The following is a 57671-nucleotide window of genomic DNA, read 5'->3' on the forward strand; positions in this document are numbered from 1 at the left end:
CGTCGGCCTTCGATGTATTCCATCGCGATCCAGGGTTGGCCTTCCTCGTCCACGCCTGCATCCAGCAGGGGCGCGATGTTCGGGTGGGCCAGCTCCGCGAGCAGGTCGCGCTCCCTGCGAATCCGCTCCCTGGCCTCGCCCGCGAGCAGCCCCGGCGGCATCAGTTTCAGCGCAACGGGCCGCTTGAGCTCGCCGTCGGCCTTGCGGGCAAGGAACACCGCACCCATGCCGCCGGTCGCCAGAAGGCGTTCCAGCCGATAGGGCCCGACCCGCCGGCCGGGCGCCCAGGCGGCGTCCAGTTCGGCCGCCAGTCCACGACCCAGCGATCGCTCGAGACCGTCGAAGAATCGGCTCGCCTCCGCTTGCCGGTCCAGCAGCGCGCGCAGTCGCGCCGCGCGTTCGGGCTGCGTCGCGGCCATCCGGTCCAGCGTCGCATGACGTTCGGCGTCCGCCAGTTCTTGCAGTCGCTCGAGCGCATCGAGCAGTTCGCGCAGCGCCGAATCGTCCGGACCGTTGCTCATCCGTCCGGGGCCAATCGCTCGTGCAGCAGCGTGCAGGCCAGCGACCAGCGCCGCTTGATCGTCGCCGGGGACCGCTCCAGCAACGCCGACAGCTCCTCGACGGTCAGCCCGCCGAAGATCCGTAGGTGGACCAGCTCGCCCAGGTCGGAGTCGGCACGGCTCAAGGCATCCAGGGCCTCGTCCAGGGCCAGCAACTCTTCGCTGCGCTCGGACGAGACCAGCTCCAGCGCCGCATCCCCGACCCGCCGCAGGTGACCGCCGTGCCTCACCGCCTGCGCGCGGCGCGCGTTGTCGATCAGTACGCTGCGCATTGCACGCGCCGCGGTCCGGTAGAAGTGCAGCGGATGTTCGGGCTCGCTGCCCGATGCGTGGGTCAGGCGCTCGTAGGCCTCGTGCACGACGCTGGTCGTGCCGGGCCCTTCGGGGTTGTGGAACCGCCTGCGCTGGGAATGGGCCAGGGTGCGCAGCTCGTCGTACAGGCGGGGAAACCAGTCGGAGGTCCAGTCGATCGCGTCTTCCGGGGCCCCCTCCGGCGCCCCGTCGTTCGGATCTGAGCCGCTGCGCGCGGATTCCTCGTAATTGCTCATGAAAGGGGAGCCGTGTCGATCGTCGACGCGACGCGGCTCGGAGCCAGTGTGCCAAAGCCTCCGGTGCTTGTCACCGGGTCCGGCGTCCGAGGCCTGCGTGCCGCCGCCCCGTCAGGAATCTCGCGATCGACCCGGAGACCGAACATGACCGCCATCGCCCGACCGACAAGACCGCTGCTGCCCGTCCTCCTGGCCCTGCTGCATCTTCCCGCGCTGCACGCCGGCACCCTGGGCGAATCGTGGTTCGAGTACGCGCGCATCGCGATGAGCGGCCAGGAGGTCAATGCCAACTTCGGGACGTCGATCGCGATGACCGGAGAATGGGCGGTCGTCGGCGCGCCCTTCGACGACAACGGGCCACAGGACGTCGGCCGCATCGAATTCTGGCAACGCGTTCCGGGCCAGGGCACCTGGGTCCGGCGCGACATCGTCTACCCCCTCGGGGCCACCAGCACCGACCTCTTCGGCGAGGATGTGGATATCGACGGCGACTTCGCCGTGGCCACGGCCAGGGGCCTGGATTGGTTCGACGCCGAGTTCGCCGGCGCAGCGATCGTGCTCCAGCGCAGCGGATCGTCGTGGAGCGTGGACGGTCAGCTCGTCGATCCGGACGGCTTCGCAGAGTTCATGGGGTACGCCGACGACGTCGCCATCGGAGGCGACACGGTCGCCGTCGCGTACAACAGCGCAACCGGGGGTGGACTGCAGCGCGGCAAGGTCGACCTGTTCGTCAACGGCCCCGGCTGGGCGCATGTCCAGACCATTTACGGCACCGTCGACGGCCGGCGAATCCCCGACGACCTCGACATCGAAGGCGACACGCTGGTCTTCAGCGACGACTCGGCCAACGGCTTTCTCGGAGAGGTCTACGTCTATCAGAGAAGCGGCGGCACGTTCTCGCTGGCCCAGACCCTGGCCCCGCAGAGCCCGACCCCGGGTTCGTTCGGTTACGAGCTGGCGCTGAAGGGCGACCGCCTGGCCGTCATCGCGGTCGACTGGATCGAGATCTTCGAGCGGGTCGCCGGCACCTGGCAGCACCTGCAGAGCATCAACGTGCCGGGCATCCGCCTCGGCACGGCCAATTCGAACGGGGAAACGCTGGCGTTCAGCGGCGACCGGATCCATGCGATTCGCGACGGCACCGGCGACGTGCTGTCGTTCCTCTGGGACGGCAGCCAGTACCAGCCCGAGGCCGATATCGTCACGCCCAGCGAAGCCACGAACCTGGCCTCGGCGCTCGGCACCAGGCTGCTGGTCGGCCATCCGTTCGAAAGCAGCGGGCGCGGCCGGGTCGACGTCTACCAGTACGCGCTCAATACCGCCACGTCGATCGACGTCAGCCCCTCGCCGTCGGTCAGTGGCAGCTCGACGACCATCTCCGTGACCGTTGCCTCCGATAGTTTCACGCCGATGGGGCGCGTGTTCATCGAGCGCGACGACGGCGGCTTCCTGTGCACCATCGCACCGCTGCTCGGCGGTTCCGGTTCCTGTACCAGCCCGGTCGGACTGCCCGGCGACTACGAACTCGTCGCCCGCTACGATGCGGACCTCGGCTTCGTCGACAGCGTGTCCGCGCCCTTCCCGCACACGGTGCTGCCGGCCCCGACCACCACGACCATCACCTCGGACTCGCCCGATCCATCGCCGGGCGGCACGCCGATCGTCGTGACCTACTCCGTCGCCGCCGAAGAACAGCGCGGAAGCCACCCCGCCGGCGATCCCCCGCCGGTGCCCACGGGCAACGTGACCGTCGGCGACGGCGTCGACAGCTGCGTCGGTACCGTCGCGGACGGCCAGTGCACGATCGTGCTGAACACGCCCGGCAACCGCAACCTGGTCGCCAGCTACGAAGGCGACAGCCTGTTCGCCGCCAGCAGCTCCCCGCCGGAGCCCCATGCGGTGGTCATCGCTGCCGACCTGGCGATCGACAAGCGCCAGTGCAGCGGCCTGACTCGGCCCGAGGCCACACACCGGTTCCTGCTGCGGATCTCCAACAACGGCCCCAGTACCGCCGAGTCCACCGAGGTGGTCGACGAACTTCCGTTCGACATGGCCTTCGTGCAAGCCTCACCGGGCTGTAGCGAAACGGCCGGCGTCGTGACCTGCACGCTCGGCGACCTGGTAGCGGGAGAATCGGTCGAGCGGGTGATCGAAGTTCTGGTCTCGGCCGATCCGGAGCCGACCATGATCAACTCGGCCAGCGTCAGCAGCCTGATCGACGACCCGAGCCTCGGCAACAACAGCGACGTGACCGTGACCGTTCGCCTGGATGCGCTGCTGAGCGCGGACGGCTTCGAGTTCTGCGGCGAGTCGCCCTGACCGTTCGGAACAAGGCGCCTTTACTTCGGTGCGCGAGGCCTGCACCATCGATGCGTCGTCACGAACGGGGTTCAATGCATGCTGCGATCAGGAACCGATCTACCAGGAGGGCGGACTCTCGGAGCACGGTTGCTCGCCTCCGTGTTGCTGTTGCTGCTGGCTTCGGGCGCGCAGGGGCAGACCAGCGCCGCGGAGGGCTGCAGCACGGTTCGCGTGTATCCCTTCCCGCTCAATGCCGAGCGGCCGCTGACGGCACAGGTCCACCGGCTTTGCAACCAGTCGACCACGTTTCTCGAAACGGTGACCGCGCAGGTCACCGGCGAAACGATCCGGATCGGGACGACCTGCCGGTTCAGCCCGTTGCCGACGATCAGCTGCCAGATCGGCCAGGTGGAGATCGGGGCCCTGGACGCCGGGACCTACACGGTCGAGGTCGTCGACGAAGAAAGCAGCAACCTGCTGTTCAGCGATTCGCTGACCGTCGGTCGGGTGACGTCGGTGCCGACGCTGCCCGCGTCCGGGATGGCCGTGGCCGCGCTGGCGCTGCTCGCCTTCGGGCTGCTGGCCTTGCGCCGCGGTCAGGCCGGCCGCAGCCGCTTCTCGAACAGACGCTCGTAGCTCGGCACGCAGCAGGCCGCGACGTCGGCCGCTTCGCCGTCGAGACGCGGCGGTTCGGCCGGCGGCGGGCCGAAGCCCGTCGATCTCCACACCGCGTCGTACCAGTGCGGCGCCCACAGGCCGTCGGTCTCGCGCGGACCCTCGGGCCAGCGCAGCATGCGATTCGTGAACTCGATACCCAGCCGGTCGCACAACGCGCGAAGGTGGCCTTCCGGGTCGCGCAGGAACTCGCCGGAGTCGATGATCGGGGGGTCCTGGCCCAGCTCCTGGGTGACGAAGCGGTACAGCGCCCACTGCTGCGGGACGCCGATCGCCTCGTCGGACACCGTGTCGCGCTTGTTCAGGTACGACGCGACCACGGCCCGCGGATCGCGGATCAGGAAGGCGTGGGTGAAGCCGCCTAGCCATTCCGCGTCGAGCATCGGCGGCAGCAGGTGGTGGGTCATGTGCTTCTGGTACCAGACGGCCCGGCTGGCGGGCACCGGGCCCGCCAGCGTTCGCCAGACGACCCGCCAGTCGGTCTCCATCGCCTCGATGATCTCGTCGGCCATCGGGTGCGACTCGCCGCTGGCCTCCAGCCAGGCGCCGTAGAGCGGTTCGTCGGTCACGGCCGTGTCGGGCCGGTTCTCGAACGCGCGCATCATCGCCGTGGAGATGTTGCGCGGCCCGGACCACATGGCGATGCGGAGTGGGTTCTTCGCGGTCATCGGATCGCGTCCTCGCGGCGAGCCTCGACGATCAGATTTCCGTCGTCCCGGACTTGATCCGGGATCCAGCGACTCCGGCCTGCGTTGCTGAAAGTCACTGGGCCCCGGATCGGTGTCCGGGGCGACGGAATCGAGAGCTCGATCATCGCCCCGCGTCCACGACCCTTGGCGGACGCCGACTCCTCCGCCCTGTCGACCCGGGCTCGATCCGGGATCCAGCGACTCCGGCCTGCGATGCTGAAAGTCACTGGGCCCCGGCTCGGGCGCCGGGGCGACGGAATCGGAAGCTCGATCATCGTCCCGCGTCCACGACCCTTGGCGGACGCCGACTCCTCCGCCCTGTCGACCCGGGCTCGATCCGGGATCCAGTGACTCCGGCCTGCGATGCTGAAAGTCATTGGGCCGCGGCTCGGTGTCCGGGGCGACGGAATCGGAAGCTCGATCATCGTCCCGCGTCCACGACCCGTGGCGGACGACGACACCTCCACCCTGTCGTCCCGGGCTCGATCCGGGATCCAGCGACCTGGAATGTCGACCGTGAACGTCGCTGGGCCCCGGCTCGGGGGCCGGGACGACGGATCATGGAAATCGGTCATGCCGCTGCCTCCTTGTCCAACAACTCGGCATACAACTGCTGCAACCGCTCGGTCACCGGCCCCCGTTTCCCGCTGCCGATGGTGCGCCCATCGACGACGCCGACCGGCTTGAGCCCCGACAGCGTGCCGGTGACGAACGCCTCGTCGGCCGCGTAGACGTCGGTCAACGTGAAGGTGGTCGCGGCATGCGGAATGTCGTGAGCCGCGCACAGCTCGAGCACGTGACCACGGGTGATGCCGCCGAGGCAATAGCGACCGTCGGAGGTCATGACGGTGCCGTTCCTGACGATGAAGAAATGGGTGGAGTTGCAGGTCGCGACGAAACCGTCCGGGTCGAGCATCAGCGCCTCGTCGGCACCGGCCACCGCGCCCTGGATGCAGGCCAGGATGCAGTTCAGCTTGCTGTGGCTGTTGAGGCCCGGGTCCTGCACGTCCGGCGCGCCGCGTCGCACGTGCACGGTAAACAGGTCCAGCGGCGTCGTCCGTGCGGCCTCGGTCACGGGATGGTGGCCGGGGATGATCACCAGCGTCGGCCCGCCGGCCACCAGGCGCGGGTCCTGGTACGGCTCACGGCGCACGCCACGGGTCAGCATGATCCGCAGATGGGCATCGTCGACCAGGCCGTTTCCGGCGATCACCCGCTGCACCGCATCGACCAGCGCGCTTCGATCCGGAATCCCGGCCATGAACAGGGCCTTCGCGCCTTCCATCAGGCGGTCGATGTGCGCAGCCAGGAAGGCCGGCCGGCCGCCGACCACACGCACACCCTCCCAGACGCCGTCGCCGAGCACGAAGCCCGAGTCGAACACCGAGACCTTCGCCTCGTTCTCCGCCACGAGTTCGCCGTTGATCCAGATCCGGTAGCCGTCGTTCCGCGTCATCGCGCGCCCTCCCAGTCCCGTTCACGACGCGTCGAGTGTAGCCGGGATGACGGGCGGCGAGCGGCTGGGGCAGAATGGCGATCGGCCCCGTCCACGGAAATCCCGATGCCTCGCACGCTGCTGTCTGCCGCGCTCGTCCTCCTGTTCGTTTCGACTGCGATCGCCTCGCCCGGCGACCCCGGCCGCGCGGTGCTCGATCCGCGCGAGCGTCCCGCGGTCGAGAACGCCATCGTTGCCGATCGCCTGGCCAACCTCCTGCCGGAGCTGATGGCCGAAACCGCCATCGACCTCTGGCTGGTGCTGAACCGGGAATACGCCGAGGACCCGGTCTACTTCACGCTGGTGCCCCAGCCGAGCTTCGCCGCGCGGCGCACCACCATGCTGCTGTTCCACCGCCAGGACGACGGCAGCGTGCAGCCGATGACGGTCAACCGCTACCCGCTGGGGGAGCCGTATGAATCGAAGTGGTCCGGGGGCGACCTCGAGGCGCAGTGGCAGGCGCTCGGCGAGCTCATCGGCGAACTCGATCCCGAGCGGATCGGCATCAACGTCTCGAGCACCTGGCCGGAGGCCGACGGCCTGACCCACGGTCTTCACCGCAAGCTTGTCGCCGCGCTGCCCGATGGGTTCGAGGACCGGCTGGTCTCGGCCGAGGACCTGGTCGTGCGCTGGTTCGAGACCCGCACGAAGCAGGAACAGGATCTGTACGCGCACGTCGTCGGCCTGGCTCGCGGCGTGATCGCCGAGGCCTTTTCCAACCGCGTCATCACTCCGGGCGTGACCACGACCGACGACGTCGCCTGGTACATCCGTCAGCGCTACGAATCGATGGGCCTGCCGATCTGGTTCATGCCCTACGTCAACATCCAGCGGCGAGGCCAGGAGTGCACGGCAGAGTCAGCCTTCTGCGGCGTCGAGGGCACGATCCAGCGCGGCGACGTGCTGCACACGGACGTCGGCATCTGCTACCTGAAGCTGTGCACCGACACGCAGGAAATGGGCTACGTACTCCGCCTGGGCGAAGACGAGGTCCCGGACGACCTGAAGAAGGCGCTGGCCGAGGGCAACCGCTGGCAGGACCTGCTGACCGCCGAGTTCGAGGTCGGCCGCACCGGCAACGAGGTCCTGGCTGCGGCGCAGGCCGTGATGGACGACCAGCGCTGGGCCTACAACGTCTATACCCATCCGATCGGCTTCGTCGGCCACGGCCCGGGCGCGACGATCGGCATGTGGGACCTGCCCGGTGCGGTGCCGAACACCGGCGACTGGCCGCTCTACGCGAACACCGGTTTCTCGATCGAAGGCAACATCGCGCTGCCCCTCGAGCGATGGGACGGCCAGCACGTGCAGATCAAGCTCGAGCAGACTTCGATCTTCGACGGCGAGCGGGTGATCTACGCGGCCGGGCGCCAGACCGAGTGGCACGTGGTCCGCTAGGACGCATCCTGGGCCCGGGCCGCACCGCGTGACGGACGACGACCGCTGGTTCGAGGTCGACGGCCGCCGCTGGCGCCGCACCGACCCCGCCATCCCGGATTCGCTCGAACAGGAACTGGTCGCCGAGTTGATGGCGGCCCGGCGCGCGGTCAAGTCGGCGAAGGACCGCAGCGATGAATCCTCGTTGCGCGACGCCCGGGCGCGCGTCCAGGACGCCAAGGTCGCGCTCGGCGAACGGGGCGCTCCATGGTGGGAACCGCGCGAGGAGGAGGCGCTGCGCGAACGCCTGTCGGCAGCCATTCGAACCCTGCTTCGGAAGCGCGGCGACGACAAGACCATCTGTCCGTCGGATGCCGCGCGAATTGCCGGCGGGGAGGAATGGCGCGACTGGATGCGACTGGCGCACGACGTGGCGTGGCGGCTTGCCGACGAGGGGTGGCTCGACGTGCTCCAGGACGGCGAACGCGTCTCCGCGCCGCCGCCGGGCCCGATTCGCTTGAAACGTCGCGACTGAACGGCTGCCCGCCGATTCGCCCTAGATCTCGATGTGCGTGCCGATGATCTCCTCCGGCGTGCAGATCGAGCCGCGGGCATTGGTCTGGTCGAAATACTCGTACCAGCCGATCGACTCGATGTCCTGTTCGAACATTCGCGCAAGCTTCTCGTCGGGCATGCGAAACACGGACACGAAGACATGATCCGACTTCATCGGCGTGTCTTCGTCGACCGTCGCCATCGCCAGCGTTTCGATACCCATCTCCTCATGCTTCTCGATCAGCGGCATCATTCGCTCGAAGAATGCCCGGCGGTCGTCCTTCGACAGATCGAGCCAGGCCTGCTTCGGCGTCCAGTGCTCGACATAGATGTACATGCTCAAAACTCAAGGTTGAAAGAAAATCGGTTCGTCAGGTCTCGCCATGATGGCCGGACGCTGCAGATCGTCGATTCTCGATCAGCACTTGATGTCGATGATCGCCTCGGCGAAACCGCCCCGGCCGTCGCTGATCCGGTAGCGGACCTGCAGCGGTGCGCCGCTCCAGTTGGTCGGCTCGAACCGCACCCGGTTGTCCTCGGTCACGGTGAAGGTGCCGACGTCCGCACCCGGCAGGTCCAGCAGCTCGACGATGCTCAGCGGATCCCCGTCCGGGTCGCTGTCGTTGGCCAGCACGTCGATGACCACGACGCTGTTGCGGTCGGTGAGGACGAAATCATCGCTGGCGACCGGCGGCGTGTTCGGCGTCGCGGGCGTGACCGTGACCGAGACTTCACCCGTGACTTCGGCGCCGCCGGCGTCGCGCACCGTGTAGGTGAACGAATCGGTGCCCGTAAAGCCGGCATCGGACGCGTAGCGAACGCTGTCGCCGACGATGCTGGTGGTGCCGCCGCTGGCCGATGACACGGAGACCAGTTCGAGTTCATCGCCGTTCGGGTCCGAATCGTTGGCCAGCACGTCGATCAGCACCGGCACGCCGGACACGGTCTCGGCGCTGTCGGACTGCGCAACCGGCGCATCGTTGGCGACGCTGACGGTGACCGTGGCGGTCGCCGTATCGGTGCCGTCGCTCACCGTGTAGGTGAAGCTGTCTTCGCCCTGGAAGCCTTCCGCCGGCGTGTAGGTCAGGAACTCGCCGCTGTTGACCACCGAGCCGGAGGCGGGCTGGGTGACGCTGGTGATGCTCAGCGCATCGCCGTCGGGATCGTCGTCGTTGGCCAGCACGTCGATGAACACGCCTTCGCCGTTGCGGGCGGCCACGGCAACGTCGTTCTCGGCGACCGGTGCCCGGTTCAGGAACTCGCGATCGCCGAGGCTCACTGTGGTGCTGGTGCGCTCGAAGCGGTACACATCGACGGTGCGCTTGTGCTGCGCCGGGTTGCGCAGCGCGCGGAGAACCCAGGCCGGCACCTCCTGCACTTCTTGCTCACGGACCACGACGGCTTCGGCGATCTCCACCGGCTCCGGATCGACGACGACCGTTTCTTCGGTCTCGACGACCCGAACGAAGCGGACGTCCACGCGGCGATTCATCTCTCGGTTGTCTTCGGATGTGTTCGGCACGAGCGGCTCGGTCTCGCCGCGCCCGTCGATCACGATCGCTTCGGGGTCGACGCCGAGCGCGACCAGTTCACGCTTGACCGCTTCCGCGCGCCGCATCGACAGGCCCATGTTGTAGGCCGCGGGCCCGAGGTCGCAGGTATGGCCGACGACGCTGACGCGGCCGAGAATCGGGCCGCTGGTGATCAGGTCGGCGACGCTCTGCAGGCGTGCGCGCGAATCCTCGCGCACGTCGTCGCTGTCGAGCGGGAAGAATGCATCGGCTTCCATGTCGACGTTGCTGCGGACCACGCGGGTGGTGGTCTCGGGCGGTGCATTCCGCACAGGCGCTTCGACCGTCGCCGCAGCGGCCACGGCGCCCGCGCCGGCAGGCGTTCTCGGCCGGTAGCTTCGTCCGAACGCATAGCGCCAGATCAGTGTGGCCCGGGTGTCCGAGTCGTCGATCTCGAAATCGCCGGACTTCTCGTAGTGCTCGACCGACAGGGCGAGGCTGTGGCCGGTGCCAGTGAAGAACTTCTCGGCCGTGCCGGACAGCGTGACCTGGTCCGAATCGAAGTCGCCCCATTCGTAGTCCAGGCCGCCCTGCAGGCGGAGATTCGGCGCATCGAAGAAGCGGCCCACGCGCGCACCGACGCCGTAGTCGTAGGCCTGCTCGAAGGTCTCGGTCAGCACGTTGGTGGTCTGCAGCTGGCGGAACGGCCGGCCGTCCGGATCGGTGCCGGTCACGAACTCCTCGAACAGCTGGCTGAAGTCGTCGACCCGGCGCTCGTCCGTCAACCCGAACGAGAACTGGGTCGACCAGAAGACGTTCTCCTTCTCGTGGCCCACGCCCAGGCTGAGCTTGCGGTCGTCCCAGCGGTTCTGGTCGGCGGCCACGTACAGCTTCCAGACGCCGGGCAGGTCGTCCTGCATCGCCGGGTCGCCGTCGCCGGGCAGCCAGTGGTAGTTGAGTTTCAGGCCACCGGCCTTGTCCTGGAACCACCCTTCGGCCAGCCACGCGTCGCGCTCGCCCATGGCCAGCACGCCGAGCAGCTCGGCCACCACGTCGCCTTCATCGGACATCCCGAGACCGAGCCGCCAGTCGTCGCCGGTGTAGTCGACGCGAGCGCTGCCGTCGCTGCCGGACACGTTGACCGACTGCTGGGCATGGGCCACACCGCTCGGGGCGGCAAACGAAACCACGATCGCACCGACCAGCGCGAAGAGAAGCGGATGACGACGCATGAGGAACCCCTTTCATTGAACCCGACTGACGGACCGCTATTGTCGCTCGCCAACCGGTCCACGACAACAGGCTCCCGAAGCGGCCCGGAATGATGATCGCGTCGACGCTGTGCGGCTAAGCTGGCGACCGATACCGGCGATGCTCCGACTCCATGCCCCTGGCGAGCAACCTGACCCTTCCCTGCGGCCTGACCGCCCCCAACCGGATCGCCAAGGCCGCGATGACCGAAGGCCTGGCCGAGGTGGTCGACGGCACCGCCGGCGTCGCCGGGGAGCGCATCGCGCGCTGCTACCGGACCTGGGCCGAGGGCGGCGCCGGTCTACTGATCACCGGCAACATCATGGTCGATCGCCGCTACCGCGAGCGGCCGGCAAACGTCGTCGTCGACGGCCCGCAGGACGTACGGCAGCGCGCCGGCCTGGAACGCTTTTCCGACGCAGCGAAGGCCGGCGGCGGCCTGGCCATCGCGCAGATTTCTCACGCCGGCCGCCAGTCGCCGAAGTCGATCGCGCCCGAACCGGTCGGCCCGTCCGCGGTCCGGGTCAAACTGCCCGGCGGCCTGTTCGCTACCCCGCGGGCGCTCGACGACGGCGAGATCCTCGACGTCATCGATCGCTTCGCGACCACCGCGTCCGAACTCTGCCGCGCCGGCTTCGACGGCGTGCAGGTCCATTCGGCCCACGGCTACCTGCTGTCGGAATTCCTGAACCCGCGCGTCAACCGCCGCGACGACCGCTGGGGCGGCTCGCTGGAGAACCGCGCACGATTGCTGATCGAGACCGTGCGCGCGGTCCGCGACGCGATCGGCCCGGACAAGGCGCTGTCGATCAAGCTCAACTCCTCCGATTTCCAGAAGGGCGGGTTCTCCTTCGAGGACTGCCAGCAGGTGGTCGGCCTCCTGCACGGCGAAGGCGTGGACCTGCTGGAGATTTCCGGCGGCAACTACGAACAGCCGAGAATGATGGGCATGGACGGCCTCGAGCCGGTGTTCGACGAGGGCGTGCGGGCGTCGACCCGGGCCCGCGAGGCCTACTTCATGGCCTACGCGGAGAAGATCCTGGAAACGGCGCGTATGCCGATCATGGTGACCGGCGGCTTCCGCACGCGTGCCGCGATGGACGAGGCCCTGGACACCGGCGTGGCGATGATCGGCATGGCCCGGCCGCTCTGCGCCGACCCGGACGCGCCACGCCGATTGCTGGCCGGCGAGATCGAGGCACTGCCGGCACGCGAGGCCTCGCTGCGATTGGGACCGGGCTGGCTCGGCCCCCAGTCACCGATCGACACCATCAAGGCCGCGAACGGTTTCGGCGCGATGGCCTTTTACTACCGCAACATCCTGCGTCTCGGCGATGGCGAAGCCACGAAACCCCGAATGAACCTGTTCGCCGCCCTCGTCAAGCACCAGCTGCAGGAAACGAAGGACGCGAAACGCTTCGTTTGAGGAAAAAGCGCTCTTCCGTCCGCCTTGCCAATCGCCGCGCGCGCGCTCAGGATGGAGACTGGACCGAGCGGAAGCGCAACGATGGCCTATATCGATGGATACGTGATTCCGGTACCGACCGCGAAAAAGGCGGAGTACCTGGAGCTGGCCGAACTTTCGGCCGAAGTCTTCCGGGAGCATGGCGCACTGAGCGTCGTCGAGAACTGGGGCGACGACATTCCGGACGGCAAGCACACCTCGTTCCCGATGGCCGTCCAGTGCAAGGACGACGAAACCGTCGTGTTCTCCTGGGTGGTCTGGCCTTCGAAGGCGGCGCGCGACAAGGGCCTGAAGAGCTCGATGGACGACCCGCGCTTCGCCGACATGGGTCCTGAAGCCATGCCCTTCGACGGCAAGCGAATGATCTTCGGCGGCTTCGAAACCCTCATCGAACGCTGAGCTACGAGCGATGCCGGGCGCCCGCCCGGCCCGGGACGTTCGGCCTCAGCGCTGCCCGACCGCCTTCTCGTACAAGCCGGGGAAGCGGCCCCCGGCGTCGCACTCCCGCTTCAGGGCGTCGTAGGCCTCGCGATCGTGGATGTCCCAGAACGTGGCTTCGTCGTAGGTGCTGCGCGAGTACAGGCTCTTCCTGCCACCGTGCTTCGCGACCAGGGTCTCGACACGTGCGTTGTAGAAGCCGTCGGGTTCGCGAGAGCGGACCATGTCCCAGAAGCCGAAGTTGACGTAGGCCGTGTCGGTGCGAAGAGGGAACAGCGAGAAGTCGTCGTTCGGAGCACCGTCGTTCGGCACGTCGCCCTTCGGCACGACGAACGGGCAGATCCAGACGGGACGAATGCCGATTTCGGCCTCGAAGTCGGCAAGGAACGCCGCGGCGTTGCCGATCGGGATGTCGACGTCCTGGATCACCGACTCGGTGCGTGGACGAAGGCGGGAAACGAGCGACAGCGGAAAGCGGTGGCTGGCCCGCATGATCCTCTGGTAGGTCACGCTGTTCAGCCGCTTGCGGCCGAGCAACAGCCGGACCGGCGCAAGGTGGGCACCCACGTTCCGGCTGCACCAGAACCAGTCCGTATCCCATCGCCACAGGTAGTCGTGGACGGTCAGCAGGTCTTTGCGCCGCGACCGCAGGCTCTTCCAGTACGGCTTCATCCACGTGTAGTCGCTGGGCGACGCCCCGGCCGGCGGCGCCTCGACGAAGCGCGCGCGGCTCAGCACGAAGTCCCCGGGGCCGAAATACACCCCCTCGAGATAGTCGCAGGTGGGCGTTGCGCACTCCCGTCCGATCGCTTCGAACAGACGATCGGGGTCGTCGAACTTTTCGTAGTCCAGCTGCACGAAGGGCCGGACCGGGATCAGGTCGAGCCGGACCCGCGTCGCGTAGCCCAGGCTGCCGTAGGAATTCGGGAAGCCGCGGAACAGCTCGTCTCGCTGGTCGGGCCCGCAGGTCAGCACCCGGCCGTCGGCGACCAGCACGTCGATCTCGCGCACCGTATGGTGGACCAGGCCGAAACGGAACGCGCTGGACTCGATGCCAACGCCCGTGACCGCACCGCCGACCGTGATGCTCTTCAGCTCCGGCACGATCGCCGGCGCGAGTCCGTGCGGCAGCGTGGCGTCGACCAGGTCGGCGTAGGTCGTCATGCCCTCGACCTCGGCGGTCCGCTCGTCGGGATCGACCGCCAGGACGTGGTTCAGGGACCCCACGTCGAGCGCCGTGAACTCGCCATCCTCGCGCGTCCGGAACAGGTTGCTGGTGCGCTTCTTCAGGCGCACCGGGTCGGACGACCCTGCGAGCGCGTCGGCCAGCGCGGCGACGCGCGCCCGATGGCGGCTGAGGTCCCGGTCGCTCAACGGACCGGCACGTAGCGGGCGATGTCGCCGTGGCTGAGCACCAGCTGCCAGAGCTGCAGGCCGCGCGCGCGAAAGGCCCCGGCGCAGCTGTACAGGTAGTAGCGCCACATCCGGTCGAAGCGTTCGTCCAGCCCTTCGCTCACCTTCAGTTCGGGCCACGCGTCGACGTAGTTCGCCGCCCAGCCCATCAGCGTCCGGTCGTAGTCCGGGCCGAAGTTGTGCCAGTCCTCGAGGACCAGCAGACCTTCCTTGGCGCGGGTCAGCTGGGCCTCGGACGGGATCACGCCGCCAGGGAAGATGTACTTGCTGATCCAGCGGTCGGCGGACCGGCGGCTGACGTTGCCGCCGATCGTGTGGACCAGCGCCAGCCCCTCGGGCTTCATGCAGTGCCGGACCAGGTCGAAGAAGCCCCGGTAGTTCTTCGGCCCGACGTGCTCCATCAGGCCGACGCTCACCACGCGATCGAAGGTCTCGCCGGCGCGGGCCGCATCGCGGTAGTCCCGTCGGCGGATTTCGACCGGCAGGCCCTCGCAGCGCGCCCGGCCGAACTCGACCTGGCGCCGGCTGATGTTGTAGCTGACCACCTCGCAACCGCGATCGGCGGCCAGGTAGCGAGCCAGCTCGCCGAAGCCGCCGCCGAGTTCGAGCACGCGCATGCCGGCCTCGAGGTGGAGCTTGTCGGCGACCAGTCGAAGCTTGGCCCGCTGGGCATCGTCGAGGGAAAGTGCTGCGCTGTCGCGGTCCGGCGCACTGCCGTAGTAGGCGCAGGTGTACTGCATCGTCGGGCCGAGCATCGCCTCGTACAGCCGGTTCGACAGGTCGTAGTGCTGCTCGGCGACGCGCCGCGAGCGGCGGCGGCTCTGCAGGTTGCCGATCCGGCCGAGCACCACGTGCACCAGCAGCGACGGCGTGCGCAGCGATCGATCGGCGCCGACGGAGATCAGGCGAGCGAAGAAGCCGTCGAGGCGCTCGGCGTCCCACCAGCCGTCCATGTAGGCCTCGCCGGCGCCGAGCGTGCCTTCGGCCAGCACCCGCTTGAACAGACGGTCGTCGTGGACCCGGAGGTCCCAGGGCCGGTCGCCGCCGATCTCGATGTCGGCGGCGCGAAGCAGGCGTTCGACGGTCTGGCGTGCGGACATGACGACGTGGAGGCTCCCGATCGCGACCGGCCGCGCGACATGCCGGCGTCGCCGGCGGCTCGGTGAGGAGCACAGTAAACGGCCGGTCTCGCCGAGGTCAAGACCGGGTCCGCACTCGAACAAACGAAGAGTTCCGGCCCCTGCCCGAGCGCGCCGCGGCAGGCGGCTCGAGGATCGGTCCCGTCCGGAACGCGCCCGCTGCCGACCCCGCGTGCGTCCTCGCTGATACGAAATGCCGGACGGGCCCGCTTACACAGGCGAGTCGAACAGAAAACCGTCGAGCGGGTGCGCCGGCCGGGAACGATCGGCCGGATCGGCCACGAAGATTCCGTGGCGCACACACCACGACGTCACGACAGCCGAGGAATCCGATGACCGAATCCAGAACCCGTGTGGCCGCGATGGCGCTGCTCATCGTCCTGACCACCGCCCTGACCACGGCCCTGACCACCGTGGCCACCCTTGCAGAAGCCGGCGCAGTCCGTGGCGACCCCTCCGACCTGCTGTTCACCGACTCCTTCGAGTCGCCGATTTCGGACATGCGGCTCGCGAAGTCCGCGTCGGTCGATGAGATCGAGGTCGAGCAGGCCTTCCAGTACGTACTGAGCGTCGACAACCTCGGGCCGGACGACGCGACCGACCTGGACCTGGCGGACACGCTCCCGGCCGGGGTCGACGTCACCGCGCTTGCCGCCGACGCCCCGCTCCTGTGTTCGTCCGGCCCCGGGACCGTGACCTGCACCGCCGACGTGCTTCCGCTCGGGTCCTACACGGTGACCATCGACGTGGTCGCGCCCGACACCGCCGGCGCGATCGTGAACTCGGCCACCCTGAGCGTGAGCAGCGCGGACCCCAGCCCGGTCGGCACGGTCAGCGACGGCGGCGTCCAGGTGCTGTCGCCCCCGCCGCCGGGCGAGGGTCCCCAGGTGCTGCCACCGCCCGTGCACCCGGGGCAGATCAGCCCCGTACGCGACACCGCCGCGAGCTGGACCACCGGGAGCAATCCGCCGCAGACCGGCGTGACGCCGGGGGCGCTGGACGAGCGCCGGGCGAGCCTGCGCACCGGTCGGGTCGTCGATCGTGCCGGCGCGCCGATCGAGGGCGTCGTGGTCCGGGCGCTGAATGCACCGGATCTCGGCCAGACGCAGACCGACGCGAACGGCTACTACACGTTCGCGTTCAACGCCGGCGGCGCCACGGTCCTCGACTTCCAGTCACCGGACCGCCTGCCCGTCCAGCGCCGGTTCACCAGCGCGTGGAACGAATGGGGCCGGCTCGAGGACATCGTGATGACCGGCATCGACGTGGCGTCCCAGACCACGTCGCCGGTGCCGGGAGCCGGGCACTGGCACGACGCATCGACCGAAACCGACAGCGACGGCAGCCGGACCGGTCGGCTCTACCTGCGGCCGGGCACGGAACTCGCCGCACGCCTTCCCGACGATTCGCTCGTCCCGCTCGGCGGAACCCTGAATCTCTCGGTGACCGAATACACGGTCGGCCCGAGCGGTCCCGCTGCCATGCCGGGCCTGCTCCCGGACTCCTCCGGCTACACCTACGCCGCCGAAGTCCGCGTCGCCGAAGCCGAGGCCCTCGGCGCCGCGCGCGTGGAGCTCAGCGTCCCGGCCGTCCTGTATCTCGACGACTTCATCGGTTTCGGCCCCGGGGCACCCGTGCCGGTCGGCGTCTACGACCGACAGATCGGCGCCTGGCGGGCGAGCGAGAACGGCTTTGTCCTGACCGTGCTCGGCATCAATGGAGGCGAGGCCGAGATCGACCTGACCGGCGACGGCCTGCCGGCCTCGCCCGCCGAACTCGACGCGGTCGGGATCGATGCGGGCGAGCGTACGCAGCTCGCCGACCTGGTCGTCGCCGACTACGCCGGCGGGCCGGTCGACCTCTGGCGCGCCGAACTGCCGCATTTTTCGCCATGGGATCTGAACTGGCCGCTCGGCCCGCCGGACGACGCCGTCCCGCCGCCGTCCCTGTCGCCCGATCGGCCGGCCGACAACACGACGCCCGATCCCGACCCACCGACGGACCCCGGCTTCGGCCGCATCGTGATCGAGACCCGGGCCCTGATCGAGCAGGTGCCGATTGCCGGTACGCCCTTCCAGCTGGTCCATTCCAGCCGGCGCCAGCCCGGCCGGGTCGCGGTGGTCGACGTACCGGTCATCGGCGAGGGCGTGCCCGCCGGCCTGCTGTCCGCGCGCGTCGAACTGAACGTGGCCGGCCGCCGCCTGGTCGCCGAGTTCGACGGTGCGGACCTGACCGCCGGCTTGCGCGCGGAGCTGGTCTGGGACGGCAAGGACGTGTTCGGCCGTTCGCTGAACGGCGCCCAGCCGGCCACCGTGTCCGTGACCTACCGCTACCCCGGCCGCTTCGGCTTCGGCCCCGCGGGTCGAAGCTTCGGCCTGCCGGCGGTGGAGGAACCTCCGTTCTTCGTCAGCGCGCGGCGACCGGCCGAACTGACGACGGACACCCGCTTGACGGTCGATGCCGGCGGCGTCGATGCCGCCGGCGTCGGCCTGGGCGGTTGGGTGCTCGATGCCCACCACGCCTACGATCCGGTCGCGGGCGTGCTGGAGCGCGGCGACGGCCAGGTCCGCCGGGTCCCGCCGTCGGGCCGCACCGTGTCCTTCGTCGCCGGCTGCGACCCGGCGATCGGCCCCTGCGAGCAGGATACGAGCGCCGCGCAGGCGCTGTTCTCCGACGCGCGGCTGTTCGCCGTCGGTCCCGACGGCGCGATCTACGTCGCCGATTCCGGGGGAACGATCGGCGCGCGCCGGGTCCGGCGCATCGACCCGCTGACCGGCACGGTCGAGACGGTCGCCGGACGGCTCGACGGCCCCGGCGGCGGCGTGCCGGGGTGCACGGGGCCGACCGACCCCTGCGGCGACGGCGGTGCGGCCACCGATGCCTGGATGGAACTCACCGCCCTCGTGATCGCGCCGGACGGCGCCCTGCTGCTGGGCGACGCCGGCGTGACCAACCGAATCCGCCGGGTCGATCCGGCCACCGGGGTCATCGAGTCGATCGTGGGCAACGGGCAGGTCTGCCCCCAGGACCAGCCCTGCGGCGACGGGGGGCCCGCGACGCAGGCGGCCCTGGGTGGCGAGCTGGTCAAGGGCGAGCTGTTCTCCGCGATCCGCTTCGGCGTGGCCGCCGATGGAACCCTGTTCCTCGAACACGGCTTCGGCAACCGCATTCGACGCGTCGGTCCGGACGGCACGATCCACACCGTGCTCGGCGTCCAGGCGCCGGGCTGGACGAACGACTGCAGCGTCGTCATCATCCCGAGCGCGCCGGGCGGCCGAACGATCGACCTGGAGGCGGTCCGCGAGTGCCCGGGCATCTTCGAGTCCAGCAACGACCTGGTCGTGACGCCGGAAGGTGCGGTGATCTGGACCACGGAGAACGCCAACGTCGAGTACGGCGTCGTCCGATTGAGCCCGCTCGGCGAGCTGACCATCGTGGCGGGCTTCGGCAGCGGCTACATCGGCGCCCCCGGCGCCGGTCTCGGCGACGGCGGCATCGCCGTGAGCGCGCCGATGAACTTCGGTGGACCGGTCCTCGCTCCCGACGGATCCATCCTGGTCGGTGCCGTGCCCAACTGGCAGGGCGCCGGCCGCGTGCGCCGGATCACCCCGGACGGACTCATCGGCAGCGTCATCGGCTACGGCGGCAACGGCCCCGCCGGCATCGAGCTCGGCGGCGTCGCGCTGATCCAGCCGCTGGTGGACGGCTTCGCCCTCCCCGCAGTGGCGCCGGACGGCACGGTCCACCTGCTGGTCAAGCTGCCCGGCGGCACCGACAGCTACCGGGTCGTCCGCCTCGATCCGCCGCTGCCGGGCCTCGGCCTGGGCCAGGGCGAGCTCGCCGTGGCCGACCCGACCGGTCGGCTGCTCGACGTCTTCGACCAGCGCGGCCGGCATCTCCGCGTGGTGTCGGCGCTGACGGGCGAAACGCTTCGAAGCTTCGTCCACAACGCCGAAGGACGCCTCGACTCGGTCGTCGACCACACGTCGGCAGGCACCACGCTCGTCACCCGGGTCGAGCGTGACGCCGGCGGCGCACCGTCGGCCATCGTCGGGCCGTACGGACACCGCACCGAGCTCGCCGTCGACGGCAACGGCCACCTGTCGGCGATCACCGACCCGGACGGCGCGACGACGACGGTCGTGGCACGCGCGGACGGGCTGCTCCAGTCGATCACCGGGCCGCGGACGGGCGTCGATCCGGCGGTCGATACGACCTACAGCTTCGCCTGGACCGCCACCGGTGAACTCGCGTCGGCCACGGATCCGATCGGCGGCGTGACCTCGCTGACGCGCACTGTCGACAACGGGGTCACGCGAACGACGCGGACCGGGCCCGACGGCCTGAGCACCGAGATCGCCCGCCAGGGCCTCTTCGGCGGGGCCGTTCGCCGGACCGCCCTGGACGCCATGGGCAACACCACCGTGGTCGAGGAGCTCGCCGACGGCCGCCAGCGCCGGATCGACGCGGACGGAACGATCACGACCTGGCGCCTGGCGCCGGACCCGCGCTTCGGCATGAGTGCACCGGTCGTCGAGCGCGTCGAGACCGACACCCCGGATCCCGGTCGCGATCCCCTGATCGCCACCAGCACGCGCGAAGTCGCGCTGGACGCCGGCGGCGACCTGCAGAGCCAGACCGAAACCGTGACCGTCGGCGAAGGCCCCGCGGCGCGGACCACGGTCTCGACCTTCGATGCAGCGCTGCGAACCTGGACCGTATCGACGCCGACCGGTCGGACCAGCAGCCGCACGCTGGATGCCTGGGCCCGCGAGATCGCCGTCGAGCGGCGTTCGGATGCGCCCGTGACCTGGATCCGCGATGGCGAAGGACGCATCACCGCGCAGACCCGCGGCGCGGGCCCGAACGCTCGCACCACCACCTTCACCTACGACGGCCCTTACGCGGTCGCCTGGACGGATGCCGTCGGCCGCACCACGACCGTGACACGCGACGCGCACGGACGGGTGCTGTCGATCACCCGACCGGACGGCGAAATCGAAGTCACCGATCGCGACGCCCATGGCAACCTGGTCACGGTGGTCGCCCCCGACGCCGTGGTCGACAAGACCCACCTCCAGGACTTCGATCCGCGCGACGAGCTGGTTGCCTACGGCGACCCGGATGGCGGCACCACGGTCTTCAGCCGCTCTCCACGCGGCCATGTCGACGGCGTGGACCGGCCCGACGGGACCCTGCTGGACTTCCTGCTGACGGCCGGCCGCCTCGATGCGCGCCAGCAGCCCGGCCTGGGCGCCGTGTCGTGGAGCTACACCGGCTCGCGGCTGTCCGGCGGCACCGCAGATGCCATCAGCGCGCTGGCCTGGGACGGCCGCTTGCTGGTCAGCGAGGCCTGGACCGACCTGTTCGCCGCCGGCGACGGACAGGCGACCGTCACGCGCGAGTACGACGAGACCTTCCGGCCGATCGGGGAGACGATCGACGGCGTGACCGTCGCGTTCGCCTACGACGGGGACGACCTGCTCGTGCAGGCCGGCGCTCAATCCATCGTCCGCGATCCGCAGACCGGCCTGGCGCTCTCGCGCACCGTCGATGACGTGACCGTCTCCCACGATTACGACGACTTCGGCGCGCTGGTCGGTGTGACCGCGACGCACGACACGCTGGGCATCCTGTACGACCTGGTCGTGGCCCGCGACGATGTCGGTCGGGTGATCCAGCGCATCGAGACGATCGACGGCCAGACCACGACCTGGGACTACGCCTACGACGCGATCGGCCGCCTGGCCGAGGTCGTCGAGACCCCGTCGGGCCAGGCGGCCCGGCTGCGGACCTACCAGTACGACGAGAACGGCAACCTGGTCGTCGGCCCGGCCGGGATCGCGACCTCGACCGCGGGCGATCGCCTGCTCGGTTACGGGGGGCGCGTGTTCCACCACGACGCGGCCGGCGACCTCGAGTCGATCGACGCCGGCGGTGCGGTCACGCTGTTCGACTACGACGCCGCGGGTCGACTGCTCGGCGTCGATCTGCCCGACGGCACGGACATCGACTACCGTCACGACGCCGCCGATCGCCGCGTCGCGCGGATCGTCGACGGGGTCGCCGAGGCCGGCTGGATCTACGGCCCGGGACCGTCACCGGTCGCGCGGCTCGATCCGGCCGACGATTCGGTCGTCACCCGCTTCGTCTACGGCGAGAAGGCGGCGACGCCCGACTACCTGGTCCACCAGGGGGTCCGGCACATCGTGGTCTGGGACGAGCGGGGCACACCGCGACTGGTCGTCGACAGCCTCACCGGCACGATCGTCGAACGTCTGGATACGGACGAACTGGGCGCGGCCGTCGGCACCTCGCCGTGGACCCTCGTGCCCCTCGGCTATCGCGGCGGTCTGCTCGAGCCGGCAACCGGGCTGGTGCGCTTCGGCGCGCGCGACTACGACCCGAGCCTCGGGCGCTTCACCACGCGCGATCCGATCCTGTTCCGCGGCGGCCAGACCAATCTCTACCTGTTCGCTGCCGGCGACCCGGTGAACCTCGCCGATCCGACCGGCTTCGGGCCGGCGTCCGGAGGCGGCGGCGGAGAACCGCCCGCATGTTCCGGTGACGGTCCTTCGACGGAAGGCCGCGGCCTGGCCGCCAGCGGCGCGCTCGGTCCGGTCGGCGTCGGCGCCAGCGCGGGAATCGCCGGCGACGGCACGCGGCCGGCTCTCCAGATCAACTTCAGCGCGGGCGTCGGCCCGTCGAGCGTCGGGCAGGTGTTCGCCGGCACCTACTACAGCGAAACGCAGGGCGAACTCTCCTCCGGCCTGGGCTTCAGCGACTCCATCGGCGCGACCGGCGCCTACTTCGTCGGCGGCGGCCTCGAGCGCACCGTCGACACCGCCGGCAACACGGGCACGGTGTCCTATTCCGGTGTCGGCATGGGCGCGGAGGCGCACCTGAACGTCAATGCCACGATCACCGTCACCGGGCCGGAGTACGACCCCCAGCCCGGACTGCAGAGCGACATTGCCGCCGGGGGCTTCCACGTGCCGGGAGGCTGCAAGCTCTGAGACGATCGGCTGCGGCGGGGCCGGCCTCCTGCGCCGCCGCAGCGCCGGGCGCTGGCGCGAACATCACGGTCGCCGTGTTCCCATCGACGCTCTCGCACTCGAAAGGAGCGTCATGGCGCACGTACTGGTCATCGGTGGCAGCAGCGGCATCGGTCTCGAAACGGTCAAGCTCGCGCTGGACAAGGGACATCGCGTGCGCGCCTTCGCGCGGTCGGCCTCGGGCATCGACCTCGAGCACGAACGGCTCGAGAAATTCGACGGCGACGCACTGGACGCATCGTCGGTGAAGAAGGCACTGGACGGCGTCGATGCCGTGGTCGTGGCGCTGGGCATCAAGCTCGGTCCCGGCACGGTGTTCGGCGGCACGGACCTGTTCTCGAAGGCCACGGAGATCCTGCTGCCGGCGATGAAGGCCGGCGGCGTCGACCGGCTCCTGGCAGTGACCGGCTACGGCGCAGGCGACAGCGGCGAGACCATGAACCCGGTGAGCCGGCTCGGCTTCAACGCCGTGTTCGCCCGGATCTACGCCGACAAGTCGAAGCAGGAGGCCATGATCAGGGACAGCGACCTGGACTGGACCATCGCCCGACCCGTGGTGCTGACCGGTGGATCGTCGATCGACTACACCGTCCGGACCGACCCGAAGGAGTTCGGCATGGGCATCATCTCGCGCGCCAGCGTGGCCGATTTCCTCGTCAAGGCCATCGAAGACGGAACGTACTTCCGCGAAGCACCCGTGCTGAACTGATCACGTGTTCGAGCGCGCCTCGCGCAGAGGCCGGCTCGATCGGTCGTTCGGGCGAGCCTCCGCACTGGACCCGACGATCGGGATCGCCTGTTGGCGCTCCCCGTCGATGGCGCTCGGGGTAGGCTTGGGGTCCACCCAGGCACGGCTTCGACCTCAGACATGGCAGACACCGCTCCGAACGAAGAAGCACTTGCCCGCGTCCGTCAGCTGGCGCGTCTGCTCGACAGTTCCATTTCCCTGCCGGGCGGTTACCGGATCGGCCTCGACGGCCTGATCGGGCTGATCCCGGGGATCGGCGACGCGGCGGCGGCGTCGATCTCGGCCTACATCGTGGTCCAGGCCGCACGGATGGGCGCATCGACGACGACGCTGATCCGGATGATGGGCAACATCCTCCTCGAGCTGCTGGTCGGAATCGTCCCCGTGCTCGGCGACCTGTTCGACTTCGTCTGGAAGGCCAACAACCGCAACGTCGCGCTCCTGGAACGCAACCTGCACAAGCTCGACGCCGACGATCCGTCCGGCCACCGGCTGACTCGCGCCGTGCTGGTCCTGCTGGGTGTGTTCCTGCTCCTGATCGTCCTGCTGACGGTCGGCGCGATCGCACTTCTGCTGGCGCTGCTCGGGGCCGCGGGGATCGGGTGACCCGCGCCGTCGTTCGCCCGCGAGTTGTCGCTAGAATCGAAAGTCGAGCAACGGGCCGCAACAGGAGACGACCGAGATGGCCGACAAGAAGATCCGCATCGAACACCATTCACTCTGGGGCGGCGCCTGGTTCGCCGCGTGGCTGTTCACGCTGGGGTACCTCGATCTCGGCCTGGTCCGCGGTGTGCTCGCGATCGTGCTCTGGCCCTACTACCTGGGCGACGCGCTGGCCGGCTGACGAATTCCCCGGCGCGGCTTCGGATCAATGGCGCTTGCGGCTCTTCCAGGTGCCGCCGTACCGGTAGTGCGGGTTGTCCGGCTTGACCTGCGGCAGACAGGACGGGCAGAGGAACACCCACTCGCCGTCCTGGTCGATGCGGACGCGATAGAGGACGTCGCGGATCGTCTCGCAACGACCGCAGGCTTTCGTTCGGACGCGCTTCGCTTTCGGCATCGAGGAACCTTCTCGTCGGAATTCCATCGCGACATGTCCGCCCGTCGGTGCAGTGGCGCCGCGGGCGGCGGGCGACGAGAATGATCCTACCGACCGAGGGTCAATCATGCGCATCCTGCTCCTCCGCCACGCGAAGTCGTCCTGGGATCACCCGGGGCTCAACGACCACGATCGCCCGCTGTCCGAACGTGGCGAGCGTGCCGCCCCGGCGATGGGTGCGCACCTCGTCGGGACGGACCTGCAGATCGATCGAATCGTCAGCTCCACCGCCGTCCGCGCCCGGGCCACGGCCCGCCTGTTCCGGGAGGCCTTCGATCCCGGCATCGAAATGACCACCCGACGCGACCTGTACCACGCCGACGCCGCGACGCTCCTCGCCGTCGCCGTCGAGGAAGCGGGCGGCAACCACGAATCGAGAATCCTGCTCGTCGGACACAACCCGGGAATGCACGATCTCGCCATCGACCTCTCCGGCCAAGGCAATGCGGAACGGGTCACCCGCCTGCGGGCGAAGTTCCCGACCGGCGCGCTGGCCGAGTTCGAGGTTCCCCTCGGGGATTCAGGCACCGGCGCGGGTCACCTGCTGCGCTTCCTTCGGCCCAAGGACCTACCGGATGCAAGAGCGCTGGGTCTCTAGTTCGTTCGGCAGGACCGTTCGCGACCATCCACCGTAAGAATCCACCACCCCCGCGCGTCTCCCCTCGTGAACCCCACAGGAGCCAACGATGGAGACGACCTCCCCGCATAATCATTCCCCTTCCCGGGAGCATGGGACGACGATGGCGCCCGCAGTCGGGCAACCCGAGATCGAGCAGCTGGCGCGGGCGCACGGGCGAAAGGTATTTCACGCCGCCTACCGCGTGCTGGGCAATGCCGCGCAGGCCGAGGACGTGCAGCAGGGCGTGTTCATGCGGCTGCTCGAGCACCCGCCGCGCGCCGACGTCGAGAACTGGGGCGCCTACCTGGCCGCGATGGCCACCCGGGCCGCGATCGACGAGATCCGGAAGCGCCAGCGCTGGCAGCGCGTCGCCGAGCGGTTCCGCCTTGCGCCCAGGGGCGCCGAGCCCCAGCCGCTGGACGTGCTCGACGGCAGTGCACGCGCCGACCGGCTCCGCCGCGCCCTCGCCCGCCTGCCGAAGCGCCAGGCCCAGTGCTTTGCCCTGCGCTTCTTCGACGGACTGTCGCTCGAAGCCATCGCCGAATCGCTTGCGGTCACGCCGAACGCGGTCAGCGTCTCGCTCCATCGCGCAACGAACGCGCTGAAGCAGCGGATCGACGCCTTCGAATCGACGCTGGCCATCGAGACCGACGCCACCCCATCCAGCTCCGAAGACATCGGTGATCGCGATGCAAGCGCATCGCGAGAAAAGGAGAACGCAGAATGAAAACGAAATCGACCCTGACCATCAACGCACACCCCCTGAAGCGCTACATCGACGCCGCGCGCGAAGACGCGCCGGCCGCCAGCGCCGCCGACGCGGCCCAGCGCCGTCTGCTGCATCGTCTGGACCAGGCCGGCGAGCCCAGGGCAACGAAGCCGGATTCCTGGAGCCCGAGCAGAAGCTGGCGCGTGCCCGCCGCGACGGCCGCGGTCCTCGCCATCCTGATGGTGCCCTTGCTGTTGACCGTGCCGGGCTCGAACGGCGGCCTGGCCTTCGCCCAGGTCCAGTCGTTCTTCAGCGACTTCCGGACGATGCATGCCCGGCTGACCACGAGCATGAACGGCAACGAGATCCTGCGGATGGACATCGTCGTCGACGACCAGGACCGAGCACGGATCGACACGGGCGATTCGCTGACCGTGATCGTCGACCCGACCCGCCGGGAGATGCTCCAGTTGTTCCACGATGCAGGCCTTGCCGCCCGCGTGCCGCTCACCGGCGAGGACGTGGAGGAGCAGAGCACCGGCCTCGACTGGCTGGCCGAGATCCGCGAGTACCAGGGTCAGGCACGCCTGATCGAGGAAACGCGTTCGATCGACGGCGCGGAGGTCTTCGGCTTCCGCCTCACCGAGCGCGCCGTCGACATGACGCTCTGGGCCGCCGAATCGGGCCGACCGGTGCTGCTGGAGTTGGAGACCGGCAACGAGGCCGCGCCGATCACCACGCGCATCCGCTTCGACTTCGACCGGCCCGTCGATACCGACCTGTTCCGCCTGGACGTGCCTGCCGGCTACGCGAGCGAGTTCCGCTCCGACGATGGCTGATCATCCGCCCGGTATTCCATGATGCAACCCGCGGCCTCGATCAGCAATCGGCGATCGGCGATCGGCGATCGGGGCCGCTTCTCATCGACCGGACCGAGCCGGCCGCCGCGTAGACTGTGTGCCCTGGTTCGAGCTTCGACCCGATGTCCCTGCTGATCCCCCACCTCCAGCCGCTGCGCGAATGCCGCCTGGTCGCGCGCTACGACCGCTTCATCGCCGACGTGGAGTTCGACGACGGCCGGATCGAGAAGTCGCACTGCGTCAACCCGGGCCGGATGGAGGGACTGGTGCGGCCCGGGGCGCGAGCCTGGGTGTCGCCGGCGCCCGAGGACAGCAAACGAAAACTACGCTGGACCCTCGAACTGCTCGAACTCGACGGTCGCTACGTGGGCGCCAACACCCAGGTGCCGAACCGCATCGCCGAAACCCTGGTCCGGGAGCGCGTGATCCCCGGCCTGAAGCGCTGGCGGTCGCTGGAGCGGGAAGTGCGCTACGGCGAGAACTCCCGCATCGACCTGATGCTGCGCGGCGCCACCGACCACCTGGTCGAGGTCAAGAACTGCCACCTCGTCTATCCCGACCGGCGTGCCTACTTTCCCGATTCGGTGAGCGCCCGTGCGACGAAGCACCTGCAGGAGCTCGCCCAGGAAGCGGCCCGCGGCAAGCGCGCCACCGTGCTGTTCGTGCTCCAACGAACGGATGGCAATACCCTGCGACCCAGCAGAGTCCACGACCCGGACTTCGCCGACGCTGCACGCGCTGCGGCTGATGCCGGCGTCCGCTTCCGCGCCGTTCGCGTCGATCCCACGCCCGAGGGTTTCCTGTACGACGGCACGCTTCCTGTGGACCTCTCCGACTACGACACGGAAAAGCCGGCGTCGTATCGGGCCGAACTGGATGAATGGTCCGGCTGGAAGCGCCGCGGTCCGGTCAAGCGAAGCAAGTAGCGGGCTTCGCTCCGCCCCTTTTCCTGTCATCCCGGCCGGATGGTCATGACAATCGCCGGGGCCAGTGACTTGAGGGTTTCAAGATGCAGGAAACAAAGCCCCTGGACCCCGCATCGAGTGCGGGGCGACGGGTGGGAGGTGCGGACGAGGGGTGGGAGGTGCCGGGCGCCGGCACCGACTTCTCCAGCGCCTGTGGGAGAGCGCTTGCCTTCCCTGTGGGAGCTTGCCCTGCAAGCGAAACGAACCAGAAGCAAAGACACTGGGCCCTGAACTGAATTCAGGGCGACGGAAAGGAGCAAAGTCGCTGGGCCCCGCATCGAGTGCGGGGCGACGGAGGAAGGGGTGCGGGGCGACGGAGGAAGGGGTGCGGGGCGACGGAGGAAGGGGTGCGGGGCGACGGGTGGGAGGTGCGGACGAGGGGTGGGAGGTGCAGGGCGCCGGCACCGACTTCTCCAGCGCCTGTGGGAGAGCGCTTGCGAGCGATCGCCTTCCCTGTGGGAGCTTGCCTGCAAGCGAAACGAACCAGAAGCAACGACACTGGGCCCTGAACTGAATTCAGGGCGACGGAAAGGAGCAAAGTCGCTGGGCCCCGCATCGAGTGCGGGGCGACGGAGGAAGGGGTGCGGGGCGACGGAAAGCGGGGCGTTCCGCCGACTGGAGCAGGCCGCCTATCACCCCACCCCAGTCGCCCCGGCCTCGAGCCGGGGCCCAGCGACTTTCATGCAAGCGCTCCCTGTTCGCGCCCTTCGCTCCTTCTCCTCTTTGCGCTGATCATCTAGAAGATCAAGACCAACGCCGCTGGACCCCGCATCGGGTGTGGGGCAGCAGATTGGGGTGCGGGGCGACGGGGTGCGGCGGCTACGGCAGGGTCGACAGCGGGATGGTGATGATCGGCAGGCCGAGGGCATCGGTGCGGATGCGGGCGCGCAGGGGGTCGTCGATGCGCTCATCGTCGAGGTAGTAGTACAGCTCGGCCACGCCGTGGAACTGCTCGAGGGTCAGCAGGTCGATCTGCGTCGTCTGGTCGACACCGGGCACGAAGCCCAGCGGCACGTAGAAACCCCGTTCGTCGCGGTCGGTGCCGAGCGAGGTATAGAAGATCTGCAGCACGTGGCCGGCGGCCGGCTCGGCAGACGAGCTGTTCGCGGACTCCGGGTCGGCCGACACCACTTCGATGTCGAAACGGCTGCGCAGCTCCGTGGCCAGCCGGCGGTCGGCGTAGTCACGAAGCCGGGGATCGCCGACGAAGCTCGAATCGATCACGATCCGGTCACCGCGCAGCGGTTCGAAGTCGCGCTCGGGCAGGGCTTGCGCAAGTTCATCCACCGCGTAGCTGACCAGCCGCTGGGCGGTGGACCCGGTCAGCGAGTCCTGCACCTGGCGCGAGGAGCAGCCGGCCAGGATCAGCAGCGCGAGGAACGCTGCACCGAGCAGCGCCGGCGGGCGTCGGTAGAACGATTCGGTGGCGTCCATGAAGAAAGGTGGAAGTGCAAGGTCGTCTACAGGCTAACGCGCCAACGTGATCGGTTGCATGGTTCCACGAGAGCGGAACCGCCCGGCCGGGCCGGGCGATCCTCTTGGGTGTCGTTCCGGGCCGGGTTCGGCCCGGCTCAGCGCGGCTCGATGATCACCGAATTGTGATTCTTCTTGCGGCCGGAGTTGAAGTTGATCACGCTGGTCTTCGCGCCAGCGGGCTGATCGGAGAACTGCAGGACCAGTGCGCCGGCAGCGTCGTCGTAGTACAGCGCGTCGATCTGCGGATGCGCTTCCTCGAGCGGCGGCTGCGGGAAGTGGCCGGCTTCGCCGATGAACTGGACCATCACGGGCCGGATCCCATCCGCACTCTGGAATGCAGGGACGCGAATGTCGTTGATGCCGGGGTGCTCGGGGTCGGGTTTGACGATATCGGCCAACTGGTCGGCCGTCATGGCGGTTCCGGCGGTCCGATAGTCGGCGCTGCCGAACGGCGCCACCTTACCGTCGGCGCCGGTCGGCCCGATCCAGCCTTGCAACTGCCCGTCGCCGTGCGGAATCTGGATGACGACATAGGATTCCGCGTAGGCGGTGTTCAGAAGATCGGCATCCTGCCGGTACATCGGCAGAAGCGTGTGTTCGAACGCGTTGTTCTGCTTGTTGGAAATCGACGCCGCACTCCCCGAGATCTGCACCTGGTTCGGCTGCTGCCACGGACCGCTGACGATCCCGACCGCGCCGAGAAGGTCGTCGGCGCCGGGCGACGCTTCATGGGTACCGAGCAGGTCGAAGGCCACGCCCCTCATCCACCCTCGGCCGACGTAGGTGTCGCCATCGATCGTCAGGTTTCCGTTGATGACGCCGGCCGAACCGACCAGGACATCCATCATCGCCTTGCCGTCGAGGCTCGAGAACTGCCAGGCCGTGCCCGGCGTGCCGCCGCTCGGCGGGTCGGTCTCCGGCGGCGGGTCGGCGGTCACGATAGTGGTCAACTCGGCCGAGTCCTGGCTCAGCGACGCGGTGCCCCCGGATGCGACGTGAACCTTCAGATCGATCCCGGTCATGTTCGGCGCCAATCCGCTGATGTGGCCGGATAGTGCTACGAAGTTCGCGGCGCCTCCGGCCAGATCCACGAAGCCGCCGAGGTGGAGCGTGGATTCCTTGCGTGCTGCGATCCCGCCGCCGTTCGAGGCCTCCCAGTAACCGTTGACCGGATAGGTCAGAATCCCGACCTGGACGGTTCCCCAGACTTTGCCCGTACTGCTGTTCTCGGCGAGATTGACGGTGACGGTTTGATTCGCGTCGGTGAAGCTCCAGTGCATTTCGATACTCCCTGGTCAGTTGTCCGATTCGAGACCTGCACCGCGCGGATCGCGCCGGCACACCTCGGCTACGACCCGATCGACAGCCTGCGCATCGCTGCGCGCACGTCGATCGAGGTCTTCCACGACCCGCCGACTGGCGGGCTCCTGCAGTAGGCCGTACGCTGCGCCGCGGCGCACCGTGGCCTCCGCACGGGTCCATTGGGTCCGGGCCCGGGAAGACTCGCCGGCCAGCGCTTCCCTATCGCCGTACAGCACCAGGGCGGCGCCTGCAATCGATGCGAGATCGGCATCGCTCGGATGAGCAGCGGCCAGCGTTGCAAGCCGTTCGGCCTCGACCGCGATGGGTTCGAGCGCATCGCGGCAGTCGTTCACGCTGGATGCGGCAGCCGCGCCGACGCGGGCTGTCAGAACCCGGCTCGCGCCCAGCAGCGCTCCGGTCCAGGAGAATCGCTCCGCATCGATCGCGGTCAGCCGCTCGGTCAATTCTGCAGAGCGGTCCGCGGATTCTCGAGCGGCCTCGACTTCGCCTCGCTCGAGCCGCGCGTTGCCGAGCACCCAGTGCGCGCGGGCGGCGCTTTCCATGCCGCGCAGATCGGACGCATCGTCGGTGAGCGCTGCCTCGGCGCCCTCGACCGCAACTCGCGCGAATTCAAGCGCCCGGTCGATCTTTCCGGCGTGAAGGTAAGCCTCGGCCCGATTGATGCGGTTGACCGCCCGACGTCGAAGCACCGGGCCGTCGCTGGCGTTGTCGGCCAGCAGTTCACCGATGACCGCGTCTTCATCTCGCCAGGCATCGTGGGCCGCGTCGAGTTCCCCCTGGCGCAGCAACGCCCGTGCCAGCCACGCATAGGTCAGCGACAGGTCGTAGCGCGCCGCACGCACGTTGTGGGCGGTGGCCACGGATGACCGCTTGATGTCCACGGCTTCACGGAAACTGCCGGCCGCCTCGGCCAGCGCATTCCGGTTCAGCCGCATGACCCCGAGGTTGACCAGCGCCGAACCCTGCTCGCCGCGCCACTCGGGCTCGCCGGGATCGAGTTGCACCAGTCGACCGGTCAGCTCGACGGCCCGTTCCATCAAGGCTTCTGCCTCGTGCGGCGCCCCGCGCTGGAAGTACAGGGCGCCCAGGCCTTGCACGCTGTGCGCCTGCTCGAGGATGCGATCCGGGTTGTCGGGGTCGCGACGGAGCAGCTCCGCGGAGGCCTCCACCGATTGCCGAAGAAGCTCGACGGCCTGTTCCGATTGGCCGAAGTCCATCTTCAGGTCACCCAGCAGATCGAGGACGCGCGCGCGCCGACCCAGCGCATCGTCGTCCATGCGCAGGTCCAGCTGGACAGCGTAGTAGTCCTGGGCGCGCGTGGCGATATCGGCGAGCACATCGATCTGCACATCCTCTTCGAGCTTGTGGCGGAGATCGCCGATCATGAACTCGACCAGGCCCTCGGCCTGGTTGCGCTGGACCTCGGCAGCGGCCTGCATCGCCAGCGCTCGATCGCGCTGCTGCACTGCGACCAGCGCCAACGCGGCCATGGCCACGGCGATCGAACCCGAGCCGATCGCGATCCAGCGGAAGCGTGCGGCCCGCCGGCGTTCGTCGCGCCGCACCAGCTCGTCGAGCCCCAGGCCCAGCAGGGCGGCGGCCAGCTTCAAGCGAGCCAGGCGCTTGCCGTCGCCGCCTCTGCGGGCATCGGCGGCCAACGGCATGTCCTCGCGTACCGCCGTGGAGTTCAGGTCATCGTCGACCTCGTAGAGCAGCGTTTCGGGAAAGCACTCGCGGTCCGATTCGTTCGGCCGGCAGCCCTCGGCCAGGCTGGCGCCCGGTTCGCCGTCCACGACCAGCGCCAGGATTCGTTCCTTCGACCGATGGGTCTTGAACCACGCGATTTCGCGATTGACCCATTTCGATCGCACCGAGCGGGGCGAGCAGACCACGACCATGAATTCCGCGTCGGCCATGGCGGCTTCGATCGACGCGCTGATGCCATGACCGGCAGCTTCTTCCTCGCGGTCCTTGAAGATGGGGTGTAGACGACTGGGTACGGGTCCGACCGGCGTGCTACGGCCGACCAGCGCATCCGGCGGTCGGTAGGTTTCCAGCGCACGATGCAACCAGCCGGCCCAGGCCTTGTCGGCCCAGCTGTAGCTGATGAACGCGCGGTACCGCATTCCCATGCCGGGGCTCCCTCGGGCGGGGCACGGCAGCCGGGTCGATCGGACCTCGGCCGCCGATGCTCCCGGGCGTGTCGTCGCGACACGGGCCGGGGTCCGGGAGCCCTCCCCGTGCGACTGCATTCCCAAGACAGCCGCACACTTCCGAACCTGGAACGTGACCGAAGTATAGGTTTACCGGTTGCGCAAGTACAAATGCAGTCGGATCGCATGCGCGCGCCGTTGGTTCGGCACCGGGGACAGGGCCCGGTAGCGGAAGCTGTTCGATCTACTCCGGCTTCTCTGGACTGTCGGGCGGCCGCGACGGTCGGGGCTGCTCGGGCGATTCGGGCGCGCCGTGCTCGACGGTCACCGGCGTGCGCATGATGACTTCGCGGTGGGGGAACGGGATCTTGATGCCGTGTTCCTTGAAGGTGTCCCACAGCGCCAGCAGCACGGTACCGCGGATGTTGGTCAGGCCGCGCTGCGGGTCGTCGATCCAGAAGCGCAGCAGGAAATTGATCGAGCTGTCGCCGAACTCGACCATCCAGCAGACCGGCGGATTGAAGCGCGAATCGACCCGCCCGATGTCGGATGCCGCTTCCTTGGCCAGGCGGATCACCTCGTGCGGATCGGAGTCGTAGGACACGCCGAAAGGCACGTCGAGGCGAACGAACTTGTTCGAGAACGACCAGTTGACCACCTGGGTGGTGATGAAATCCTCGTTCGGGATCAGGTACTCGCGGCCGTCGCGCGTGATCACCGACACGAAGCGCGCGCGCAGTTCGCGGATCCAGCCGAAGGTATCGCCGAGCGTGATCGTGTCGCCCGGCTTGATCGACTGGTCGAGCAGGATGATGATGCCGGAGATGAAGTTCGACACCACCTTCTGCAGGCCGAAGCCGATGCCGACGCCGATTGCGCCCGACAGCACGGTCAGCGCCGTCAGGTTGATGTTGAGCAGCTGCATGCCGATCAGGACGGCAAAGATCATCAGCGAGATGCGGGTGATCTTGCCGAGCAGGACGCGCAGGGAAGGCGTCAGGTCTTCGACGGTCTGGATCCGGCCGTCGAGGATGTTGCCGAGTTTCAGCGCCACCCACAGCAGCACGCCGACAGCGATCAGAGCGGTGATCACCTGCCACAGCGAGATCTCCAGCACCGGCAGGGTCGCGCTCTCGAGGATCAGGCGGATGTCGTCGGTGATGCCGAACAGCGATGCGGCCACGTAGACCCACGCGACCACGGCGAACAGCTTGGCGAAGGACTTGCGGCGGATGATCCGCGACATGGCCGAGATGAACAGCCAGGCCGCCGAGAGCACCATCGCGCAGTAGATCAGCCAGGTGCTGCCGGGCCAGCCGACGATCCGGGTCACGATGTAGGTGATGCCGAGAAAGAGCGCGATGAAGAACCAGTGCAACCGGCGCAGGAACGCGACGATGATGCGCAGCAGACCGCGCATGCCGTGGATCTTCCGGACCGCGCCTTCGATGCGCTTCTCGACCAGCTTCGACAGGAACCAGGCCGGCACCACCGCAATCACGATCAGGCCGAGCTGATAGAGGACGACCGGCGAGCTCAGGTAGTTCAACGAAAGCTCGTAGAACGCCCTGGACTGCTCCATCAATCGCTCGAGGGTTTCTTCGTCCACCGGTGGTGTCGTTCCTTCGCTAAACGAGCGATCGGACTATAGCACCGCGTCCGTTGCCGGCCGCTCCACGTGACAGGCAAGGCGCGATGCGGTCGTCGTGATCGCGGAGAGCGGCGTTGCGAAGTCCCGCTCATGCCGCTGCGTCGGGCGATCCTGTCACCTGCAGCGCACCGATGAGCGCTCGCCATTCGCCGTCGAGTTCGAGCAGGCTCGATCCGACGACATCCTCGGGCGACTCGCCGTAATAGATCCGGAGATACGCGTCGAGACCGAAGCGCTCGATGAGGTACTGGGTGAACGAGCCTTCCTGCAGATAGGCCAGGCGCAGGTCTTCGCGCGTCGGCGGATTCCGTCGCGTCGAGTCGGTGTCCTCCAGCGGAAGCAGCCCGCCGCGCTCGGCCGCGGCTTTCGCGGTCTGGAGGTGCAGGCCGCGATGGAAGTTGGGATAGGCCGGCAGCTCGTCGAGCTCCGACTGCAGGAACACCGCCAGCCCATCGTCGAAGAAGCGGCCCCGGGTACGGCGATAGGCGCTGACCGCCAGCACGTGCACGACTTCGTGCGTGATGGCGAGGCTGACCGTGCCCTCGATGTCTTCGTCGAAGAAGGCCAGCACGCGGTCCTGAGGAATGAAGATCGTCGATCGCATCTGCGACGGCGCGGTCGCGTCGGGGTCGAGGAGAACGCGGATCGGGACGTCGGCCCGGTCGTCGGGGTATTCCCCGGACTGGCGCAGGAACGCCAGCGTGCGCTCCCTGGCCAGCTCGACCCGGTCGGCCACGCGACGGGCCATGGCCTCCGTGACCGGTGAAGCGTAGACCACCTCGAGGCCGGGGCGCGAGTGGGTACGAATCTCGACCTCGGGTTCGGCCTCTTGCTCCTGCTCTGCCGACAGCGGGCCGAAGGCGACCAGCATGACCGTCGCGAACAGGGCGGCCGCTACGGTGCGGACCTGTGGGCGCACTTCACACATGGGCGATCCTCCGGGAGAATGAAGCTCCAATGATCGCCATCCGCGCGCGCGGTGCAAGTGCCGCGTTTCCCGCGTTCGGCGCGCGCCGGGCGCGGCGGGGCGCGCTCCGTCCGGCCTGTCGTCACCTCCGGCGAGAATCCGTACAAAGAGATCACACCCCCGATGCCGGCCCGAAGCGATCGCCGGCTTCATCCGTTGGAGGTCGACCGAATGAACATGTCCCGATCCACGATCACCGCTGCCGCGCTGACGATCAGCGCGGCCCTCCTGACCGTGCCCGCCCTGTCGCAGGACCCCGGCGAGGTCGAGACCCTGTTCCTCGAGGGCATGCGACTCGAGATCGAGCCGATGGACGTCGCCCGGGCCGACGGCGTGCTGACCGCGCCGCTGTTCCGGCTGCGCTATTCGCTGTTCCCGGACCCGGAGGCGCGCGACCCGTTCCGCGGCATAACCGCGGGAAGGCACGTCGTCTGGATCCGGGACGGAGAGCTCGTGCCGATCCACGGCTTGGCCTACCTGTCGACCGACGATGCACTGGATGCGTTGGACGGGCTCATCGACCCGTCCTTCCGGCTCGATGGGCAATCCGCCGGGCGCTTCATGTCCGTCCTGCAGGCGGTCATGGGCCCGGACCAGTTCGACCCGGTGCCCGGGGAGGCGATCCGGAACGAGGACAACCGCTGGTATTTCATCAACGGCGAGTTCCTGAGCTACTTCAAGGGGTTCGTGGTGACCGTCGATGAGCAGGGGGCCATCGCCGATATCGACTTCGAACTCAGCATGCTCGACCAGGGGGGCTGATCGCTTGGCGAGGCCAGCGCTGGACTTGCCGGCGCCGCTGCCGTATACAGGAACCAGTCCGTCCCGGAGCCGCCCGGTGGCCCGATCCCCCGAAGAACAGGCCGCAGCGATGCTGGCCAATCTGCCCGAGAAGACCGGCAAGTCGATCGACCAGTGGTCGAGGCTGGTGGCGAAGTCCGGGGCGACGAAGCACGGCGAGATCGTCAAGTGGCTGAAGACCGAGCACGGCGTCACGCACGGCTATGCCAGCCTGATCGCCCACCAGGTCCTCAACGCCGGGGCCGAAGCGCCGGACGACGATGCGCTGGTCGAGGCGCAGTACGTCGGCAAGGATTCGCTGCGGCCGATCCACGATGCGCTGAAGGCGCGCATTTCGACCTTCGGCGACGATGTCGAATTCGCGCCCAGGAAGACCTACGTCAGCGTACGCCGCTCGAAGCAGTTCGCGCTGATTCAGCCCTCGACGAAGACCCGCGTCGATGTCGGCATCAAGCTTCCGGATCGCGGCGCCGAAGGCCGACTGGAAGACAGCGGCAAGTGGAACACGATGGTCAGCCACCGCGTGCGTCTGGAGCGCGAAGACGATGTCGACGACGAACTGGTGGGCTGGCTGCGCGAGGCCTACGACCGGGCCTGAACGAAAGGGCTAGAGCGTCGGCCGGACCGCTGCGGCGACACGCTTCGCACGCTCGACCGCGTCCTCCACCCCTTCTCCTCGCGCCAGCGCCACCCCCATGCGGCGGGTTCCGCGCACCTCGGGCTTGCCGAACAGCTTCAGGTCGGTGAAGGGTTCGGCCAGCGCCTCGGCCAGGCGATCGAACGCGACCCGATCGGACTCCCCTTCCACCAGCAAGGCGCACGATGCCGCCGGCCCGTGGTTCGGGATCTCGGTTCCGGTGCAGCCCAGGGGCAGGCCGAGCAGCGCGCGAACGTGCAGCGCGAATTGCGACAGCGGCTGGGAAATCAGGGTCACCATGCCGGTGTCGTGCGGGCGCGGCGAGACTTCGCTGAACCAGACCTCGTCACCCCGGACGAACAGCTCGACGCCGAACAGGCCGCGGCCGCCGAGCGCGCGAGTGACCTTCTCGGCGATTTCGCGGGACGTCCGCAGCGCCGTCTCGCTCATCGGCTGGGGCTGCCACGATTCGCGGTAGTCGCCGTCTTCCTGGCGATGGCCGATCGGCGCGCAGAACGCGGTGCCGCGCTCGTGGCGGACGGTCAGCAGGGTGATCTCGTAGTCGAAATCGACCAGCGATTCGACGATGACCCGCCCCTTGCCGGCCCGGCCGCCCTGCTGCGCGTAGTCCCAGGCGGCCTGCAGGTCGTCGAGGTTGCGTACCAGCGACTGCCCCTTGCCCGAGGAACTCATGATCGGCTTGACGATGCATGGAACGCCGACCCGGTCGACGGCTGCGCGGACGTCGTCCCAGTCATCGGCGAAGGCGTAGTCCGAGGTCGGCAGCCCCAGCTCTTCGGCCGCAAGCCGGCGGATGCCCTCGCGGTTCATGGTCAGCTGCGCGGCGCGTGCCGTCGGCACGACGCGGAATCCTTCACCTTCGAGCTCGACCAGGGCATCGGTAGCGATGGCCTCGATCTCGGGCACGATGAACGCGGGCTTCTCGCGGCGGGCGATGTCCTGCAGCGCAGCGCCGTCGAGCATCGACAGGGTGTAGCTGCGGTCGGCGACCTGCATCGCCGGAGCATGGTCGTAGCGATCGAGGACGATGACTTCGCAACCGAGGCGCTTGAGCTCGACGACGACTTCCTTGCCCAGTTCACCGCCGCCGCACAGCATCACGCGCGTTGCCGTGTCGGAGAAGGGGGTGCCGATGGTCGGCGGATCGGTCGTTGGCATGAGGGCGTCCTCGAAACGTGACACGGTGCGAGGAGGATACCGGAGCGCCGCGCGCGCCGGTTCCGTGTGCAGCAGATGGCGATCAGCCTTCGATCAGGCGTCGATCAGGCGTCTTCGGCCCGAGCTCCCGATAGGCGACCTGCACGGCCGACGGGCCGTAGCGTCGCTCGAGCCGGCGCACGGTGAAGTGGCCGTGCGCCATGTCCTGGAAGTGATCCAGGAACAGCACGTTGATGATCGCGCCGCCGGCGGCGCCGACCGCGGGGATGGCCTGGGCGGCGGCCTTTTCGGTGACCGGGATACTGAAGCGGGTCGCGACCTGCGCGATCAGCCGCACCATGGCCGGTGCCGTTTCCTTGACGGCGCCGGCAGTGGCTGCGTAGCGCACGGCATCCGACACCGCCTTGGCCAGCGCCGCGCGCACGGTGAAGTAGCCCGACTCCGCCGCGTTGTCCGACGGTGAACGACCGCCGAGCGCGAAGACTTCCATGCAGGCGATCCGGGCTTCCGCTTCGGACAGGTCTTCACCCTCGCTGCGGGCGATATCGGCGATCGAACGCAGCATGATCGAGGTCGAGACGGGCAACTCGGCGGCCAGCGCAGGCAGACCGAACGCGCCACCGAGCGCGCCGGACAGCGCACCGCCGACCTTATGCAAGCGGTTCGAGGGCGGCGATCGCACGTCGCCGAGCGTGGAAAGCGCGACCCGGAGCGCGCCCCGTAGCGCCGCGTCGGAAAGCGCGACGATCTGCTCGCGCGCGCCGTCGGGCAGGTAGGCCATGCCGCGTTCGATCGGCGACGCCAGGGCATCGGTCAGCCGGGCGGTCAGCCCAGGGTTTTCCAGCAGCGATCGGGCCTGCGTCAATTCCCGCCGGTGGGGCTCGGAGAGCGTCACGGCGCGCACCGGGTCCCGGCGATCCGGAGCACCCGATTCAGGAATCGATCTGCCGGTACCGCGCATTGACGAAGCAGTACAGGCCGTAACAGATCAGGCCAGCCCCGATCACGGTCAACAGGACGGTCCCGTAGGTCTGGTCCTGCAGGCTTCGAAGCGCATGGCCGAGACCCCTCGCTTCATCGGGGTCGGCCTGGATCGCGGCGTTGATCACGATGCCGCCGATCAGCATCAGGGTGAAGCCTCTCGCCGCAACGCCGAACTGGGCCAGCCGGACCGTCCACGGGTTGTTGCTGCCCTGCCACTTCTTCTCGAACTTGCGGGTGGCCGAGCGGTAGCACTGATAGATGCCGACGCCGATGAACGCGACCCCGACCAGGCCGATCAGCCAGATGCCCCACTCATGGCTCATCAGGCGCGCCGTCCACTCCCGCTGGCTGGATCCGTCGCCTTCGCCCCCACCCAGCCAGCCTGCAAGCTGCGCGGCATACAGCGCGAGCAGCGCGTACATCGACCCGCTGATGAAGAACCCCGCGCGCTGGAACAGGCCCGAGGCGTCCGACCCCTTGTCCTCGGCATCGTTGATCGCCTGGACCAGCCGCCACACCACGTAGCCCGCCAGGCCTGCGGTCATCGCGATCAGCAGGAAGTTGCCGAAGGGCTGCGAAGCGATCTTTTCCAGCGCGCCTCGCGTGCCGGTGACCTCGGCATCGCCCAGGCCGCTGTAGAGTTCGCCGAACCACTCGTAGATCGCACCCAGGGTCAGCAAGCCCACCGTGCCGTAGACGATGCCCTTGGCGACGTATCCGGCGCGAGCCACGAACTGGAATTTCGAACTTCTTCGGCGACCGGTCTGGACTGAATCGGGCTGCATGGCTGCGATCCCTCGTGGACATTGAAACGACGATTCTCCGGACGACTCTACCAGACCGGCCGACTCCGACCGGCGGCATCCACTCGAGTCACATCACCTGGTTGGCCAGCCAGCGCGTCCCCAGCGCAAGCGCGACGATGACCGTGGCGGCGACCAGGCTGGTGAGCAGGGCGTGACGACGCCACATCTCTTCCACCCGGTCGCCGTAACGTCGAACCAGCCAGGCCAGGCCGAAGTAGCGCGCGCCGCGGGCAAGGACGGCCGCGAGCACGAACAGGTAGATGGGATAGCCCGAAAGGCCGGCAGTGATCATCGCGACCTGGAACGGAATCGGCAGAACGCCGAGCGTCAGGATGGCCACGAAGCCGTAGTTGTCGAAGAAATCCTGGAACGATTCGTAGGCGCTTTCCATGCCCATCGTTTCGATGAACCAGGTGCCCAGCGATTCGTACAGCACCATGCCGACGCCATAGCCGACGACCGACGCAACCAGGCAGCCGGCGGTGGTGACGGCTGCAAGCATCCAGATGCGTTCGCGGTTGGCCGCCATGAGAGGGATCAGCACCACTTCGATCGGAACCGGGAGAACGATGGTCTCGAGGAAGGACAGGGTGCCCAGCAGCCAGAACATGTGGCGCGATTCGCTGAGTCGCTTGAACCATCGCTTGGCGCGCTTCGATTCGATGCCCATGGAGCCGGACGCCTTCGACGCCAGCGCGTCGGTCAAAGCAATGCAGTCTATCGGCCCGGCGGCAGAGCGACAACCCGGAGCGTCGAGCGCCGGGCCTGTCGATCCGCGGATTCGGCGTGGAAGTCCGGTCCGAACCCGGGACGGAGGCCGCAAAAAAGCCGCGAACGACACGCAATTGCCAATCGTTCTCGTTTACACTACGGCTCTTGATCGTATTCCAGAGGACGTCATTCTCCATGTACCGAACTTCATCCCTGCCTCTCTCGCTGGCCGCCCTGCTGGCGCTCTCGATCGCGAATCCGGCCCTGGCACAGGACGATTCCAGCGCCGGCGCCCGCGACTCGGGCGAACCCGGCACGTCGACTTCCGACTCCCGGGACAGCACGGATCTCGATCTGGTCACGGTGACCGGCAACGTGCTGTACTCCGACCAGATCAACGCCCTGAAGACGCCGACGCCGATCCGCGACGTGCCCCAGAGCCTGACCCTGGTGACCGAAGAGCAGATCGAGCTGCGTGGCTTCGACAGCCTCGGCGACATCGTCGATTACACCCCCGGCGTCAACACGTCCCAGGGCGAAGGCCATCGCGACGCCATCGTGTTCCGGGGCGTGCGCTCCACCGCGGACTTCTTCATCGACGGCATGCGCGACGACGTGCAGTACTACCGTCCGCTCTACAACCTGGAACAGGTCGAGATCCTGCGAGGCCCGAATGCGCTGCTGTTCGGCCGCGGGGGCACCGGCGGCATCCTCAACCGGGTGACCAAGAAGGGCGTGATCGGCGATTCGTTCACCGACGTCCGCGCCGGCATCGACTCCTTCGGCGGCTACAGCGTCTGGCTGGACACCAACGTCGGCGGCAACAGCACCGCGGCATTCCGCCTCAATGCCATGTACGAGCAGCTCGACAACCACCGCGACTTCTTCGACGGCGAGCGCATCGGCTTCAACCCCACCGGCCGCTTCCTGCTTTCCGATCGAACCACGCTGGACGTGTCCTACGAGTACATCGACCATGAACGATTCATCGATCGCGGCATTCCGACCGGTACCGACGGCCGGCCCGTCGAGGCCTTCGAGGACATCGTGTTCGGCGATCCGGAGCTGAACCTGACCACGCTCGAAGCGCACCTGTTCCGGACCGCGCTGCAGCACGAATTCTCGGCCAGCCTGAAGGGCAACGTCAGCGCCTTCTACGGCGACTACGACAAGTTCTACAGCAACTTCTACGTGTCGGGATACGACCAGGCCGCGACGCCGGACCAGGTCACGCTGGACGGTTACGTCGACACGACGGACCGCCAGAACCTGATCCTGTCGGGCAACCTGATCGGCCAGTTCTTCACCGGGCCCATCGAGCACACCCTGATCGTCGGTTCCGAGTACATCGAGACCGCGTCGGACCAGGACCGCTTCAACGCGTTCTGGAACACGACCCTGGACGACAACGAGATCTTCGCCGTCGCGCGCCCGCTGGACCTGCGCAACGGCATGGGCACCAACGCCTTCGGCGTGCCGACGATGAACGACTTCACCGTCGACCTGAACGACGACACGCGGGTCGACATCGACGTGTTCTCCGCCTACATCCAGGACGAGATCCAGCTCAGCGAGTACCTCGATCTGATCGTCGGCGCGCGCTTCGACAGCTTCGACATCGACGTCCTCAACGTACCGGCCAACGAGCGCCGTTCGCGCAAGGACGAGGAGATTTCTCCGCGCGGTGGCCTGATCTTCAAGCCCTGGGAGCAGATCTCGCTCTACGCCAGCTACAGCGAGTCGTTCCTGCCCCGTTCGGGCGAGCAGTTCGCCAACATCAACGGCGCGAACAACCAGCTCGACCCCGACACCTTCAGCAACACCGAAGTCGGCGTGAAGTGGGACTTCGACAGCGGCATGAGCGTGACCGCCGCGTTCTTCGAAGTCGAGCAGAGCTCGCCGCAGGTCGCCGACAACGACCCCGAAACGCTGGACGTGATCGACTCCCAGATCCACGGGGTCGAGGCCCAGCTGAAAGGGCCGATCACCGGCCGCTGGTACATCTCGGCCGGCTACAGCTACCTCGACGGCGAGCAGGTCGACCGAAGCGGCGACACGGGCCTGCGGCCGCGTGAACTGCCCGAGCACACCTTCTCGGTCTGGAACAACTTCGTTGTCACCGAGAAGCTCGGCCTGGGCCTCGGCCTGACGCACCAGTCCAAGAGCTTCATCAACAACAGCAACACCGCGGAACTTCCGGCCTACACGCGGCTGGATGCGGCGGCGTATTACAACGTCTCCGATCGACTCCGACTGCAGCTGAACATCGAGAACCTGACCGACGAGCTGTACTTCCCGAACGCGCACGCCACCCACCAGGCCACGGTCGGTGCCCCGCTGAACGCGCGGCTGACGGCCAGCTACAGGTTCTGATTCCCAACGGGCCCCGCTTGCCGGGGACCAGGATGCTCCGTCCCGAAGCCACGGCCCGGCCGTGGCTTCGTTCTATTGCGGCCGCGGGACGCCGAGGGGCGCGCGGTCGCACTGCAGCGATCGTCGAATCACGAGTCTCCGGGCGCCTCCGGCAGCCAGAGCTCGAAGCGCGCACCGCCCAGATCGGAAGGCCGGGCTCGCACGCTGCCGCCCAGGGCCTGGATCAGCTGGCGGGTAACGGCGAGTCCCAGGCCCGTGTTCGACCGCGTGCCGTGGAAGCGGCGACCGAGGTCCCAGACGCGGGCGTAGTCCTCCGCATTCGGCAGCCCGTCCCCGTCATCCTCGACCACGATGCCGACCATCCCCTCGCGCAGCGCGACCTCGACCGCGATCCTGCTGCGAGCGAACCGCAGCGCGTTGGAAACCAGGTTCTGCACCGCGCGCTGGATCATCATCGGTTCGGCCAGAACGTCCGCCGATTCCAGCGAGCACTCGATGTCGGTCGAGGTCCCTTCTTCGAGGTCCTTGCAGACCCGTTCGACGATCCGCGCCGCATCGACCGGCGTGAACAGGTCGTTCTCGACAACGGGACCGCCACCGCTTCTGACCAGGTCGAAGGCCTGGCGTGCGTTGCGTTCCAGCATCTCGACCGATTTCGTCAGCGCGGTCGAGCCTTTCACGGCGGGATGATCGGACAGGGAGCGAACCGCCACCGAGACCACCTGCAGAGGTGTTCGCAGGTCGTGCATGACCGCCGCGTTGTGGTCTGCTGCGCGCTGGTGGGCCGCCGCGATCTCCTGGTTGATCTCCGCCAGATCCGCTTCCGCGTTCTCGGCGACCCAGATCCGTCGGGCCAGTTCGATTTCCTCGGCCACTTCCTCCGCCAGCAGGGAAAGCAGATCCAGCTCGCCGCGGGTCCAGTCGCGCGGATGCTCGTCGATGACGCAGAAGCTGCCGAGCACGTTGCCCTTCGAATCGCACAGCGGCACACCGGCGTAGGCGGCCGCGTTCAAGTCGGCGATCGCGAGGTTGTCGCAGACGCGCTCGTCGTTGCGGGCGTCGGTGACCACCAGCGCCTGGCGCTCGTTGACGACGATCTGACAGAACGAGTGACTCAGCGGCGTCTCCCGTTGTTCGGCGAAGTGTCCGTCGAGGCCGTGGGCCGCCGCGAAGAACTGCCGGTCGTCGTCGACCAGCGAGACCAGGCTGACCGGCGCCTTGAGCGCGCGGGTCGCGATCCGGGCGTAGCGATCGAGCGCCGCGCGTTCCGGCGTGTCGAGCAGGCCGGTCTCGGCCAGGGACTGCAGGCGTTCACGATCCCGGAGATGGGGCGTCCGGGCTGGTTGTTCCGTCATCGGCGATCTTCCTTGCGCGGGGAGCAGGAGCGCTCAACGGCGGTGTCCGGCGTTCCCGACCGAGTCCGTGCCGGTCGATGGCGCCTCGAACCGCTCGTTCGAGTATAGACCCGCGTTCAGCGCCGTCGAACCCGGCAAGCGGCGAGGCTTGAATCACGCCGCCGCCTGTGGCAAGACGTCGACCGAGGGATGGACGCTGCGATGGCGGGCCCGACCGGACACGCAAAACGAGCCCGCTCGCGGCGGCTGCAGACAGCGCGATCGTCGTCACCGGATCACGGGTCATGGCCCGGTACCATGGAGCAGGATGCGGAGCTCTGGACAATGACCTCACTCGAACGACTCGTCGCCGATTGGCTCCGTCGCGATGGGCGACTGCCCGACGATGCCATGGCCCGGCTGCCCGAAGCGCTGGCCGGGGACGTGGAAAGCCGTGAGCAACTCGAGCGTATCGCCGATCGCCTCGCAGCGGAGAACCCCGACCTGGCCACGCGCCGGCGAATCGTGCTGAGCATCCAGGCGCGGATGCAGGCGCGCGGCGGAGAACTGCCGGCCAGCGAGCGAGACAGCCTGCTTCGCAAGGCCCGCGCCGCAGGCTGGGACAAGGACGGTGCCGAACGGCTGATGCAGGCGGCTCTTCATCGCATGCAACGGCCCGCGCCTCCCCCGGACCAGGACGCCGTCGCCACTCCCCAAGCGTCGTCCGGGAAGCAGGCCCGCCCGCGATCGCGCCGCGCCGCGGGAGAACGTCTGCCGCTCCTCCTTGCCGCCATCGGCGTGCTCGGCGTCATCGTGTCGATCGGGGGGTTCCTGTTGACCCGTAGCGGAGGAACGCAGGCTCAGGCAGATGCGGCCGCGCCGGCAGACGCGCAGGGCTTGACCGCAGAAGAGATCCGAACCGCCCAGCGTGTCCTGGCCCGCCTGGGCCAACCGGTCGCCGAGACCGGCCGCTTCGACGCCGAGACGCGCGCAGCGCTCGGGCGCGCGCTCCCGCAGTACGCAGCGATCGAGGAGCTCGAACCCTGGCTGGTCGACCGCTTGCGAGTGGCCCTTGCCCGAGCCGACGATACGGCCTGGCAGTCCGCCCTGGCCGGGGGATCGGCCGAGGCGATGAACGACTATCTCCAGCGATTTCCTGACGGTCGGCATGCCCAGTCCGCGAGTGAACGGTTGCTTTCGCTGGAGGCGTCCGAAGAACGAACGGGCATCGTGCGGGCAATGCAACGCGAAATGAACCGGCTCGGGCGCGACATCGCGGAAAGCGGTGAGTTCGATCAGGCCACGCGCGACGCGCTCGCCGGATTTCCAGGCCCGACGCCCGACCGCACCCGATCGAGCCTGGCAGCCGCGCTGGAAACGCTGCGCGGCATGAAGCGGTGGCCGCCGGCGGCCGGTGAATCCTTCCGTGACTGCGCCTCCTGCCCGGAGATGGTGGCCCTGCCCGCCGGTCGCTTCACCATGGGCAGCCCGCCGGACGAACTGATGCGCTCGGCCAACGAGGGGCCCCAGCGAGAGGTCGACGTGCCGCGCTTCGCCCTGTCGAAGTTCGAGATCACGCTGGGCCAGTGGCAGCCCTGCGTCGGCGCGGGCATCTGCCCCGATCTTCCCGTGCCGACCGACAGCGACTGGACTCGCCTGCCGGTCACTCACGTGACCTGGATGGACGCGCTGGCCTACGTGCGCTGGCTGCGCGAACAGACCGGCTTCGACTATCGCCTGCCGAGCGAAGCCGAGTGGGAGTATGCGGCGCGAGCGGGCACGAACACGCGATACGCCACCGGCGACTGCATCACCGCCGAGCAGGCCAACTTCGACGCCCGCGTGGTCTCCGGGGACTGTCCGCAGGGGACATTCCGCGACGGTCCGCTGCCGGTCGGCAGTTTCCCGCCCAACGCGTTCGGCCTGCACGACATGCATGGCAACGTGCTCGAACCCACCCGCGACTGCTGGAACAGCGATTACCGCGGCGCACCGACCGACGGCAGCCCGTGGGACCGCGGCGACTGCGGCCGCGCGCCGCTGCGCGGAGGCTCCTGGAGCAGCTCAGACCGCGAACTCCGTTCCGCCGCCCGCATCCGCCCCGGCGCGGCCAACCGCAACCCGACCGCCGGCCTGCGGGTCGCCGTGCCACTGCCCGAAACGCCCGCGATGGACTGAGGCTTCGATCCGGACCGCATCCCGAGTCCGTTTGCCGATGCGTCCGCGCAGAGGTAGATTGAGACCCCCGGCACGTCTGCCGCCCACCCCGGAGCCTCGCCCGTGAACCGACTCCTTCCTGGTCCGATCGTCATCGTCTGCGCCGCGGCAATGATCCACAGCGCCTCCGCCGTTCCCGCCACCGACGTCCAGGACCTCGACGATCGGGTGCTCGTCGTCGAAGGTCTGGCCGGTCCCGAAGCGGTGCACTGGGACGCCGACCAGGCGGTCTGGTTCATCTCGAATTTCAACGGCGAGGCCGCAGGTGACGCGAACGGTTTCGTGTCGAAGGTCGCCTCGAACGGGGAAATCGTGGAGCGCGAGTTCATGACGGGCACCGATGCGCACCCGCTCCACGGCCCGCGCGGCATGCGCATCATCGGCGAACGCCTGTGGGTCGCCGACGCCGACGGCCTGCATGCATTCGACCGTCACTCCGGCGAACACCTCGAGTTCATCGACTTCACTTCCTTCGATCCCGGGTTCCTGAACGACCTGGAGCGCGGCCCGGACGGCGCGATGTACCTGACCGATACCGGCGACGCCCGCTTGTTCCGGATCGTCGATGGTGCCATCTCGATCGCCGCCGACGCGGACCTCCCTTCGCCGCCCAACGGCATTGCATGGGACCCGGCCGGGTCCTTGCTCGTTCTCGCGCCCTGGGGCGGAGGCCGCATGCTGATGCGCTACGCGCCGGACACCGGGACGCTGTCCGACGGGCCGACGCTTCCCGACGGCGGCAACATGGACGGACTGGAGCCCTGGCGGGACGGCCTGCTCGTCGCCTCCCAGGTCGACCGGGCGATCTGGTTCCTGAAGGACGGCGAGGCCGAGGTCATCATCCGGACGCCCGGACGGCCGGCCGATATCGGCCTCGATGCGGAGAACGGGCGAATCGCTGTGCCGTACATCGCGCTGGATCGGGTCGACATCTGGGTGCTTCCCGACGCGCCCTGAAGCTGCACGAGGCGCGCGGCACGCAATGGAATCGTCGCGGGACCACGAACGCCGTTCGGTTCAGTAAGCCGGGATCCAGCGGCTTCGGGGTGTCGACACCAGGAAAAGTCACCGGGTCCCGCATCGAGTGCGGGGCGACGGCGTTGGGAGTTGGAGCCACGGTGCAGGTGAGGCGGGGCGAGGGGGTGGAAGTCCGCGTCGTCGGGGTGCGGGGTGTCGGGCGACGGCACCGGGGTGCCAAGCGGCTCCACGTTCCTGAGAGCGAAGCGATCGGAAGACCACCCCTCAAGTCGTCCAGGGCCTGACCCGGGATCCAGCGACTTCGGAGTTTCGGAAGAGAGGAAAAGTCGCTGGACCCCGCATCAGGGGCGGGGCGACGGGTGGGCGGTGCGGAGCGCCGTTGGGTCGCGATGAGCGTCGGAGCTTGGTGCGGCGCGGCGGCGCGGCGAGGGCTGCCCGGGCATGGTGTCGGACCACCCTGCACGAGCCGCTCGCGCACGGACGAGTGTCGTGCTCGGTACGCGAACTACGTACAGAGCCCCGAATCCCAGACCACGCCCACCATCATGCTCCGATTTCTCGCCCTCCTGTTGTTCGTCCCGAGCCTGCTGCACGCTGCCACCTTCACCGTCACGTCGAACGCCGACACCTCGGACCCCGGCACGCTGCGCTGGGCCATGGAGCAGCACGGATCGCAGGGCGGCGACAACCGGATCGTGTTCGATCCCGCGCTGGCCGGGTCGACGATCACGCTGACCGGGACCCTTCCCCAGGTGACCTTCAACACGCTGGAGATCGACGGCCGCGACGCGCCGGGCCTGGTGATCGACGGCGATGCCGGGGGCCGGGTGTTCCTGGTCGGAAACAATGCAGACGGCTTCATTCTGCGAAACCTCGTCGTGCAGAACTCCGACGGCGTGTTCGGCGGCGGCTGCCTGCGCGCGACCGGGAACGGCGATGTCGTCGTCACGATCACCAACGTGACCTTCGCCGAGTGCGAGCAGCGCCCCCCGTCCAACGGCTCATCGCCCGCGTTCGGCGGCGCGATCTACACGGAGTTCAACGCCGACGGCATCCTCGACATCCGCAACAGCCGGTTCATCGGGAACCGCGTCTACGGCAGCGAGAACCTGTTGTTCGGCGGCGCGATCTATGCAGAGGGCGGAACCGTCACGCTCCTGGGCAACCACTTCGAACTGAACTCGGCCGAGAACCTGGGCAACGCGTCCGACCAGGGCGGCGCGGTGTACATCCGCGATGCCGAGGTCGGGCTGAACGACAACGAGTTCCTGTTCAACCAGGTCGGCGGAGCCGGCGGGGCGGTCACGCTCAATCTGCTCCCCACCAACGTCGCCTCCGTCCAGCGCAATCTGTTCGCGGCCAACGTGGCTGCGCTGGGTGCGGCCGTATGGACCGGCACGCAATCGATCGGCGGCGACGTGCCGTTCTTCAACTTCTGGAACAACACCTTCCTCTCGAACACCTCGTCGTCTTCCCCCGGCGGATCGATCTATGTGCGCGAAGGCCAGCTGGTGACGCGCAACAATTCCTGGATCGACAACACCAACACCGGCTCCGGCGCGGCGCACCTGGCCTACAACCCGAGTGGCGCCGAGTTCCTGTCGACCTGGAACAACCTGTTCTCCGCGGCCACGACCGACGCCTGCGCCACGTTCAACAACAACCCGCCTGCAACGTTCGGCTCGGCCGGCTACAACCTGCTTCCCGATGGCAGCTGCGCGATCAACGGCTTCAATGACCTGATCGGGGATGCCGGCCCGTTCCTCCCGCTCGGCCACTACGGCGGCGTGACCCGCACCGTGCCGCCGGCCTCGCTGAATCTCGCCCTGGACAACGCCAACCCGGCGCCCATCACCTCGACCAACTCGTCACTGTGCACCTTCACCGATGCGCGCGGCGTGGATCGGCCCGGTGACGGCGACGCCGACGGCACGGCGGTGTGCGACATGGGTGCATTCGAATGGCCGCACGAAGCGCCACTGTTCATCGACGGATTCGAGACCGGAGCGCTGGTCATTCCTTGACCCGTGCCGAAGGGGCATGCTCGACGGTCCGCGTACGCCCCCGATCGACTTCACGAACCCGTGAAGTGCGGCGGAACGGATGCAGAATCGCCGGACCCCTCATCGAGTGCGGGGCGAGGGACCTTGACGGGGCTTACCTCGGTCGCCCGGGACCCGGTGAGTGCCGGAGTGCTCGACAACCACCGCAACGATCGCCGGGCTCCGGTTCGGGAGGCCGGAAGGACGCGACACGGCGTTTTCATAGGCTGCGCCTAAGATGCGGCATCGGGCAACGGAGTGCGCGACATGAAGAGCGAATCAGCCAGGCGGATCGTGATCGTCGGCGGGGGATCGGGCGGATTGAAGCTGGCCACCCGCCTGGGCCACCGGTATCGTCGCGATCCGGAGGTCAAGGTGATCCTGGTCGACGGCACGCTGACCCACGTCTGGAAGCCCTTGCTGCATGAGATTGCCGCCGGCACGCTGGACATCCACGAAGACGAGTGCAACTACCTCGCGCACGCCCGACGACATCACTTCCGCTTCGTCTGGGGGCGGATGCAGGGCCTGGACAAGGAGCGGCGCACGATCCAGCTCGAACCGCTGGACGGCAACGGCGACGGCCAAACGGTGCCGTCGCGAGACCTCCCCTACGACGTTCTGGTGCTGGCCGTCGGCGGTATCAGCGACGATTTCGGCGTCCCGGGCGTGGCCGAACACTGCTACCGCCTCGACTCGGCCACCGAGGCCGAGCGCTTCCGGCGCAGCCTTCTGGAATCCTACCTGCGAGCCGGCCAGACGGAAGCGAGCCCCGCACCGGGCGACCTCGACGTTGCGATCGTCGGCGGTGGAGCCACCGGGGTCGAACTGGCCGCGGAGCTGGACAAGATGCGCCGCGAGCTCAACGAGTACGGCGCGGTCGGTATCGACACGGTCAAGGACACCCGGCTGACCCTCCTCGAGCGCGTTCCTCGGCTGCTGCCCGGGCTGCCGGAGGAGCTGGCCGAGAGCACCGAGAAGGAGCTGACCGAGCGCGGCATCGCGGTCCGAACCGGCGAAGCCGTGTCCGAAGTCACCGCCGAGGGCGTTCGAACGGAAGGCGGCGAAATGATTCCGGCCCGCTTCACGGTCTGGGCCGCAGGGATCCGCGGGCAGGCGTTTCTCGGCCATCTCGACGGGCTGGAGACCAACCGGCGCGACCAGGTCCTGGTCAAGCGCTCGCTCCAGGCCACGACCGACGCACGCATCTTCGCACTGGGCGACTGCGCGGCCTGTCCGCTCGACTCGGACGGGGGCGGGTTCGTCCCACCGCGGGCCCAGGCGGCGGACCAGCAGGCCAGGTTCCTGGCCACGCAGTTGCCGCGCTACCTGGCCGGAAAGACGCTAGAACACTATCGTTATCGCGACCGGGGGTCGCTGGTTTCCCTCGACGACACCGCCGTGGGCACGCTGATGGGCGCGCTGATGGGCAACGTGAACTTCGAAGGCTGGGCCGCGCGGTTCAGCTACCGGATGCTGTACCGCTCGCATCAACGAGCGCTGCACGGCTCGTTCCGCGCGCTGATGCTGTGGGGCTCCGACCTGATCGGGCGTCGAACGCGTCCGAGGTTGAAGCTGCACTGAGCCGGAACCCCCGACCACCCTCGCCCGGGCGGCGGCGCGACCGACACCCCGCTTCACGAAGCGATCATCGCGACCCGTAGGCTGGGGGATCGCGATTACCCGAGGATTCACTAAATGCCACGACGATTCATGACCGGATCGAACACGAGTTCGCTTGTCCTGGCCCTGCTTGCGGGGCTGTTGCTGAGCGGCTGCGGCGACGGCGACGGCTACAACGAAAACGGCTACAAGGACGAAAGCGACTCGACGGAGTCGGCAGCGACGGAGAGCTCCGGCGGCATGAACGACATGGCCTCCGGCTACGCAACCGCCAGCGGGATGACGGACGAGGCGCCTGCGCTGGCGTCCGACGATGTGGCATTCCTGTCGCGGCTCGGACTGATCCGCGGCCACCTGCACGCGGGACACGCGCTGTACATCAACGACTACCGGGACATGGCCGCGACCCACATGAAGCACCCGCGCGACGAACTCTACGCCGGCCTGGAGCCGGCGATCGAGGCGCGCGGTTTCCAGCCTTTCGACGACCGGCTGACGGTGCTGAAGGATGCGGTCGATTCCGGCGCCGACGGCGCAGAAGTGACCGAGGCCTGGCGCGAGATCGACGAGGCGATCGAGACGATCGAGCGCGGCGTGGATGCGAGCGCGGCCGACGAGCTTCGCGCGGTGGCGGACATGCTCGAGACCGCGGCCGAGGAGTACGCCGTGGGCGTGGTCGACGGCGTGGTCGCCAACGAACACGAGTACCAGGACGCCTGGGGATTCACGCAGATCGCGCTCGAGCGGGTCGGCCAGATTGCCGCCACCTCCGACGTCGAGCGCAGTGCGACGGCGCAAGCCGCCGTGGTGATCTCCAGCCTCGCCGACCTGTGGCCGGAGCTGGCACCGGTCGAAGTGCCGGGGGCGGAGGCCGACCGGATCGCCGGCGCGGCCGATCAGCTTCGCGCGCTGGCCGACGGGATGGGCTGACGCACCGGCACCGGCGACGACGGCGCCGGGACCCGTCCGGGGCCGGTCCCGTCAATTCCGGTAATCGGGGTTCTCGTAGCCGAATCGGCAGCCGGCGCGCCAGGCCTTGCGGTCGTTGCCGTGCGACGGCAGCCCGCCGGCATCGACCAGGAGCCGCGCCATGTGCATCAGGTTCCAGGTCATGAAGGTGGTGTTGCGCTGGGTGAAGTCGTTTTCGACCCCGCCGGAGTCCTCGTCGGCGTAGGACGGCCCCGGCCCGGCCTCGCCGATCCATCCGGCGTCGGCCTGCGGCGGGATCGTGTAGCCCAGGTGCTGCAAGGCGTAGAGGATGCCCATTCCGCAGTGCTTGATGCCGTCCTCGTTGCCGGTGATCACGCAGCCGCCGGTCCGGCCGTAGTAGATCGACTGGTTCCTGTCGTTGAGCTTGCCCGATTCGCTGTACAGCCGCTCGATCAGCGTGCGGCAGACCGACGAGACTTCGCCCAGCCAGATCGGCGTGCCGACGACCAGGATGTGTGCATCCATCACCCGTTCGCTCAATTCCGGCCAGTCGTCGCGGTCGAAGCCGTGCTCTCGCATGTCGGGCTGGACGCCGGGCGGCAGATGCAGGTCGGCGACCCGGACCAGCTCGGTGGTCACGCCGCAGGCGTCCATGATCGATCGACTCACGGACATCAGCGCCTCCGTGTGGGAAAACTCGCGCGAGGGTTTCAGGCTGCAGTTGAGGAACAGCGCCTTGAGGTCGCTGAAGTCGTGGGGGCTGTCGTTGCACAGCGCTTGCTGCTTCTCGTTGAGGCTCATGGTCGGACTCCTTCGATCAGGGGACGGATGGCAATGAGAGGTCCGCGGGTTCCTGCAGGGCTCACGATGCGTCCCGATGCGCCCGGCCGAAGCGGCGCGCCAGCGGCGCGGCGCTCACGCCGTGGGCCACGATGCTCAGCGCCACGGTCAGCGCGATGGCGGCCAGCAGCGGCGCCTCGTTCGGCACGTCGGCGCGCTCCAGGATGATCAGGGCGAACAGCACGGAAGCCAGGCCGCGCGGCCCGAACCAACCCAGGAACGCGACCGTGGCCGGGTCGAGGCGCGTCCCGAGCAGGCTCAAGGCGATCGGCACCATGCGCATGGCGGTCAGCGCGAACAGGGCATAGACCGCACACCACCAGGTCAAGTGCTCGGCGGCGGCCGGCAGCATCAGCGCGCCGACCAGGAAGAACGTTCCGAGCACCAGAATATGGGCCTCGGACTGCTGGAATTCGTAGGCGTAGCGGCACCGCTTGCCGAGCATCCGCGCCATGGCCAGGCCGCCGACGAAGGCGGCGAGGAAGCCGTTGCCGTGCAGGGTTTCAGCCAGCAGAAAAGCCGAGAGCGCGATCGTCAGCGCAGCGAGACCCTCTGCCCACTCGTCCATCCAACCGGCGTTCCAGGCGCGCTGGATCAGCCAGCCCCCACCGCCGCCGATCAGCGCCCCGGCCAGGGGACCGAACACCAGTTGCTGGGTGACGAAGCCGGCCCAGCCCGCGGCGCCCTGCTCGTTGGCGCCGGCGGCGAGTGCCGCGAACAGCAGCACCGCCGGCAGCGCCAGGCCGTCGTTGACGCCGCTTTCGGTGGTGATCGCGGCGCGAATGCGCGACGGCACGGCCTCGTTATCGATCACCGGCTGGCTGAGCGCCGCATCGGTCGGGGCCAGGATCGCCGCGAGCAGCGCGGCCTCCCAGATCGAGAGCGCGGGGAAAATAAATGCTGCGCCCAGGGTGCCCAGGGCGACGGCGAGCGGCAGGCCGACCAGCAGCATCCGGGCGGGGATCGAGCGGACCCGAGCGAGCGTCCCGAGATCGGTGGACGCCGCATCGGTGAACAACACGAGCACAAGGGTGATCTCTGCAAGGAGAAACAGCGGCCCGTCGTGCAGGCCGTGGCCGGAGGCCGGGTCGGCGCCGAAATCGATCCAGTGCAGGCCGGCCGGTCCGAGCGCGAAGCCCAGGGCGGCGAACAGCAGCGGGCCGGTCAGCACCGTGCGGCCGAGCCGACGCGTGCACAGAGCGTAGGCGAGGAACGCGAGCGCAATCAGCAGCGCGATGCCGTGATTCATGGAGGACCCGTGCCGGCTGGACCGGCTTCGAGTCTAGCCGTCGCGTCTGCCGGGCGCCACCGAGGCGGACGTCAGCGCACGAACACCGGAGGACGGCGGGCCGCGTTCAGCGGAGCCGGCCGGACCCGCGCTTCGTCCCGGCCATCGACGCTGCGGCAATCGGCTGGAACAGGCCGCGAAATGCGCCGGGCTCCCACCCGCCGAGCGCGGGCGACGGGTCGGTCACGCCGAGCCGCTGGACCAGCAGCTCCGCCAACACCTGGCGGTAGTCGGTGGTCACGCGCAGGTCCTGGCCGTCGGACAGGTCCGCCGGGTCCAGGCCGGGCCAGTCGCCGTAGACCTGGCCCCCGTTGACACCGCCGCCGGCCGCGAACATGACCCCGGCGTGGCCGTGATCGGTGCCCAGCGAGGCGTTTTCGCGCACCCGGCGGCCGAACTCGGTCATGACCACCACGGTGGTGCTGTTCCAGGCCTCGCCGATATCGTCTCGAAACGCCGCCAGCGATCCTGCCAGGTCGGCCAGCAGCGGGTCGATCTGATCGGCCTGGTCGTCGTGATGGTCCCAGCCGCCGCCGTTGATCGCCGCGACCTGCAGCCCCGCGTCGGCCTTGATCAACCGGGCGCAGTCGGCCAGCGCTCCGCCGAGCTGGCCCTGCGGATAACCCTCGCCCGGCGGCATCGCGGCCACGGGCACCAGCGCATCGGAGGCGTCGAACACGCCGTTGGCCGTTTCGGCCAGCAGCGGATCGGCGGCATACACGGCCTTCAGCGCCGACCGGTCGAGCGGGTTCAGCGCCACTTCGAACTCGTCGATCCGGCCGATTGCCAGGGCGTCGACGGGTCCGACCATGGACTGCGGCACCGCCTGGTCCAGCGCCACCGCGGCCAGCGGCAGGCTGGGCGCCAGTTCGGCGAGATAGCGTCCGATCCAGCCGTCGCCGGGCTTGAGCTCACCGGCGTCGATGCCCTGCTCCATGGTCGCCTGGGCCTCGAAGTGCGAGCGCTCGGCGGTCTGCAGTCCGGCGGCGTGGATCACCGCCAGGTCGCCGTCGTCGAACAGGTCCTTGAGGCCGCCGGCGGCCGGGTGGAGGCCGAAGAAGCCGTCGAGCGGGAGCGCGTCGGCTTCGGACACCGCCAGCGTCGGGCGGGCGTCGAAGTAGGCGCTCTCGCCCAGCGGGGGACAGACCGTGAGTCCGTCGGCACCGCCGCGCAGGTAGATGGCCACCAGCCGATCGCCGGCGCCCAGGTCCTTGACCGCCGCTCTCGCCCAGCGGGGCGCAAGCGCCACTCCGCCGGTCACGGCTGCGGCCTGAAGGAACGTGCGTCGTTTCATGTCCAGCGTCATGTCCAACTCTCCGGGGTCGGTCGTGCGCTCATCGCCACTGGGCCTCGGGCCCGGCCAGCAGCCAGGCCGCCATCGCCGGCGCGCGGTCATCGGCCGGCAGGCCGTTGGCGTAGCGGATCAGGATGCGTCGCGTCCGGGCCGTCACGCCGGCCGGGCGCAAACCGTCGATCAACACCGTGGCCATGTCGCTGATCCTGTCCTGCTCGGCGGCCGCGCGGATCAGCGGCGACGCGTCGACCAGGCCGCGGGCCCACTCGTAGGCGGCGTTGAAGCGGACCAGGAACCCGGTGGTCGACTGCCAGTGTTCGCGGTCGTCGGGGTAGCCGTCGGGCGCCGGCCAGCCGAACGGGACCTGGCCCGACGCGGCCAGCGCGTTGTAGATGCGGCCGAGGATGTCGGTGCCGGGGTCGGGCTGCAGCCGGCGCAGCACACCGGCCGTGAACTCGTTCGGCCGCTTGAACTTCAAGGCCATGGTGTCGGCCACCTGCGGGTGCAGCAGCAGCGCGCGCATCGTGTCGACCACCCGGCCGCCGGAGTCGCTGAAGGCCTGCGCCACATCGTCGATCACCGCCGGGTCGGGATCGTCGGCGACGAAGCGGCGCAGCAGCTTGGTCGCGATGAAGCGGGCGGTCGACGGGTGGTTGGCCAGCGTGCGCAGCACGTTGGTCCCCTGCGCTTCGCCGGAGCCGATCACCTCTTCGCCGAGGAAGGTCTTCGGCCCCGGATCGTGGGTGAATCCGTTGAACAGGAACTCGGCAGGCTGGCGGATCGTCCAGCCGGTGAAGACGCGAGCGAGCTCCTTGACGTCGTCCTCGGTGTAGCCGCCGTCGACGCCGAGCGTGTGCAGCTCCATCAGCTCGCGGGCGTAGTTCTCGTTGGGGCCGTCGGCGGTATTGTTGGCGTTGTCGAGGTATTCGAGCATCGCCGGGCTTCGGGCACTGGACTGCAGCAGGTCCTCGAAGCGGGTCATCGCCAGCGGCCGGATCATGTCGCGGTCCTCGAGCGCCTTGTAGTAGCCGCCGACGACATCGAGCGCAGGCACGTTGAAGTGGTCCGACCAGAACTCGACCATGCGCTCGTAGAGCTGGCGCGGGCTGAACGCCCGGCGGATCATCGTCGCGATGACCAGGTCGCGCTGGGCGGCGCCGAAGTTCTCCTCGATGAAGATGTGGCGCGCGAGTTCCTCGGGGGTCATGGAGAGCGTCGGCAGCGCGTCGATCAACAGCGCCTCGATCGGCCCGTCGTCGATCGCCTCGTGATCGAGCTGCCACTCGACGAAGCCCTCGTAGCCGAGCTGCTCGGCCACGTCGACGGTGCCGGAGTCGGCGCCGTAGGTGATGCGCTCGACCAGGCGGAGGATGCGCGCGCGCTCGGAGACGGGGTCCAGCACCGGAATCATGTCGGGTTCGCTCCTCTGCGGTGGCTCGTCGGGTGGCGCGGCCGGTCGCCGGTGGCGCAGCGCGGCCCCACTACCGGAATCAACGTCCACCCGGCCCGTCGGGTTGACACGGGGCGGCCGATTCGGTGGATTTCGTCCCCTGAACCCTACGCTTCCGGGGCTCCCCGTGCAACTTCGCGCCGCCCGTCCAGCGACGCGGATTGTTACACTTGAAACCAGTTTGGCGAGGGCATCACCGCTTTCGCTGCACCTCGTTCCGCGGCGCGGAGCGCATGAATTCTTCGAAGGAGAACGGCCATGGGCCTGCTGGTCGACGGCGAGTGGAAGGACAAGTGGTACGACACCGACGCCAACGGCGGCCGCTTCAAGCGCCAGGCATCGTCGTTCCGAAACTGGATCACCGCTGACGGTTCGGCCGGGCCGGGCGACGAGGGCGGCTTCGAGGCCGAGGCGGGTCGCTATCACCTGTACGTTGCCTACGCCTGTCCCTGGGCCCACCGCGCCCTGATCTTCCGCAAGCTCAAGGGCCTGGAGAACATGATCTCGCTATCCGTGGTCAACCCGCTGATGAAGGAGAACGGCTGGACCTTCGAGCCGGGCTACAAGGTGCAGCCGGATCCGATCCACGGCGCGACCTTCCTGCACCAGGTCTACACGGCCGCCGACCCGGACTACACGGGCCGAGTCACGGTGCCGGTGATCTGGGACCGGAAGAAGGAAACGATCGTCAACAACGAGTCGGCCGAGATCATCCGGATGCTGAACTCGGCCTTCGACGGGATCGGCGCGAAGGACGGCGACTTCTATCCCGAGGACCTGCGCGAAGAGATCGACGAGATCAACTCGACGGTCTACACGAACGTGAACAACGGCGTCTACAAGGCCGGCTTCGCGACCACCCAGGAGGCCTACGAGGAAGCGGTCATTCCGCTGTTCGAAACGCTGGACCTGCTGGAGAAGCGACTCGCCGAGCAGCGCTACCTGTGCGGCGACCGGATCACCGAAGCCGACTGGCGCCTGTTCACCACACTGGTCCGCTTCGACCCGGTCTACGTCGGCCATTTCAAGTGCAACCTGCGGCGGATCGAGGACTATCCGAACCTGTCGAACTACGTGCGCGACCTCTACCAGGTGCCCGGCGTGTCCGAGACCTGCGAGTTCCACGCGATCAAGCTGCACTA

Annotated in this window: 46 protein-coding genes (2 of these 46 cut by a window edge); 23 read left to right on the plus strand and 23 right to left on the minus strand. The window is 68.6% G+C overall.

Translation table 11 applies throughout. The features are described from left to right. Window positions 1-521, minus strand: the 5' portion of a protein-coding gene (locus KUV67_06400) for a serine/threonine-protein kinase (GenBank protein ID MBY6204504.1). Its footprint begins 1990 nt before the window's first position; 521 of the gene's 2511 nt are visible here — the first part of the coding sequence; the start codon lies at window positions 519-521; its stop codon lies off the left edge, out of view. Continuing rightward, the gene (locus KUV67_06405) at window positions 518-1108 is read right to left on the minus strand and encodes a hypothetical protein (GenBank protein ID MBY6204505.1); all 591 of its coding nucleotides are present in this window, start codon (window positions 1106-1108) and stop codon (window positions 518-520) included. Before KUV67_06405 ends, KUV67_06400 begins: the two co-directional genes overlap by 4 nt. Before the next feature lie 144 nt (window positions 1109-1252). Between KUV67_06405 and KUV67_06410 the strand changes: the two genes are divergently transcribed. Further along, entirely contained in the window at window positions 1253-3427 is a 2175-nt protein-coding gene (locus tag KUV67_06410) for a DUF11 domain-containing protein (protein ID MBY6204506.1), read from the plus strand. Between the two features lie 141 nt (window positions 3428-3568). Continuing rightward, window positions 3569-4045 (plus strand): hypothetical protein, encoded by a 477-nt coding sequence (locus KUV67_06415; protein MBY6204507.1) that lies wholly within the window; start codon window positions 3569-3571, stop codon window positions 4043-4045. Here KUV67_06415 and KUV67_06420 read toward each other — a convergent pair. Continuing rightward, window positions 4006-4752, minus strand: coding sequence for a sulfotransferase (locus KUV67_06420; protein ID MBY6204508.1), 747 nt, complete (start codon window positions 4750-4752; stop codon window positions 4006-4008). The two genes, KUV67_06415 and KUV67_06420, sit on opposite strands and share 40 nt — an antisense overlap. A 592-nt stretch (window positions 4753-5344) precedes the next feature. Beyond that, the gene (locus KUV67_06425; protein MBY6204509.1) at window positions 5345-6229 is read right to left on the minus strand and encodes an aminotransferase class IV; all 885 of its coding nucleotides are present in this window, start codon (window positions 6227-6229) and stop codon (window positions 5345-5347) included. Window positions 6230-6334: 105 nt separating this feature from the next. On the opposite strand from KUV67_06425, the gene KUV67_06430 reads away from it, so the two are divergent. Together KUV67_06430 and KUV67_06435 are read left to right on the plus strand one after the other, a co-directional pair. Then, the gene (locus KUV67_06430) at window positions 6335-7666 is read left to right on the plus strand and encodes an aminopeptidase P family protein (protein ID MBY6204510.1); all 1332 of its coding nucleotides are present in this window, start codon (window positions 6335-6337) and stop codon (window positions 7664-7666) included. A 28-nt stretch (window positions 7667-7694) separates the two neighbouring features. Beyond that, window positions 7695-8180: a DUF3253 domain-containing protein gene (locus tag KUV67_06435; GenBank protein MBY6204511.1), complete on the plus strand. Its 486-nt coding sequence runs from the start codon at window positions 7695-7697 to the stop codon at window positions 8178-8180. Between the two features lie 21 nt (window positions 8181-8201). Here KUV67_06435 and KUV67_06440 read toward each other — a convergent pair whose 3' ends face one another. After that, complete coding sequence (locus KUV67_06440) at window positions 8202-8537, minus strand: hypothetical protein (GenBank protein MBY6204512.1); 336 nt, start codon at window positions 8535-8537, stop codon at window positions 8202-8204. A gap of 81 nt (window positions 8538-8618) precedes the next feature. Further along, window positions 8619-10943 (minus strand): tandem-95 repeat protein, encoded by a 2325-nt coding sequence (locus KUV67_06445; GenBank protein ID MBY6204513.1) that lies wholly within the window; start codon window positions 10941-10943, stop codon window positions 8619-8621. A gap of 152 nt (window positions 10944-11095) precedes the next feature. Here KUV67_06445 and KUV67_06450 point away from each other — a divergent pair, with 152 nt between their 5' ends. Further along, a complete protein-coding gene (locus KUV67_06450) occupies window positions 11096-12388 on the plus strand; it encodes an NADH:flavin oxidoreductase/NADH oxidase family protein (GenBank protein ID MBY6204514.1) in 1293 nt (430 codons plus the stop codon). An 81-nt stretch (window positions 12389-12469) separates the two neighbouring features. Further along, complete coding sequence (locus tag KUV67_06455) at window positions 12470-12826, plus strand: DUF1428 domain-containing protein (protein MBY6204515.1); 357 nt, start codon at window positions 12470-12472, stop codon at window positions 12824-12826. Window positions 12827-12871: 45 nt separating this feature from the next. On the opposite strand, the gene KUV67_06460 is transcribed toward KUV67_06455, so the two are convergent. Next, the gene (locus KUV67_06460) at window positions 12872-14239 is read right to left on the minus strand and encodes an FAD-binding oxidoreductase (protein ID MBY6204516.1); all 1368 of its coding nucleotides are present in this window, start codon (window positions 14237-14239) and stop codon (window positions 12872-12874) included. Continuing rightward, on the minus strand, window positions 14236-15378 hold the full coding sequence (gene cfa / locus KUV67_06465) for a cyclopropane fatty acyl phospholipid synthase (protein MBY6204517.1): 1143 nt from the start codon (window positions 15376-15378) through the stop codon (window positions 14236-14238). Before cfa ends, KUV67_06460 begins: the two co-directional genes overlap by 4 nt. Window positions 15379-15749: 371 nt before the next feature. Between cfa and KUV67_06470 the strand changes: the two genes are divergently transcribed. From KUV67_06470 to KUV67_06485, 4 genes are all read left to right on the plus strand, one after another. Further along, window positions 15750-22433, plus strand: coding sequence for a hypothetical protein (locus tag KUV67_06470; protein MBY6204518.1), 6684 nt, complete (start codon window positions 15750-15752; stop codon window positions 22431-22433). Between the two features lie 112 nt (window positions 22434-22545). Further along, window positions 22546-23181 (plus strand): NAD(P)H-binding protein, encoded by a 636-nt coding sequence (locus tag KUV67_06475; GenBank protein ID MBY6204519.1) that lies wholly within the window; start codon window positions 22546-22548, stop codon window positions 23179-23181. A gap of 159 nt (window positions 23182-23340) precedes the next feature. After that, a complete protein-coding gene (locus tag KUV67_06480; protein ID MBY6204520.1) occupies window positions 23341-23826 on the plus strand; it encodes a DUF4112 domain-containing protein in 486 nt (161 codons plus the stop codon). Window positions 23827-23902: 76 nt separating this feature from the next. Further along, window positions 23903-24064, plus strand: a complete 162-nt coding sequence (locus KUV67_06485; GenBank protein ID MBY6204521.1) for a hypothetical protein — start codon at window positions 23903-23905, stop codon at window positions 24062-24064. Window positions 24065-24088: 24 nt separating this feature from the next. Here the strand turns inward: KUV67_06485 and KUV67_06490 are convergent, their stop codons facing one another. Beyond that, entirely contained in the window at window positions 24089-24280 is a 192-nt protein-coding gene (locus KUV67_06490) for a hypothetical protein (protein MBY6204522.1), read from the minus strand. 106 nt (window positions 24281-24386) lie between these two features. Here KUV67_06490 and KUV67_06495 point away from each other — a divergent pair, with 106 nt between their 5' ends. From KUV67_06495 to sfsA, 4 genes are all read left to right on the plus strand, one after another. Further along, a complete protein-coding gene (locus KUV67_06495; protein ID MBY6204523.1) occupies window positions 24387-24917 on the plus strand; it encodes a histidine phosphatase family protein in 531 nt (176 codons plus the stop codon). Between the two features lie 142 nt (window positions 24918-25059). After that, window positions 25060-25665, plus strand: coding sequence for a sigma-70 family RNA polymerase sigma factor (locus KUV67_06500; GenBank protein ID MBY6204524.1), 606 nt, complete (start codon window positions 25060-25062; stop codon window positions 25663-25665). Continuing rightward, on the plus strand, window positions 25662-26486 hold the full coding sequence (locus KUV67_06505; protein ID MBY6204525.1) for a hypothetical protein: 825 nt from the start codon (window positions 25662-25664) through the stop codon (window positions 26484-26486). Before KUV67_06500 ends, KUV67_06505 begins: the two co-directional genes overlap by 4 nt. A 143-nt stretch (window positions 26487-26629) precedes the next feature. Further along, a complete protein-coding gene (sfsA, locus tag KUV67_06510) occupies window positions 26630-27433 on the plus strand; it encodes a DNA/RNA nuclease SfsA (protein MBY6204526.1) in 804 nt (267 codons plus the stop codon). Window positions 27434-28291: 858 nt separating this feature from the next. On the opposite strand, the gene KUV67_06515 is transcribed toward sfsA, so the two are convergent. The 5 genes from KUV67_06515 to KUV67_06535 form a co-directional block, all read right to left on the minus strand. Next, a complete protein-coding gene (locus KUV67_06515) occupies window positions 28292-28906 on the minus strand; it encodes a hypothetical protein (GenBank protein ID MBY6204527.1) in 615 nt (204 codons plus the stop codon). Window positions 28907-29043: 137 nt separating this feature from the next. Continuing rightward, window positions 29044-30228 carry a hypothetical protein gene (locus KUV67_06520; protein ID MBY6204528.1) on the minus strand — a complete coding sequence of 395 codons (1185 nt, stop codon included), beginning with the start codon at window positions 30226-30228 and terminating at the stop codon, window positions 29044-29046. 15 nt (window positions 30229-30243) lie between these two features. Then, entirely contained in the window at window positions 30244-32403 is a 2160-nt protein-coding gene (locus KUV67_06525; protein ID MBY6204529.1) for a toll/interleukin-1 receptor domain-containing protein, read from the minus strand. A 265-nt stretch (window positions 32404-32668) separates the two neighbouring features. Next, the gene (locus tag KUV67_06530; protein ID MBY6204530.1) at window positions 32669-34033 is read right to left on the minus strand and encodes a mechanosensitive ion channel; all 1365 of its coding nucleotides are present in this window, start codon (window positions 34031-34033) and stop codon (window positions 32669-32671) included. 130 nt (window positions 34034-34163) lie between these two features. Next, complete coding sequence (locus KUV67_06535) at window positions 34164-35003, minus strand: hypothetical protein (GenBank protein ID MBY6204531.1); 840 nt, start codon at window positions 35001-35003, stop codon at window positions 34164-34166. Window positions 35004-35213: 210 nt separating this feature from the next. Between KUV67_06535 and KUV67_06540 the strand changes: the two genes are divergently transcribed. Both KUV67_06540 and KUV67_06545 read left to right on the plus strand, forming a co-directional pair. Beyond that, complete coding sequence (locus KUV67_06540; protein MBY6204532.1) at window positions 35214-35804, plus strand: hypothetical protein; 591 nt, start codon at window positions 35214-35216, stop codon at window positions 35802-35804. 76 nt (window positions 35805-35880) lie between these two features. Beyond that, window positions 35881-36441, plus strand: a complete 561-nt coding sequence (locus tag KUV67_06545; protein ID MBY6204533.1) for a DUF4287 domain-containing protein — start codon at window positions 35881-35883, stop codon at window positions 36439-36441. Window positions 36442-36450: 9 nt separating this feature from the next. On the opposite strand, the gene purT is transcribed toward KUV67_06545, so the two are convergent. The 4 genes from purT to KUV67_06565 form a co-directional block, all read right to left on the minus strand. Further along, complete coding sequence (gene purT / locus KUV67_06550) at window positions 36451-37659, minus strand: formate-dependent phosphoribosylglycinamide formyltransferase (GenBank protein MBY6204534.1); 1209 nt, start codon at window positions 37657-37659, stop codon at window positions 36451-36453. An 82-nt stretch (window positions 37660-37741) separates the two neighbouring features. After that, window positions 37742-38620 carry an EcsC family protein gene (locus KUV67_06555; GenBank protein MBY6204535.1) on the minus strand — a complete coding sequence of 293 codons (879 nt, stop codon included), beginning with the start codon at window positions 38618-38620 and terminating at the stop codon, window positions 37742-37744. After that, window positions 38592-39428, minus strand: a complete 837-nt coding sequence (locus tag KUV67_06560) for a DUF1206 domain-containing protein (protein ID MBY6204536.1) — start codon at window positions 39426-39428, stop codon at window positions 38592-38594. Before KUV67_06560 ends, KUV67_06555 begins: the two co-directional genes overlap by 29 nt. 88 nt (window positions 39429-39516) lie before the next feature. Next, window positions 39517-40119: a VTT domain-containing protein gene (locus tag KUV67_06565; protein ID MBY6204537.1), complete on the minus strand. Its 603-nt coding sequence runs from the start codon at window positions 40117-40119 to the stop codon at window positions 39517-39519. Window positions 40120-40355: 236 nt separating this feature from the next. On the opposite strand from KUV67_06565, the gene KUV67_06570 reads away from it, so the two are divergent. Continuing rightward, complete coding sequence (locus KUV67_06570) at window positions 40356-42533, plus strand: TonB-dependent siderophore receptor (GenBank protein ID MBY6204538.1); 2178 nt, start codon at window positions 40356-40358, stop codon at window positions 42531-42533. A 128-nt stretch (window positions 42534-42661) separates the two neighbouring features. Here the strand turns inward: KUV67_06570 and KUV67_06575 are convergent, their stop codons facing one another. Continuing rightward, complete coding sequence (locus tag KUV67_06575; GenBank protein ID MBY6204539.1) at window positions 42662-43888, minus strand: GAF domain-containing sensor histidine kinase; 1227 nt, start codon at window positions 43886-43888, stop codon at window positions 42662-42664. A gap of 324 nt (window positions 43889-44212) precedes the next feature. On the opposite strand from KUV67_06575, the gene KUV67_06580 reads away from it, so the two are divergent. From KUV67_06580 to KUV67_06600, 5 genes are all read left to right on the plus strand, one after another. Next, complete coding sequence (locus tag KUV67_06580) at window positions 44213-46045, plus strand: formylglycine-generating enzyme family protein (protein ID MBY6204540.1); 1833 nt, start codon at window positions 44213-44215, stop codon at window positions 46043-46045. A gap of 102 nt (window positions 46046-46147) precedes the next feature. Next, entirely contained in the window at window positions 46148-47041 is an 894-nt protein-coding gene (locus tag KUV67_06585) for a hypothetical protein (protein MBY6204541.1), read from the plus strand. Between the two features lie 566 nt (window positions 47042-47607). Continuing rightward, window positions 47608-49086, plus strand: a complete 1479-nt coding sequence (locus KUV67_06590; protein MBY6204542.1) for a hypothetical protein — start codon at window positions 47608-47610, stop codon at window positions 49084-49086. 285 nt (window positions 49087-49371) lie between these two features. After that, on the plus strand, window positions 49372-50688 hold the full coding sequence (locus tag KUV67_06595; protein ID MBY6204543.1) for an NAD(P)/FAD-dependent oxidoreductase: 1317 nt from the start codon (window positions 49372-49374) through the stop codon (window positions 50686-50688). A 129-nt stretch (window positions 50689-50817) separates the two neighbouring features. Beyond that, entirely contained in the window at window positions 50818-51657 is an 840-nt protein-coding gene (locus tag KUV67_06600; protein ID MBY6204544.1) for a hypothetical protein, read from the plus strand. Window positions 51658-51708: 51 nt separating this feature from the next. Here the strand turns inward: KUV67_06600 and KUV67_06605 are convergent, their stop codons facing one another. The 4 genes from KUV67_06605 to KUV67_06620 form a co-directional block, all read right to left on the minus strand. Beyond that, window positions 51709-52458, minus strand: a complete 750-nt coding sequence (locus KUV67_06605) for a flavodoxin family protein (GenBank protein ID MBY6204545.1) — start codon at window positions 52456-52458, stop codon at window positions 51709-51711. 61 nt (window positions 52459-52519) lie between these two features. Next, window positions 52520-53746: a cation:proton antiporter gene (locus KUV67_06610; protein ID MBY6204546.1), complete on the minus strand. Its 1227-nt coding sequence runs from the start codon at window positions 53744-53746 to the stop codon at window positions 52520-52522. Window positions 53747-53852: 106 nt separating this feature from the next. After that, complete coding sequence (locus KUV67_06615) at window positions 53853-55091, minus strand: DUF1501 domain-containing protein (protein ID MBY6204547.1); 1239 nt, start codon at window positions 55089-55091, stop codon at window positions 53853-53855. Between the two features lie 28 nt (window positions 55092-55119). Continuing rightward, the gene (locus KUV67_06620) at window positions 55120-56490 is read right to left on the minus strand and encodes a DUF1800 domain-containing protein (protein ID MBY6204548.1); all 1371 of its coding nucleotides are present in this window, start codon (window positions 56488-56490) and stop codon (window positions 55120-55122) included. Between the two features lie 297 nt (window positions 56491-56787). Between KUV67_06620 and KUV67_06625 the strand changes: the two genes are divergently transcribed. Next, on the plus strand, window positions 56788-57671 hold the 5' portion of the coding sequence (locus KUV67_06625; protein MBY6204549.1) for a glutathione S-transferase family protein. The gene runs 97 nt beyond the window's last position; the window shows 884 of its 981 coding nt (coding positions 1-884); it begins with the start codon at window positions 56788-56790; its stop codon lies off the right edge, out of view.

Origin of the sequence: Halomonas denitrificans (assembly GCA_019800895.1) — a bacterium.
Taxonomy (GTDB): Bacteria; Pseudomonadota; Gammaproteobacteria; order Xanthomonadales; family Wenzhouxiangellaceae.

What these genes read in the sequence shown, in the direction of transcription:
- KUV67_06405 (MBY6204505.1), bottom strand. Translation starts at nt 1,108, where the DNA reads ATGAGCAATTACGAGGAATCCGCGCGCAGCGGCTCAGATCCGAACGAC.
- KUV67_06410 (MBY6204506.1), top strand. Translation starts at nt 1,253, where the DNA reads ATGACCGCCATCGCCCGACCGACAAGACCGCTGCTGCCCGTCCTCCTG.
- KUV67_06420 (MBY6204508.1), bottom strand. Translation starts at nt 4,752, where the DNA reads ATGACCGCGAAGAACCCACTCCGCATCGCCATGTGGTCCGGGCCGCGC.
- KUV67_06425 (MBY6204509.1), bottom strand. Translation starts at nt 6,229, where the DNA reads ATGACGCGGAACGACGGCTACCGGATCTGGATCAACGGCGAACTCGTG.
- KUV67_06430 (MBY6204510.1), top strand. Translation starts at nt 6,335, where the DNA reads ATGCCTCGCACGCTGCTGTCTGCCGCGCTCGTCCTCCTGTTCGTTTCG.
- KUV67_06440 (MBY6204512.1), bottom strand. Translation starts at nt 8,537, where the DNA reads ATGTACATCTATGTCGAGCACTGGACGCCGAAGCAGGCCTGGCTCGAT.
- KUV67_06445 (MBY6204513.1), bottom strand. Translation starts at nt 10,943, where the DNA reads ATGCGTCGTCATCCGCTTCTCTTCGCGCTGGTCGGTGCGATCGTGGTT.
- KUV67_06450 (MBY6204514.1), top strand. Translation starts at nt 11,096, where the DNA reads ATGCCCCTGGCGAGCAACCTGACCCTTCCCTGCGGCCTGACCGCCCCC.
- KUV67_06455 (MBY6204515.1), top strand. Translation starts at nt 12,470, where the DNA reads ATGGCCTATATCGATGGATACGTGATTCCGGTACCGACCGCGAAAAAG.
- cfa (MBY6204517.1), bottom strand. Translation starts at nt 15,378, where the DNA reads ATGTCCGCACGCCAGACCGTCGAACGCCTGCTTCGCGCCGCCGACATC.
- KUV67_06470 (MBY6204518.1), top strand. Translation starts at nt 15,750, where the DNA reads ATGACCGAATCCAGAACCCGTGTGGCCGCGATGGCGCTGCTCATCGTC.
- KUV67_06475 (MBY6204519.1), top strand. Translation starts at nt 22,546, where the DNA reads ATGGCGCACGTACTGGTCATCGGTGGCAGCAGCGGCATCGGTCTCGAA.
- KUV67_06480 (MBY6204520.1), top strand. Translation starts at nt 23,341, where the DNA reads ATGGCAGACACCGCTCCGAACGAAGAAGCACTTGCCCGCGTCCGTCAG.
- KUV67_06485 (MBY6204521.1), top strand. Translation starts at nt 23,903, where the DNA reads ATGGCCGACAAGAAGATCCGCATCGAACACCATTCACTCTGGGGCGGC.
- KUV67_06490 (MBY6204522.1), bottom strand. Translation starts at nt 24,280, where the DNA reads ATGCCGAAAGCGAAGCGCGTCCGAACGAAAGCCTGCGGTCGTTGCGAG.
- KUV67_06495 (MBY6204523.1), top strand. Translation starts at nt 24,387, where the DNA reads ATGCGCATCCTGCTCCTCCGCCACGCGAAGTCGTCCTGGGATCACCCG.
- KUV67_06500 (MBY6204524.1), top strand. Translation starts at nt 25,060, where the DNA reads ATGGCGCCCGCAGTCGGGCAACCCGAGATCGAGCAGCTGGCGCGGGCG.
- KUV67_06505 (MBY6204525.1), top strand. Translation starts at nt 25,662, where the DNA reads ATGAAAACGAAATCGACCCTGACCATCAACGCACACCCCCTGAAGCGC.
- sfsA (MBY6204526.1), top strand. Translation starts at nt 26,630, where the DNA reads ATGTCCCTGCTGATCCCCCACCTCCAGCCGCTGCGCGAATGCCGCCTG.
- KUV67_06515 (MBY6204527.1), bottom strand. Translation starts at nt 28,906, where the DNA reads ATGGACGCCACCGAATCGTTCTACCGACGCCCGCCGGCGCTGCTCGGT.
- KUV67_06520 (MBY6204528.1), bottom strand. Translation starts at nt 30,228, where the DNA reads ATGCACTGGAGCTTCACCGACGCGAATCAAACCGTCACCGTCAATCTC.
- KUV67_06525 (MBY6204529.1), bottom strand. Translation starts at nt 32,403, where the DNA reads ATGGGAATGCGGTACCGCGCGTTCATCAGCTACAGCTGGGCCGACAAG.
- KUV67_06535 (MBY6204531.1), bottom strand. Translation starts at nt 35,003, where the DNA reads ATGTGTGAAGTGCGCCCACAGGTCCGCACCGTAGCGGCCGCCCTGTTC.
- KUV67_06540 (MBY6204532.1), top strand. Translation starts at nt 35,214, where the DNA reads ATGAACATGTCCCGATCCACGATCACCGCTGCCGCGCTGACGATCAGC.
- purT (MBY6204534.1), bottom strand. Translation starts at nt 37,659, where the DNA reads ATGCCAACGACCGATCCGCCGACCATCGGCACCCCCTTCTCCGACACG.
- KUV67_06555 (MBY6204535.1), bottom strand. Translation starts at nt 38,620, where the DNA reads ATGCGCGGTACCGGCAGATCGATTCCTGAATCGGGTGCTCCGGATCGC.
- KUV67_06560 (MBY6204536.1), bottom strand. Translation starts at nt 39,428, where the DNA reads ATGCAGCCCGATTCAGTCCAGACCGGTCGCCGAAGAAGTTCGAAATTC.
- KUV67_06565 (MBY6204537.1), bottom strand. Translation starts at nt 40,119, where the DNA reads ATGGGCATCGAATCGAAGCGCGCCAAGCGATGGTTCAAGCGACTCAGC.
- KUV67_06570 (MBY6204538.1), top strand. Translation starts at nt 40,356, where the DNA reads ATGTACCGAACTTCATCCCTGCCTCTCTCGCTGGCCGCCCTGCTGGCG.
- KUV67_06575 (MBY6204539.1), bottom strand. Translation starts at nt 43,888, where the DNA reads ATGACGGAACAACCAGCCCGGACGCCCCATCTCCGGGATCGTGAACGC.
- KUV67_06580 (MBY6204540.1), top strand. Translation starts at nt 44,213, where the DNA reads ATGACCTCACTCGAACGACTCGTCGCCGATTGGCTCCGTCGCGATGGG.
- KUV67_06590 (MBY6204542.1), top strand. Translation starts at nt 47,608, where the DNA reads ATGCTCCGATTTCTCGCCCTCCTGTTGTTCGTCCCGAGCCTGCTGCAC.
- KUV67_06595 (MBY6204543.1), top strand. Translation starts at nt 49,372, where the DNA reads ATGAAGAGCGAATCAGCCAGGCGGATCGTGATCGTCGGCGGGGGATCG.
- KUV67_06600 (MBY6204544.1), top strand. Translation starts at nt 50,818, where the DNA reads ATGACCGGATCGAACACGAGTTCGCTTGTCCTGGCCCTGCTTGCGGGG.
- KUV67_06605 (MBY6204545.1), bottom strand. Translation starts at nt 52,458, where the DNA reads ATGAGCCTCAACGAGAAGCAGCAAGCGCTGTGCAACGACAGCCCCCAC.
- KUV67_06610 (MBY6204546.1), bottom strand. Translation starts at nt 53,746, where the DNA reads ATGAATCACGGCATCGCGCTGCTGATTGCGCTCGCGTTCCTCGCCTAC.
- KUV67_06615 (MBY6204547.1), bottom strand. Translation starts at nt 55,091, where the DNA reads ATGACGCTGGACATGAAACGACGCACGTTCCTTCAGGCCGCAGCCGTG.
- KUV67_06620 (MBY6204548.1), bottom strand. Translation starts at nt 56,490, where the DNA reads ATGATTCCGGTGCTGGACCCCGTCTCCGAGCGCGCGCGCATCCTCCGC.